The sequence below is a fragment of the Mycolicibacter icosiumassiliensis genome (genome assembly GCF_900078685.2).
Taxonomy (GTDB): Bacteria; Actinomycetota; Actinomycetes; order Mycobacteriales; family Mycobacteriaceae; genus Mycobacterium; species Mycobacterium icosiumassiliensis.
The window spans coordinates 1,947,274-2,002,494 of the sequence record NZ_LT546166.1; the positions used below are offsets into that span (position 1 = coordinate 1,947,274).

59 protein-coding genes and 2 tRNA genes (2 of these 61 cut by a window edge) are annotated in these 55,221 nt (G+C 66.8%); 27 read left to right on the forward strand and 34 right to left on the reverse strand.

Annotated features, from left to right (window positions below; genetic code table 11):
* Positions 1-365, forward strand: partial view of a tRNA 2-thiouridine(34) synthase MnmA gene (gene mnmA, locus BN4346_RS33225; RefSeq protein WP_067971260.1) — the final stretch only. 715 nt of this gene lie to the left of the window's left edge; the window shows 365 of its 1,080 coding nt (coding positions 716-1,080); its start codon lies off the left edge, out of view; the stop codon is at positions 363-365.
* An 18-nt stretch (positions 366-383) separates the two neighbouring features.
* On the opposite strand, the gene BN4346_RS33230 is transcribed toward mnmA, so the two are convergent.
* Positions 384-1,004 (reverse strand): sensor domain-containing protein, encoded by a 621-nt coding sequence (locus BN4346_RS33230; RefSeq protein ID WP_067972316.1) that lies wholly within the window; start codon positions 1,002-1,004, stop codon positions 384-386.
* A gap of 62 nt (positions 1,005-1,066) precedes the next feature.
* Between BN4346_RS33230 and BN4346_RS33235 the strand changes: the two genes are divergently transcribed.
* Entirely contained in the window at positions 1,067-2,080 is a 1,014-nt protein-coding gene (locus BN4346_RS33235; RefSeq protein ID WP_067971263.1) for a uroporphyrinogen decarboxylase/cobalamine-independent methonine synthase family protein, read from the forward strand.
* Between the two features lie 20 nt (positions 2,081-2,100).
* On the opposite strand, the gene BN4346_RS33240 is transcribed toward BN4346_RS33235, so the two are convergent.
* On the reverse strand, positions 2,101-2,496 hold the full coding sequence (locus BN4346_RS33240; RefSeq protein WP_067971267.1) for an MmcQ/YjbR family DNA-binding protein: 396 nt from the start codon (positions 2,494-2,496) through the stop codon (positions 2,101-2,103).
* A 35-nt stretch (positions 2,497-2,531) separates the two neighbouring features.
* Between BN4346_RS33240 and ligA the strand changes: the two genes are divergently transcribed.
* The gene (gene ligA / locus BN4346_RS33245; protein WP_067971269.1) at positions 2,532-4,646 is read left to right on the forward strand and encodes an NAD-dependent DNA ligase LigA; all 2,115 of its coding nucleotides are present in this window, start codon (positions 2,532-2,534) and stop codon (positions 4,644-4,646) included.
* On the opposite strand, the gene BN4346_RS33250 is transcribed toward ligA, so the two are convergent.
* Positions 4,643-5,308, reverse strand: coding sequence for an ACT domain-containing protein (locus BN4346_RS33250; protein WP_067971271.1), 666 nt, complete (start codon positions 5,306-5,308; stop codon positions 4,643-4,645). The two genes, ligA and BN4346_RS33250, sit on opposite strands and share 4 nt — an antisense overlap.
* Positions 5,309-5,421: 113 nt before the next feature.
* On the opposite strand from BN4346_RS33250, the gene gatC reads away from it, so the two are divergent.
* From gatC to BN4346_RS33270, 4 genes are all read left to right on the forward strand, one after another.
* The gene (gene gatC / locus BN4346_RS33255; RefSeq protein WP_067971272.1) at positions 5,422-5,721 is read left to right on the forward strand and encodes an Asp-tRNA(Asn)/Glu-tRNA(Gln) amidotransferase subunit GatC; all 300 of its coding nucleotides are present in this window, start codon (positions 5,422-5,424) and stop codon (positions 5,719-5,721) included.
* Complete coding sequence (gatA, locus tag BN4346_RS33260) at positions 5,718-7,199, forward strand: Asp-tRNA(Asn)/Glu-tRNA(Gln) amidotransferase subunit GatA (protein WP_067971273.1); 1,482 nt, start codon at positions 5,718-5,720, stop codon at positions 7,197-7,199. Before gatC ends, gatA begins: the two co-directional genes overlap by 4 nt.
* Positions 7,200-7,295: 96 nt before the next feature.
* Positions 7,296-8,327: an ATP-dependent 6-phosphofructokinase gene (locus BN4346_RS33265; protein ID WP_067972319.1), complete on the forward strand. Its 1,032-nt coding sequence runs from the start codon at positions 7,296-7,298 to the stop codon at positions 8,325-8,327.
* A 99-nt stretch (positions 8,328-8,426) separates the two neighbouring features.
* Positions 8,427-8,765, forward strand: a complete 339-nt coding sequence (locus BN4346_RS33270) for a hypothetical protein (RefSeq protein ID WP_235653608.1) — start codon at positions 8,427-8,429, stop codon at positions 8,763-8,765.
* Between the two features lie 32 nt (positions 8,766-8,797).
* Here the strand turns inward: BN4346_RS33270 and BN4346_RS33275 are convergent, their stop codons facing one another.
* On the reverse strand, positions 8,798-9,184 hold the full coding sequence (locus tag BN4346_RS33275) for a DUF2237 family protein (protein WP_067971275.1): 387 nt from the start codon (positions 9,182-9,184) through the stop codon (positions 8,798-8,800).
* A 37-nt stretch (positions 9,185-9,221) separates the two neighbouring features.
* Between BN4346_RS33275 and tenA the strand changes: the two genes are divergently transcribed.
* On the forward strand, positions 9,222-9,890 hold the full coding sequence (tenA, locus tag BN4346_RS33280; RefSeq protein WP_067971277.1) for a thiaminase II: 669 nt from the start codon (positions 9,222-9,224) through the stop codon (positions 9,888-9,890).
* 38 nt (positions 9,891-9,928) lie between these two features.
* A complete protein-coding gene (gene gatB, locus BN4346_RS33285; RefSeq protein WP_067971279.1) occupies positions 9,929-11,434 on the forward strand; it encodes an Asp-tRNA(Asn)/Glu-tRNA(Gln) amidotransferase subunit GatB in 1,506 nt (501 codons plus the stop codon).
* Between the two features lie 319 nt (positions 11,435-11,753).
* Here the strand turns inward: gatB and gjpA are convergent, their stop codons facing one another.
* Together gjpA and BN4346_RS33295 are read right to left on the reverse strand one after the other, a co-directional pair.
* Positions 11,754-12,800, reverse strand: a complete 1,047-nt coding sequence (gene gjpA / locus BN4346_RS33290) for an outer membrane porin GjpA (RefSeq protein WP_067971281.1) — start codon at positions 12,798-12,800, stop codon at positions 11,754-11,756.
* Positions 12,801-13,090: 290 nt separating this feature from the next.
* Positions 13,091-14,212 (reverse strand): PQQ-dependent sugar dehydrogenase, encoded by a 1,122-nt coding sequence (locus BN4346_RS33295; protein ID WP_067971283.1) that lies wholly within the window; start codon positions 14,210-14,212, stop codon positions 13,091-13,093.
* 133 nt (positions 14,213-14,345) lie between these two features.
* Between BN4346_RS33295 and BN4346_RS33300 the strand changes: the two genes are divergently transcribed.
* Positions 14,346-15,161 carry a DoxX family membrane protein gene (locus BN4346_RS33300; RefSeq protein ID WP_067971285.1) on the forward strand — a complete coding sequence of 272 codons (816 nt, stop codon included), beginning with the start codon at positions 14,346-14,348 and terminating at the stop codon, positions 15,159-15,161.
* Between the two features lie 7 nt (positions 15,162-15,168).
* Here BN4346_RS33300 and BN4346_RS33305 read toward each other — a convergent pair whose 3' ends face one another.
* The gene (locus tag BN4346_RS33305) at positions 15,169-15,507 is read right to left on the reverse strand and encodes a PH domain-containing protein (RefSeq protein ID WP_067972322.1); all 339 of its coding nucleotides are present in this window, start codon (positions 15,505-15,507) and stop codon (positions 15,169-15,171) included.
* Positions 15,508-15,665: 158 nt separating this feature from the next.
* Here BN4346_RS33305 and BN4346_RS33310 point away from each other — a divergent pair, with 158 nt between their 5' ends.
* From BN4346_RS33310 to ilvC, 5 genes are all read left to right on the forward strand, one after another.
* The gene (locus tag BN4346_RS33310) at positions 15,666-16,316 is read left to right on the forward strand and encodes a TetR/AcrR family transcriptional regulator (RefSeq protein ID WP_067971287.1); all 651 of its coding nucleotides are present in this window, start codon (positions 15,666-15,668) and stop codon (positions 16,314-16,316) included.
* Positions 16,313-17,170 (forward strand): metal-dependent hydrolase, encoded by an 858-nt coding sequence (locus BN4346_RS33315; protein ID WP_067971290.1) that lies wholly within the window; start codon positions 16,313-16,315, stop codon positions 17,168-17,170. The genes BN4346_RS33310 and BN4346_RS33315 overlap by 4 nt, the downstream gene beginning before the upstream one ends.
* Positions 17,171-17,376: 206 nt before the next feature.
* Entirely contained in the window at positions 17,377-19,263 is a 1,887-nt protein-coding gene (locus BN4346_RS33320; protein WP_067971292.1) for an acetolactate synthase large subunit, read from the forward strand.
* A complete protein-coding gene (gene ilvN / locus BN4346_RS33325) occupies positions 19,263-19,775 on the forward strand; it encodes an acetolactate synthase small subunit (protein ID WP_067971294.1) in 513 nt (170 codons plus the stop codon). Before BN4346_RS33320 ends, ilvN begins: the two co-directional genes overlap by 1 nt.
* Before the next feature lie 64 nt (positions 19,776-19,839).
* Entirely contained in the window at positions 19,840-20,841 is a 1,002-nt protein-coding gene (gene ilvC / locus BN4346_RS33330; protein ID WP_067971296.1) for a ketol-acid reductoisomerase, read from the forward strand.
* Between the two features lie 81 nt (positions 20,842-20,922).
* Here the strand turns inward: ilvC and BN4346_RS33335 are convergent, their stop codons facing one another.
* Positions 20,923-22,356 (reverse strand): phytoene desaturase family protein, encoded by a 1,434-nt coding sequence (locus BN4346_RS33335; RefSeq protein WP_067971298.1) that lies wholly within the window; start codon positions 22,354-22,356, stop codon positions 20,923-20,925.
* 26 nt (positions 22,357-22,382) lie between these two features.
* Positions 22,383-22,853: a DUF4262 domain-containing protein gene (locus tag BN4346_RS33340; protein WP_067971300.1), complete on the reverse strand. Its 471-nt coding sequence runs from the start codon at positions 22,851-22,853 to the stop codon at positions 22,383-22,385.
* Positions 22,854-23,035: 182 nt separating this feature from the next.
* Between BN4346_RS33340 and serA the strand changes: the two genes are divergently transcribed.
* Positions 23,036-24,622: a phosphoglycerate dehydrogenase gene (serA, locus tag BN4346_RS33345; RefSeq protein WP_067971301.1), complete on the forward strand. Its 1,587-nt coding sequence runs from the start codon at positions 23,036-23,038 to the stop codon at positions 24,620-24,622.
* The gene (locus BN4346_RS33350) at positions 24,619-25,635 is read left to right on the forward strand and encodes a 3-isopropylmalate dehydrogenase (protein WP_067971303.1); all 1,017 of its coding nucleotides are present in this window, start codon (positions 24,619-24,621) and stop codon (positions 25,633-25,635) included. The genes serA and BN4346_RS33350 overlap by 4 nt, the downstream gene beginning before the upstream one ends.
* Positions 25,636-25,691: 56 nt before the next feature.
* On the opposite strand, the gene BN4346_RS33355 is transcribed toward BN4346_RS33350, so the two are convergent.
* From BN4346_RS33355 to BN4346_RS33410, 12 genes are all read right to left on the reverse strand, one after another.
* Entirely contained in the window at positions 25,692-27,146 is a 1,455-nt protein-coding gene (locus BN4346_RS33355) for a PE-PPE domain-containing protein (protein ID WP_167666216.1), read from the reverse strand.
* A gap of 126 nt (positions 27,147-27,272) precedes the next feature.
* Positions 27,273-27,947, reverse strand: a complete 675-nt coding sequence (locus tag BN4346_RS33360) for a 3-oxoacid CoA-transferase subunit B (protein ID WP_067971309.1) — start codon at positions 27,945-27,947, stop codon at positions 27,273-27,275.
* A complete protein-coding gene (locus tag BN4346_RS33365; RefSeq protein ID WP_067971310.1) occupies positions 27,944-28,612 on the reverse strand; it encodes a 3-oxoacid CoA-transferase subunit A in 669 nt (222 codons plus the stop codon). Before BN4346_RS33365 ends, BN4346_RS33360 begins: the two co-directional genes overlap by 4 nt.
* On the reverse strand, positions 28,609-29,766 hold the full coding sequence (pcaDC, locus tag BN4346_RS33370; RefSeq protein WP_067971311.1) for a bifunctional 3-oxoadipate enol-lactonase/4-carboxymuconolactone decarboxylase PcaDC: 1,158 nt from the start codon (positions 29,764-29,766) through the stop codon (positions 28,609-28,611). The genes BN4346_RS33365 and pcaDC overlap by 4 nt, the downstream gene beginning before the upstream one ends.
* The gene (locus BN4346_RS33375) at positions 29,763-30,965 is read right to left on the reverse strand and encodes a lyase family protein (protein ID WP_067971312.1); all 1,203 of its coding nucleotides are present in this window, start codon (positions 30,963-30,965) and stop codon (positions 29,763-29,765) included. The genes pcaDC and BN4346_RS33375 overlap by 4 nt, the downstream gene beginning before the upstream one ends.
* Positions 30,962-31,510, reverse strand: coding sequence for a protocatechuate 3,4-dioxygenase subunit alpha (pcaG, locus tag BN4346_RS33380; protein ID WP_067971316.1), 549 nt, complete (start codon positions 31,508-31,510; stop codon positions 30,962-30,964). Before pcaG ends, BN4346_RS33375 begins: the two co-directional genes overlap by 4 nt.
* Positions 31,503-32,252: a protocatechuate 3,4-dioxygenase subunit beta gene (gene pcaH, locus BN4346_RS33385; protein WP_067971318.1), complete on the reverse strand. Its 750-nt coding sequence runs from the start codon at positions 32,250-32,252 to the stop codon at positions 31,503-31,505. The genes pcaG and pcaH overlap by 8 nt, the downstream gene beginning before the upstream one ends.
* Entirely contained in the window at positions 32,249-32,977 is a 729-nt protein-coding gene (locus tag BN4346_RS33390) for a class II aldolase/adducin family protein (protein WP_067971320.1), read from the reverse strand. The genes pcaH and BN4346_RS33390 overlap by 4 nt, the downstream gene beginning before the upstream one ends.
* Complete coding sequence (gene hcaB, locus BN4346_RS33395; RefSeq protein WP_067971322.1) at positions 32,974-33,774, reverse strand: 3-(cis-5,6-dihydroxycyclohexa-1,3-dien-1-yl)propanoate dehydrogenase; 801 nt, start codon at positions 33,772-33,774, stop codon at positions 32,974-32,976. The genes BN4346_RS33390 and hcaB overlap by 4 nt, the downstream gene beginning before the upstream one ends.
* Positions 33,771-34,031 carry a dihydrodiol dehydrogenase gene (locus BN4346_RS33400; protein ID WP_067971323.1) on the reverse strand — a complete coding sequence of 87 codons (261 nt, stop codon included), beginning with the start codon at positions 34,029-34,031 and terminating at the stop codon, positions 33,771-33,773. Before BN4346_RS33400 ends, hcaB begins: the two co-directional genes overlap by 4 nt.
* The gene (locus BN4346_RS33405) at positions 34,028-34,654 is read right to left on the reverse strand and encodes a 3-phenylpropionate/cinnamic acid dioxygenase subunit beta (RefSeq protein WP_078058582.1); all 627 of its coding nucleotides are present in this window, start codon (positions 34,652-34,654) and stop codon (positions 34,028-34,030) included. Before BN4346_RS33405 ends, BN4346_RS33400 begins: the two co-directional genes overlap by 4 nt.
* Positions 34,651-36,090 (reverse strand): aromatic ring-hydroxylating dioxygenase subunit alpha, encoded by a 1,440-nt coding sequence (locus BN4346_RS33410; RefSeq protein ID WP_067971324.1) that lies wholly within the window; start codon positions 36,088-36,090, stop codon positions 34,651-34,653. Before BN4346_RS33410 ends, BN4346_RS33405 begins: the two co-directional genes overlap by 4 nt.
* A gap of 122 nt (positions 36,091-36,212) precedes the next feature.
* On the opposite strand from BN4346_RS33410, the gene BN4346_RS33415 reads away from it, so the two are divergent.
* On the forward strand, positions 36,213-37,031 hold the full coding sequence (locus tag BN4346_RS33415) for an IclR family transcriptional regulator (RefSeq protein ID WP_067971330.1): 819 nt from the start codon (positions 36,213-36,215) through the stop codon (positions 37,029-37,031).
* A 3-nt stretch (positions 37,032-37,034) separates the two neighbouring features.
* Here the strand turns inward: BN4346_RS33415 and BN4346_RS33420 are convergent, their stop codons facing one another.
* The 3 genes from BN4346_RS33420 to BN4346_RS33430 are packed head-to-tail and all read right to left on the reverse strand — an operon-like array spanning position 37,035 to position 39,210.
* Positions 37,035-37,727: a GntR family transcriptional regulator gene (locus BN4346_RS33420; RefSeq protein ID WP_067971336.1), complete on the reverse strand. Its 693-nt coding sequence runs from the start codon at positions 37,725-37,727 to the stop codon at positions 37,035-37,037.
* The gene (locus tag BN4346_RS33425; RefSeq protein ID WP_067971337.1) at positions 37,724-38,446 is read right to left on the reverse strand and encodes a maleate cis-trans isomerase family protein; all 723 of its coding nucleotides are present in this window, start codon (positions 38,444-38,446) and stop codon (positions 37,724-37,726) included. Before BN4346_RS33425 ends, BN4346_RS33420 begins: the two co-directional genes overlap by 4 nt.
* On the reverse strand, positions 38,443-39,210 hold the full coding sequence (locus BN4346_RS33430; RefSeq protein ID WP_067972328.1) for a maleate cis-trans isomerase family protein: 768 nt from the start codon (positions 39,208-39,210) through the stop codon (positions 38,443-38,445). The genes BN4346_RS33425 and BN4346_RS33430 overlap by 4 nt, the downstream gene beginning before the upstream one ends.
* Positions 39,211-39,291: 81 nt before the next feature.
* Between BN4346_RS33430 and BN4346_RS33435 the strand changes: the two genes are divergently transcribed.
* Both BN4346_RS33435 and BN4346_RS33440 read left to right on the forward strand, forming a co-directional pair.
* Positions 39,292-40,260 (forward strand): D-2-hydroxyacid dehydrogenase, encoded by a 969-nt coding sequence (locus BN4346_RS33435; RefSeq protein ID WP_067971338.1) that lies wholly within the window; start codon positions 39,292-39,294, stop codon positions 40,258-40,260.
* 10 nt (positions 40,261-40,270) lie between these two features.
* On the forward strand, positions 40,271-41,641 hold the full coding sequence (locus tag BN4346_RS33440) for an amidase (RefSeq protein ID WP_067972332.1): 1,371 nt from the start codon (positions 40,271-40,273) through the stop codon (positions 41,639-41,641).
* A gap of 19 nt (positions 41,642-41,660) precedes the next feature.
* On the opposite strand, the gene BN4346_RS33445 is transcribed toward BN4346_RS33440, so the two are convergent.
* The 6 genes from BN4346_RS33445 to BN4346_RS33470 all read right to left on the reverse strand — a co-directional run bounded on the left by BN4346_RS33445 (position 41,661) and on the right by BN4346_RS33470 (position 46,721).
* Positions 41,661-42,152, reverse strand: a complete 492-nt coding sequence (locus BN4346_RS33445) for a DUF3830 family protein (protein WP_067971342.1) — start codon at positions 42,150-42,152, stop codon at positions 41,661-41,663.
* 27 nt (positions 42,153-42,179) lie between these two features.
* Positions 42,180-43,079, reverse strand: a complete 900-nt coding sequence (gene thpD / locus BN4346_RS33450) for an ectoine hydroxylase (protein ID WP_067972335.1) — start codon at positions 43,077-43,079, stop codon at positions 42,180-42,182.
* A complete protein-coding gene (locus BN4346_RS33455; protein ID WP_067971349.1) occupies positions 43,051-43,458 on the reverse strand; it encodes an ectoine synthase in 408 nt (135 codons plus the stop codon). Before BN4346_RS33455 ends, thpD begins: the two co-directional genes overlap by 29 nt.
* The gene (gene ectB, locus BN4346_RS33460) at positions 43,455-44,732 is read right to left on the reverse strand and encodes a diaminobutyrate--2-oxoglutarate transaminase (RefSeq protein ID WP_067971350.1); all 1,278 of its coding nucleotides are present in this window, start codon (positions 44,730-44,732) and stop codon (positions 43,455-43,457) included. The genes BN4346_RS33455 and ectB overlap by 4 nt, the downstream gene beginning before the upstream one ends.
* Positions 44,733-44,919: 187 nt before the next feature.
* Complete coding sequence (gene ectA / locus BN4346_RS33465) at positions 44,920-45,438, reverse strand: diaminobutyrate acetyltransferase (RefSeq protein ID WP_067971351.1); 519 nt, start codon at positions 45,436-45,438, stop codon at positions 44,920-44,922.
* A 26-nt stretch (positions 45,439-45,464) separates the two neighbouring features.
* A complete protein-coding gene (locus BN4346_RS33470; protein ID WP_067971352.1) occupies positions 45,465-46,721 on the reverse strand; it encodes an MFS transporter in 1,257 nt (418 codons plus the stop codon).
* Between the two features lie 109 nt (positions 46,722-46,830).
* On the opposite strand from BN4346_RS33470, the gene BN4346_RS33475 reads away from it, so the two are divergent.
* From BN4346_RS33475 to BN4346_RS33490, 4 genes are all read left to right on the forward strand, one after another.
* Positions 46,831-47,619 (forward strand): fumarylacetoacetate hydrolase family protein, encoded by a 789-nt coding sequence (locus BN4346_RS33475; protein WP_067972338.1) that lies wholly within the window; start codon positions 46,831-46,833, stop codon positions 47,617-47,619.
* Positions 47,616-49,088 (forward strand): glutamate--tRNA ligase, encoded by a 1,473-nt coding sequence (gene gltX / locus BN4346_RS33480; protein ID WP_067971353.1) that lies wholly within the window; start codon positions 47,616-47,618, stop codon positions 49,086-49,088. The genes BN4346_RS33475 and gltX overlap by 4 nt, the downstream gene beginning before the upstream one ends.
* A gap of 110 nt (positions 49,089-49,198) precedes the next feature.
* Positions 49,199-49,270, forward strand: a tRNA-Gln gene (locus BN4346_RS33485).
* A 73-nt stretch (positions 49,271-49,343) separates the two neighbouring features.
* Positions 49,344-49,416, forward strand: a tRNA-Glu gene (locus BN4346_RS33490).
* A gap of 63 nt (positions 49,417-49,479) precedes the next feature.
* On the opposite strand, the gene BN4346_RS33495 is transcribed toward BN4346_RS33490, so the two are convergent.
* Positions 49,480-49,980, reverse strand: a complete 501-nt coding sequence (locus tag BN4346_RS33495) for a pyridoxamine 5'-phosphate oxidase family protein (protein WP_067971356.1) — start codon at positions 49,978-49,980, stop codon at positions 49,480-49,482.
* A gap of 41 nt (positions 49,981-50,021) precedes the next feature.
* Positions 50,022-50,723: an IclR family transcriptional regulator gene (locus BN4346_RS33500; protein WP_067971361.1), complete on the reverse strand. Its 702-nt coding sequence runs from the start codon at positions 50,721-50,723 to the stop codon at positions 50,022-50,024.
* Positions 50,724-50,778: 55 nt separating this feature from the next.
* On the opposite strand from BN4346_RS33500, the gene leuC reads away from it, so the two are divergent.
* The 3 genes from leuC to BN4346_RS33515 all read left to right on the forward strand — a co-directional run bounded on the left by leuC (position 50,779) and on the right by BN4346_RS33515 (position 53,725).
* Positions 50,779-52,197, forward strand: coding sequence for a 3-isopropylmalate dehydratase large subunit (leuC, locus tag BN4346_RS33505; RefSeq protein ID WP_067972340.1), 1,419 nt, complete (start codon positions 50,779-50,781; stop codon positions 52,195-52,197).
* Between the two features lie 47 nt (positions 52,198-52,244).
* The gene (gene leuD, locus BN4346_RS33510; protein ID WP_067971363.1) at positions 52,245-52,841 is read left to right on the forward strand and encodes a 3-isopropylmalate dehydratase small subunit; all 597 of its coding nucleotides are present in this window, start codon (positions 52,245-52,247) and stop codon (positions 52,839-52,841) included.
* Positions 52,842-53,029: 188 nt separating this feature from the next.
* Positions 53,030-53,725, forward strand: coding sequence for an HU family DNA-binding protein (locus BN4346_RS33515; RefSeq protein WP_067971365.1), 696 nt, complete (start codon positions 53,030-53,032; stop codon positions 53,723-53,725).
* Between the two features lie 48 nt (positions 53,726-53,773).
* Here BN4346_RS33515 and mutT1 read toward each other — a convergent pair whose 3' ends face one another.
* A complete protein-coding gene (gene mutT1 / locus BN4346_RS33520; protein ID WP_067971367.1) occupies positions 53,774-54,706 on the reverse strand; it encodes an 8-oxo-(d)GTP phosphatase MutT1 in 933 nt (310 codons plus the stop codon).
* A gap of 52 nt (positions 54,707-54,758) precedes the next feature.
* Positions 54,759-55,221: the 3' portion of an RNA degradosome polyphosphate kinase gene (locus BN4346_RS33525; protein WP_067971371.1), read on the reverse strand. Its footprint extends 1,667 nt past the window's final position; the window shows 463 of its 2,130 coding nt (coding positions 1,668-2,130); its start codon lies beyond the right edge, outside the window; the stop codon is at positions 54,759-54,761.

Consider the following 55,221-nt stretch of genomic DNA (forward strand, 5'->3'; position numbering starts at 1 on the left):
GCCTGGGCATCGCCGGGCCCGGCCCGGACGGCCAACCGCGCTACGTGACCGGTATCGACGCCGCGACCGGCACCGTCACCGTCGGATCGGCCGCCGACCTGAACGTGGTGGAGCTGACCGGGCGAGCGCCGGTGTTCACCTCCGGGCAGCCGTGGCGCGGCCTCATCGAGTGCGAGGTGCAGGTGCGCGCCCACGGTGAGACGGTCGGCGCGGTGGCCGAACTGGTCGGCGATGAGTTGCAGGTGCGGCTGCGCCAGCCGTTGCGCGGCGTGGCCCGCGGCCAGACCCTGGCCTGCTACCGCCCGGACGCGCAAGGCGACGAGGTGATCGCCAGCGCCACCATCGCCGACACCTCGGCCGTCTAGCTCCCGCGTCGAGCGCGCTTAACCCGGCACCGCGGACGCCATGTTCGTCACCACCAGGTCGGCATCGGACTCCGAAAAGCCGCAATAGGTGACCTCCAACAGGACCACCGACTTGACCTGGTAGGCCCGGCCACAGTCACCGGCGTGGGTACGCAGGGACTGCTCGTCGGCGTCCCAGTCGCTAACCAGCCCCGGCCCGGCGGAGGTGTCCGCGCATTCGGCGACGGTGGCCACCAGCGCGTCGAGAGCGTGCTGGGCGGCCTCGATGTCGGGGTAGACGGCAGCGCCCTCGGAGACCAGCGCGGATTTGGGCGGATATTGGTAGGTGGTCTTGTGGAAACGCGTCGCCGCGGACCCGAACACCGCGGTCTCGGCGAAGATGAAACGGCACTGCGGTGGGACGGTGGCGGCTAAGTCGTCGATGTCCACCGGCGAGCTGGAATCCATGGTGGGGATAATCGTCAGCTGCTCGTCGGCGCCGACGATGGACCGCATCTGGGGCGTGCCGAGGATGATCCGGCCCAGATCTACGCCGCCGGGCGCCGGCAGTCCCACGGGTGGCAGCGCCGTGCCGTCGACCAGCCGGGTGCAGCCCACCACCGCTGCCGTTATCGCCCAGATCGGCACCAGTCGCGACATCTTCACGCATCGAAGGCTAGCCCGCCGTGCCCCGGGTCATGCCACTTCAATACGGTTGCCCGGTGAGTGCTTTCGCCACCGGGACCGCACTGGGGTCATGGCCGGGCACCTCGGCGCGCGCGGCGGCCGAGGTGGTGGTCGGTGAGTTGGGTGGCAGCCTGGCCCACCTGGTGGAGCTGCCGGGCCGCGGCGTGGGCGCCGACATGATCGGCCGGGCCGGCGCGCTACTGGTCGACATCGCCATCGACACCGCCCCGCGCGGCTACCGGCTGGCGGCGCGTCCCGGAGCGGTGAGCCGGCGCGCGGTGAGCCTGCTCGGCGAGGACGTCGACGCGCTCGAAGAGGCGTGGGAAGTCGCCGGCCTGCGCGGCAGCGGGCACCCGGTCAAGGTGCAGGCTGCCGGTCCGCTGACCCTGGCCGCGGAACTGGAGCTGGCCAACGGACACCGGGCGATCACTGACCCCGGTGCGGTGCGGGACCTAGCCGCATCGCTGGCCGAGGGCCTCAAGTCGCACCGGGCCGACCTGTCTCGCCGGCTCGACACGCCGGTGATCGTGCAGCTCGACGAGCCGTCCTTGGCCGCCGCGGTCACCGGCCGGCTGGCCGGGGTGACGGCATTGAGCCCGGTGGCCGCCATCGACGAAGCGGTGGCCACCGCGCTGCTCGACGGCTGCGCCGACACGATCGGGGGCGAAGTGCTGGTGCACAGTTGCGCATCGGGACTTCCGTGGAATGTGTTGCAGCGCAGTGCTATCACCGCGCTGGCGTTGGACTGCACCGCCTTGGAAGCGGGCGACTACGACCAGATCGGCGCATTCGTCGACTCGGGACGCACCGTGGTGATGGGCCTGGTTCCCGCGCTCGCCCCGGCGCGGGCGCCCGCGGTCGAAGAGCTGGCGGCCGCGGTCGCGGCGATCACCGACCGGATCGGATTCGCTCGCTCGGTACTGGCCGAGCGGGTCGGGATCAGCCCGGTCTGCGGGATGGCGGGCGCCAGCGCCGCGTGGGCGCGCACCGCGGTAGGGCTGGTGCACAAGGTGGGCGAGGCGCTGGCCAGCGACCCCGAGGCGATCTGAAAGCGGGCGTTCGTCGAGGACTAAGACTCATCCAAACAACGGATCAACCGCGGCGGCGCCGTCAGCCGGAACGATGCGTCGACCAGCTCGCCGACCTCGCCCCAATCCACTTCAGCTGCAACGAAATCCAGTCCCAGCCAACCGGACGGACCCAGATACATCGGCGAGAAGAACCGCGGGTCTTGTTCCAGCGCCCGTCGGTCGGACTCGTCGACCTTGACCAGCAGTGCATGGGGATAAGGCACCATCGCGCCGGTGGCTTTGCTGTTGCCGCCATAGATCGCGAACATTTTGGGAGCGCAGAACACCGGGCGGCCGTGAGAGATCTTCTCGAAGGCTTCGGGAAAGCCCAGCGCGATACGTCGCAGCTCTGCCAGACCGGGGTCGTCGTCGCGGTACATGATCGGGTGCGGCATGACGCCAGGGTAGTCAGAGCAGATAACCTGCGGGGGTGAGTCCAGAGGCCGACAGCGTGACCCCGGACCTCCGGCGGCAGTGGCACGACCTGGCTGAAGAGGTGCGCGAACACCAGTTCCGCTACTACGTCAAAGATGCGCCGATCATCACCGACGGCGACTTCGATGAGCTGTTCAACCAGCTGCTCGCGCTGGAGGAGGCGCATCCGGAGCTGCGTACCGCCGACTCACCGACCCAGCTGGTGGGCGGCGCCGGATTCACCACCGAGTTCGCGCCCGCCGAGCACCTGGAGCGAATGCTCTCGCTGGAAGACGTGTTCTCACCCGATGAACTGACGGCCTGGGCGGGCCGAGTCATCGGTGAGATCGGCGGCGACACCGCCTATCTGTGCGAACTCAAGGTCGACGGCGTGGCGCTCGGGCTGGTGTATCGCGACGGCCGGTTGAGCAGTGGGGCCACTCGTGGCGACGGCCGGGTCGGTGAGGACGTGACGCTGAACGCGCGCACCATCGCCGGCATCCCCGAATTCCTCAACACCGATACCGAATTCCCGGTCCCAGCCGTGCTGGAGGTGCGCGGCGAGGTGTACTTCCGGCTGGAGGACTTCGAGACCCTCAACGCCGGACTGGTCGCCGAGGGCAAGCCGCCGTTCGCCAACCCCCGCAACAGCGCGGCCGGTTCCCTGCGGCAGAAGAACCCGGCGATCACCGCCCGACGCAACCTGCGGATGGTCTGCCACGGCCTCGGCTACGCCGAGGGATTCAGCCCCGACACGCTGCACGCCGCCTATAGCGCGATGCAGGCCTGGGGGCTGCCGGTCTCCCCGCACACCGCCCGGGTCGAGGGCATGGCCGCGGTGGCCGAACGCATCAGCTACTGGGGCGAACACCGGCACGACGTCGAACACGAAATCGACGGTGTCGTGGTCAAAGTCGACGACCGGACTCTGCAGCGCCGCCTTGGCGCCACCTCCCGGGTTCCGCGCTGGGCGGTGGCCTATAAATACCCGCCCGAGGAGGCGCAGACCACGCTGCTCGACATCCGGGTCAGCGTCGGGCGTACCGGCCGGGTCACCCCGTTCGCCTACATGACCCCGGTCAAGGTCGCCGGTTCCACGGTCAGCCTGGCCACCTTGCACAACGCCTCGGAAGTCAAGCGCAAGGGTGTGCTGATCGGTGACACCGTGGTGATCCGCAAGGCCGGCGATGTGATTCCCGAGGTACTCGGGCCGGTGGTCGATCTGCGCGACGGCACCGAGCGTGAGTTCGTCATGCCGACCCATTGCCCGGAATGTGGAACGCTGCTGGCGCGGGCGAAGGAAGCCGACGTCGACATCCGCTGTCCCAATTCGCGGTCCTGCCCGGCGCAGCTGCGCGAGCGGGTGTTCCACGTCGCCGGCCGCGGCGCCTTCGACATCGAGGCCCTGGGCTATGAAGCGGCGACCGCCCTGTTGAGCGCGGGGGTGATCACCGACGAGGGGGATTTGTTCACCCTCACCGAAGGCGATCTGCTGCGTACCGAGCTGTTCACCACGAAGGACGGCGCGCTGTCCAAGAACGGCCGACAGCTGCTGACTAATCTCGACAAGGCCAAGGCGCAGCCGCTGTGGCGGGTGCTGGTGGCCTTGTCGATTCGCCATGTCGGGCCGACCGCGGCCCGCGCGCTGGCCACCGAGTTCGGCAGCCTGGACGCGATCACCGCGGCGTCCACCGAGCAGTTGGCCGCCGTTGAGGGGGTCGGCCCGACCATCGCCGCAGCGGTCACCGAATGGTTCGACGTCGACTGGCACCGCGCGATCGTCGACAAGTGGCGGGACGCCGGGGTACGGATGGCCGACGAACGCGACGCGAGCATCGAACGCACGCTGGAGGGGCTGAGCATCGTGGTGACCGGCTCGTTGACCGGCTTCTCCCGCGACGAGGCCAAGGAGGCCATCATCGCCCGTGGCGGCCGGGCGGCCGGTTCGGTGTCGAAGAAGACCGCCTACGTGGTGGCCGGCGATGCGCCCGGCTCGAAGTACGACAAGGCCGTCGAACTCGGGGTCCCGGTCCTGGATGAAGAGGGTTTCCGGGCGCTGCTGGCGAACGGTCCGGAGGCCCCGAAAGCCCCCGAAAACGACGCATCTGAAGGTCCCCCCGCCTCGGATTAGCGCAGCAGCGTCGCCACGATCCCGGCCAGATAGCCCAGCCGGACCACTTCGGCGGGCAGGAAGGCCGGACCTCCGGTGCGGCCCAGCACGACGGCGGTCCGGGGGTTGCCCAACGGCGCGGCCGCCAGGGCGACATCCATCTCGCGCCATACCGGCGGCACCCAGGGGGCGGTGTTGTCCAGGGCAGTGGCCTGTTCGATCGGCAGCCACGGCACCGAGCCGACGTCGGTCTCCGGTGTTCCGGGGCTGCCCGCGAGTCGACGGAACGTCCCGTCGGCTCCCTCGCTGCGCAACACCGTGCACCAGCTGACCCGCAGCACCCGCGGCGCTTCGTTGGCCAGCTTCTGCAACTTGGCACTGCGGTCGCCGGCCGCCGCGACGTGGTCGATCAGCTCGAGTTCACGGTGCGCATCCAGCAGGCCGGTGTGCGGGCGGATGCTGTGCACCCGGACCCCGGGCAGTCGTTCGGCGGCGGTGATCAGCACATCGGGCATCGATCCCTGCGGCAGTTCGACCACCAGGTCGTCGATCGCCGAGCCGCTTCCGCGTTCCACGACGTCCAGCGACAAGATGTCGGCGCCCACCGAGCCCAGACCCACGGCCAGCGAACCCAGGCTGCCGGGGCGGTCGTCGAGTTCGACGCGCAGCAGATAGGAAGGCATGGGCAAACTTTCCCACAGCGTGTGCTGGCCCGCCGCGAGTGAGTCTGACTTCACGTTCGCCACCGCACGCTGGCTTTACGCTCGACGCGGGCGGGCGACTAGGCTTTGCACCCGTGTCCCAGATCTCCCGTGACGACGTAGCCCACCTGGCCCGGTTGGCCCGGCTGGCGCTGACCGACGCCGAGTTGGACGGCTTCGCCGGCCAGCTCGATGCGATCCTGACCCATGTGAGCACGATTGCCGCTGTCGACGTCACCGGCGTCGAGGCGACCGATAACCCGCTCAAGGACGTCAACGTCACCCGGCCGGACGAGATCGTGCCGTGCCTGACCCAGCAGCAGGCGCTCGCGGCCGCCCCGCGCGCCGAAGAGGGCCGTTTCGCGGTTCCGCAGATCCTGGGGGAGAGCCAGTGAGTGAGCTGATCCGTTCCGACGCGGCCACCCTGGCGGCCAAGATCGCCGCCCGTGAGGTGTCCTCGGTCGAGGTCACCCGCGCGCACCTCGATCAGATCGCGGCCACCGACGACCGCTACGGGGCGTTCCTGCACGTCGGCGCCGACGAGGCCTTGGCCGCAGCGGAAGCCGCCGACCAGGCGATCGCCGCCGGCGAGGCGCCGTCGGCGCTGGCGGGGGTCCCGCTGGCCCTCAAGGACGTGTTCACCACCGTCGACGCGCCCACCACCTGCGGATCGAAGATCCTGGAAGGCTGGCGGCCGCCCTACGACGCGACCGTCACCGCCCGGCTGCGCGCGGCCGGCATCCCCATCCTGGGCAAGACCAACATGGACGAGTTCGCGATGGGCTCCTCCACGGAGAACTCCGCCTACGGTCCGACCCGCAACCCGTGGGACGTCGAGCGGGTGCCGGGCGGCTCCGGCGGCGGCAGTGCCGCGGCGCTGGCGGCGTTTCAGGCGCCGCTGGCGATCGGCACCGACACCGGCGGCTCGATCCGTCAGCCGGCCGCGCTGACCGCCACCGTCGGCGTCAAACCCACCTACGGCACCGTGAGCCGCTACGGGCTGGTGGCGTGTGCGTCGTCGCTGGACCAGGGTGGGCCGTGCGCGCGCACCGTGACCGACACCGCGCTGCTGCACTCGGTGATCGCCGGGTATGACCCGCGTGACTCCACCTCGGTCGACGCGCCGGTGCCCGACGTTGTCGGTGCGGCCAAAGCCGGGGCCGCCGGTGACCTGACGGGCGTGCGGATCGGGGTGGTGCGTCAGCTGCACAGCGGTGAGGGCTACCAGCCGGGTGTGCTGGCGTCGTTCAACGCCGCCGTCGAACAGCTCAAAGCCCTTGGTGCGCAGATCTCCGAGGTGGACTGCCCGCACTTCGACTACTCACTGAGCGCCTACTACCTGATCCTGCCGTCGGAGGTGTCGTCCAACCTGGCCCGCTTCGACGCGATGCGCTTCGGGTTGCGGGTCGGCGACGACGGGACCCACAGCGCCGAGGAGGTGATGGCGTTGACCCGCGCGGCCGGCTTCGGTCCTGAGGTCAAGCGCCGCATCATGCTCGGCACCTACGCGCTGTCGGCCGGCTACTACGACGCCTACTACAACCAGGCCCAGAAGGTGCGCACGCTGATCGCCCGCGACCTCGACGAGGCGTACAAGTCCGTGGACGTGCTGATCTCGCCGACGACGCCCACCACGGCGTTCCGGCTCGGGGAGAAGGTCGACGACCCGTTGGCGATGTACCTCTTCGACTTGTGCACGCTGCCGCTGAACCTGGCCGGGCACTGCGGTATGTCGGTGCCGTCCGGGCTGTCCGGAGACGACGGGCTGCCGGTGGGCCTGCAGATCATGGCGCCGGCTTTGGCCGACGACCGGCTGTACCGGGTGGGCGCCGCCTACGAGGCCGCCCGCGGGGAGTTGGCCAGCGCCGTCTAATCCGCGAGCAGACAGAGAATCGCATTCACCCGACGCCTTTTGTGCGATTCTCCGTCTGCTCGGCGTAATGGAGCTAACCCCGGCAAGATGGGCACCATGCGGATCGGAGTGCTCACCGGCGGCGGCGACTGTCCCGGATTGAACGCGGTGATCAGGGCGGTGGTGCGCACCTGCGACTCCCGCTATGGCTCCACGGTGGTCGGATTCCAAGACGGCTGGCGTGGCCTGTTGGAGGACCGGCGCGTCCAGTTGGCCAACGACGACCGCAACGACCGGCTGTTGGCCAAGGGCGGCACCATGCTCGGGACCGCCCGGGTAAACCCGGACAAGCTGCGCGCCGGCCTGGATCAGGTGAAGCAGACCCTCGATGACAACGGCATCGATGTGCTCATCCCTATCGGCGGGGAGGGCACCTTGACTGCGGCGCACTGGCTGTCGCAGGAGAACGTCCCGGTGATCGGGGTGCCCAAGACCATCGACAACGACATCGACTGCACCGACGTCACTTTCGGGCACGACACCGCGCTGCAGGTCGCCACTGACGCCATCGACCGGCTGCACTCCACCGCCGAATCTCACCAGCGGGTGATGCTGGTCGAGGTGATGGGCCGCCACGCCGGCTGGATCGCGCTCAACGCCGGCCTGGCCACCGGTGCCCACATGACGCTGATTCCCGAGCAGCCCTTCGACGTCGAGGAGGTGTGCCGGCTGGTCAAGCAACGCTTCCAGCACGGGTCGTCGCACTTCATCTGCGTCGTCGCCGAAGGGGCCAAACCCGCTGCCGGCTCCATGGAGCTACGGGCCGGCGGCGTCGACGAGTTCGGCCACGAGCGGTTCACCGGTGTTGCCGCCCAGCTGGCCGTGGAAATCGAACGGCGCGTCAAGAAGGAAGTCCGCACCACTGTGCTGGGCCATGTGCAGCGCGGCGGCACCCCGACCGCCTACGACCGGGTGCTCGCGACCCGATTCGGCGTCAACGCCGCCGACGCCGCCCACGCCGGCGAATACGGAATGATGGTGTCGCTGCGCGGCCAGGAGATCGGCAGGGTGGCGTTGGCCGATGCGGTCCGACAGCTCAAAGTGGTGCCGCAGAGCCGCTACGACGATGCGGCGGCGTTCTTCGGCTAGCTCGCGTGTGGCGTGACAACGCCGCGAAATGGCCGCACAATGGTGAGGTTGTGCTTTGTGTTGCCCGACGGGCGAAGGCTGGGGGTGGGTATGGGAAAGATGGCGCTGTCTACCGCGGTGCTGTGCGGTCTGCCGACGGGACTGTTGCTGGCGATACCGGCCCACGCCACCGGTGACCAGATCGGCGATTACGTCACCGAACATGGTGGTGATGTCTGCGCACTCATCAACGACCAGCCGAATCTGGCGGGAGTCAAGAACGCGGTCAGCCACATCCTGGAGACCAGTGGCCTGCCCGCGGACCAGACGGGGCGAATACTGGCCGGGTCGGTGATGGCCGACTGCCTCCAGGACGGCCCGCTGGTCGACGAATTCGTCTGGTATGAAAAGCACCGGCAGCAGAACGGCACTGGTGTCGGCGCAGTACTCGGCCCCTGATCCCCGGGGTTGGCGGCGAACGCCGCTCGCGATCAGAGGTCGCTCGGGTCGTCCGGCACGTCGACGGCGTAGTCCGCCAGGACCTCCAGGCCGACCACCTCCAGGGTGCGCTCATGGGTGGCGGCCAGCACCACAGGCGCGGCGTAACCGTCGCGGTGGGCCCTCAGCCAATTCAGTGCGGTGACGCACCAGCGATCGCCGGGTTGCAGGCCCGGGAACCGGTAGGCCGGCATCGGCGTGGACAGGTCGTTACCGATCGAGCGCTGGTGTTCCAGAAATTCGCCGGTGACGACGGCGCAAATCGTGTGCAGTCCAATGTCCTCGGGCCCTGACGAGCAGCAGCCGTCGCGGTAGAAGCCGGTGATCGGGTCGCTGCCGCACGGCTCCAATGGGCCGCCCAGTACGTTGCGCTCGGGCATGGGGCTCAGTCTAGGGCGGCGTCACCTACCGTGAGGTATGACCGAGCGGAACCGTGAGCGGCTGTGGGACCACATCGACGGCATCTACCGGCAGATCTGCGAGCACCCGTTCGTCACCGGGTTGACCAAGGGAACATTGGGGCGCAACCAGTTTCGCCACTACCTCGTGCAGGACGGGCACTACCTGCGCGGGTATGCGCGGGCACTGGCGGTGTGCGCGGCCAAGGCGCCGATCGAATCGGAACTGACGATGTTCGCCGAGCACGCCAGCGCGGCGATCACCGCCGAAGCGGAGTTGCATGCCGGGCTGTTGGCAGATCTGGGGCTCGACGTCGAGGCTGCCGCGGCACTGCCGATCGCCCCGACGACCCAGGCCTATACCAGCTACCTGCTGGCGGTCACCGCATCGGGCTCCTACGCCGAAGCCGTCGCCGCCGTGCTGCCCTGCTATTGGGTCTACGCCCGGGTGGGCGAGCACCTGCAGCGCCACGGCTCACCGGAACCGCTGTTCGCGCGCTGGATCGATACTTACGCCGGTCAGGAGTATCAGGCGGTGGTCGAGGCGGTGCTCGCCGTCACCGACCGCATCGGTAGGCATGTCTCGTCAGCGGAGTGGGAGCTGATGTGCCGGCATTTTCACACCGCCGCGCGTTATGAATGGATGTTCTTCGACGCCGCTTACCGGATGGAGGACTGGCCGGTGTGACCAAGTCTGGCTGAGGGGGTCACCTAGACTTTGCTCCCATGACCGCTGCTGTCGCTGAACTGCTCGATTACGACGATGTCGTCGCCCGCTTCGACCCGGTTCTGGGCCTGGAAGTGCACGTCGAGCTGTCCACGGCCACCAAGATGTTCTGCGGATGCGCGACGGCATTCGGCGCCGAGCCGAACACCCAGGTGTGTCCGGTGTGTCTGGGCCTGCCCGGTTCGCTGCCGGTGCTCAATGCCACCGGGGTCGAATCGGCGATCCGGATCGGGCTGGCGCTCAATTGTGAGATCGCCTCCTGGTGCCGGTTCGCCCGCAAGAACTACTTCTATCCCGACCAGCCGAAGAACTACCAGATCTCCCAGTACGACGAGCCGATTGCATTCAACGGCTACCTGGACGTGCCGCTGGAGGACGGGTCGGTGTGGCGGGTGGACATCGAACGTGCCCACATGGAAGAGGACACCGGCAAGCTCACCCACGTGGGCAGCGACACTGGCCGCATTGAGGGCGCCAGCGAATCCCTGGTCGACTACAACCGGGCCGGTGTGCCACTGATCGAGATCGTCACCAAACCGATCACCGGCGCCGGTGACCGTGCTCCGCAGATCGCTCGGGCTTATGTGACCGCGCTGCGGGATCTGCTGCGGGCGTTGGATGTTTCCGATGTGCGGATGGACCAGGGGTCGATGCGCTGCGACGCGAACGTGTCGCTCAAGCCTACCGGGGCAGCCGAATTCGGCACCCGAACCGAGACTAAGAACGTCAACTCGCTCAAGAGTGTCGAGGTGGCGGTGACCTATGAGATGCGACGCCAGGGCGCGGTGTTGACCGGCGGCGGCACCGTCGTTCAAGAGACCCGGCACTTCCACGAGGCCGGCTACACCAGCCCGGGCCGGGCCAAGGAGACCGCGGAGGATTACCGCTACTTTCCCGAACCCGATCTGGAGCCGGTGGCGCCGTCGGCGGAGCTGGTCGCGGAGCTGCGGAACACCATCCCGGAGTTGCCGTGGCTGGCCCGCAAGAAGATCCAGGAGCAGTGGGGCGTTTCCGACGAGGTGATGCGCGACTTGGTCAATGCGGGAGCGGTTGAGTTGGTGGCCGCCACCGTGGCGGCCGGCGCCTCCAGTGAGGCGGCCCGGGCCTGGTGGGGAAATTTCCTGGTGCAGAAGGCCAACGAGGCCGGTGTAGACCTCGATGTCCTGGCGATCACGCCGAAGCAGGTCGCCGCGGTGGTGGCGCTGGTGGAATCGGGCGAGCTATCTAACAAGCTGGCTCGGCAGGTCGTCGAAGGCGTGCTCGCCGGCGAGGGGGAGCCCGCTCAGGTGATGGCCGGCCGGGGCTTGGTCGTGGTGCGTGACGACTCGGTGATCCAGGCGGCGATCGACGAAGCTTTGGCGGCCAATCCGGATGTGGCCGAGAAGATTCGGGGTGGGAAGGTGCAAGCCGCCGGCGCCATCGTCGGCGCGGTCATGAAAGCCACCAAGGGGCAGGCCGACGCTGCGCGGGTGCGCGAGCTGGTGCTGGCCGCCTGCGGGGGCTAGCACCAGCTGCTCAGTTAGAGGTAGCGCTGCGGGTCTGCGGCTGGCGGACTTTGCTGGTGGCCCCAGTGGTCCAAGATCAACTGCAGCCACCGAACATCGATCAACATTGCGTCGCCGTCCTTTTCGCTGGTCGGGCTGCCGCGGCGGTGACGTCCTGGTCGGTGATGTCACTGCTATCGGCCCGTTGAATCCCAACGTAGGTCGGATATTTAAGGCGTCCGGGCGGAGTCGGTAATACTTCTGTGAGAACCGGTTGGGCGGCGACGAAAGCGGCCCCCTTCGCAATCGAAGGGGGCCGCCTCGTGATCGGCGAACCGGCCTACAGGCCGAACCCACTCGCCAGGTCGGCGAAGATGTCGGTGCTCGCGGCACTGCCACTGCCGAGATCGTCGAGCGGACTGCCCACGCCGTCCCAGCCGAGCGACATGGCGACGATCTCCTGCAGGCTTTGCCACGCGCCCAGCAGCCCGACACCTTGACCGTCAACCACCATCGGGAAGCCCATGAGACCGGTGGTGAGGCCGAGTCCGTTGATGATCGAGCCGCCGATACCGGGCGAGCTGCCGTCGGAGATCTCCTTGATGAAGCCGTCGACGTCGGTGCTGGTGAGGCCGGGCGATAGCAGTCCGCCGAAGGTGTAGCTGAGTGCGGTGACGTCCAGGTCCGCGGGCAGCAGGCCGGCTTGCGTCAGGGTCGGCAACAGGCCATCGAGGTTGAGCGTCGCGCCGTTGAGGAGGCCGCCGACCATGTTGGCCGGGATGTTGACGATGTCCTGCAGGGCCGAGTTCCAGTCCGGGTTGTCGCCGGAAAGCGCGGTGCTGATCTCGCCGGCGCTGTTGCCCAGCGCCACCAGCGGTGCGATCGACGGGCCGAGCGCACCAATCAGCACCCCGCTCAGCGGTGACGCCAAGAAGGAGAGAATCGGCGTGAGCTGCTCGGTGCTGAGGGGGAAGTCGCTGGGCATGTACTGCGGCATCACCAGCGTGATCAGCGTATGGAATGCATCGTTGCTCAGCCCCACCGGTGACATCGGCAGGTCGGTCGCCATGTTGGGCTGCGCAATGGCGTCGATGATCGCCTGCGGGTCGATCGACGTGCCATGGATCAGGTCAGCGATCAGCTGCTGGGCGGCGACGCCCGGCACCGCGGAGATGTGGTCCCACAGCGTGGTGGCGTTGTCCTTGGCGGTGGCGAACACGTCCTGCCAGGCGCCGAAGGGGTCGAAGTCAGCGGTCAGTGCCACAGCGGCCGAGTGCGAAGCGGTCAGTCCGGTAAGCGGAACGGTGACCGGGGTGACGGCGACGGCGCCGGCGCCGATGAGCGCGACGCCTGCGGCGACCCACGGAGCGGGGGCGAAGTGTTGCATTGGTCTCCTAGTTACGTAAGCGTGACAGCTGCCACGGCAACGAAAGGTTACGTGAACGTGGCTTATGTGCAAATTAGCTGATTACTAACAAAACCCAAGGTCAGACCGAATTCGCCTCGGATGACCTGGGAATATAGATTTTCGGATCACTTGATCAACAGAGAATTCTCAGAAACTTAGTGGCTTGAGGCGGAAGGGCGTCGGCTGCGAGTGGACCAAAGTGGTGTCCGGGAGCCCCTGCGGTCGCGCCTGACTCAAGCCTCGAGTGGCGCGGAGCGCGCCGGCGCGCCCTAGTCCTTGTCGTCGTTGGCGCGTGGGAACCCGCCGCCGGACGGGAACAGTGGGAAGACTACGTCGTCGAGCTTCTCGGCATCGCCAGCGGTCTTGTTCACCGTCGCGCCCCAGACGTTGCCGTCCGGCGACATCTTGACAGCCCAGACGTGACCGTGGGTGTCCTGGCGCATGACCTCGGGTTCGCTGGTGACCGAACCGGTGCCGGCGGCCAGGCGCACGGCCACCGTCTGCTTGGTGTCGACCAGGTTGACCAGCACGATGCCATCCATTGCGGCGCAACCGGCGACGCCGGGCTTGTCCGGCCATGTCCACACGGTCGACACCCGGGAATCCTTGGTGATGCGCTGCAACCGGTCGCCGCTCGGCGTTCGGTCGGTGACGTAGAGCGAGCCGTCGACGTGGTCGATGCACAGCCCGCCGCCGGCTCCCATCCCGCTCAGTGCGGTGGTGGGCGGGGCTTGGCCGATGGTCGTGGGTTGTTCGATACGCAACACCTTCCCGGCGGTCGAGCCGGGGTCGGCGGCCGCGGCGGGATTGCCCGCGTCGCCGGTCAGCACCACCAGGGTGGTCGGACTGGTGAAGATCAGCGCACCGGTATTGCCGGTCGCGCCTTTGGGGATTCCGGTCAGGATGTCCTTCGGGACGTCACCGTCGGCGATCCGGATCACCCGGTTGTCGGTAGGCGTGCTGATGTAGGCGTACATCAACCGGTCCTGGGTGTAGGTCGGTGACAGCACGATATCCATCAGCCCGCCGTCACCGGCCGGGTCGACGCCGATGACGGTCTTCACTTTGGGTTCGGCGGACAGCGAGACTTCTTTGACCGCACCGGTGGTCCGTTCGGCGACCAATGCCGATTTGCTGTCGCCGTGCATGATCAGGCCGCTGGTGCTCTCGAGGCAACCCTGCATCACCCCGGGTGCCGGGCATTGTTTCGGGAATGGGTTGGCGGGCAGCGGTGGCGGCGGCGGGGGAGTCGTGGGAGGTGCCATACCGCGCCGCGGCACGGTGGTGAACGGTTGAGACTGAGCGTCATCGAAGTGTGCGCAGCCTGTCAGAACCAGGAGTGCCGCGCACAGGACGACAGGCACCCGGTGAACCACCCCGCGCATCCGCATGCCCGTCAGGTTACGGACACCGGGTCGGGTTTCGCCACGACGCCCACCGCAGTGCTGCACCGGGCCGGATTCGATTCGCTAACGAAGCTGTTCAAATCCCCAATCCCGCCGAGGTTGCCCTTACGCTGGCAGGGTGACCAGTCATGGTGAGGGCTCACACTGGCGTCGGCCGGGTGAGACTGCCGACGCAGGCAAAGGACGTCCCAAGTCGGCACGTCTGGTAGATCCGGAGGACGACATGCCATCACCGACCTACACCGGTGATTTCGAGACCGCGGCCATTCCGGCGTACGACCCCACCGGTACTCGCTCTGTGGGAGCCGGCTACCACCCGCTGCCTTACGCCGAGCCGGCGGCCAGCCCCGGCCGTGTCGGAGTTGCCATCGGCGGCGATACCGACGCCGACGAGCCATTCCAGGCGCTGGACCGGCGCGGCACCCAGGATCTCGGTCTATTGATTCTGCGGCTGGGCCTCGGTGTGCTGCTGGTGGCCCACGGGCTGCGGCAGCTGTTCGGGTGGTGGGGCGGTCAGGGGCTGACCGACTTCAAGAGTTCCATCGCCGCGGCCGGCTACCAGTACGCCGACATCCTGACCTATGCGGCTGGGGGCGGGCAGATCGCCGCGGGCCTGTTGCTGGTGCTCGGACTGTTCACGCCGCTGGCGGCGGCCGGCGCGCTGGCGTATTTCATCAACGGTGTGCTCACCGGCGTCTCGTCGCACAACCAGGGCAGGTTCGACTTTTTCCTGCCGGACGGCCACGAATACCACGTCATGCTCATCGTGGTAGCGGTGGCGATCGTGCTGGTCGGCCCGGGCCGGTACGGCCTCGACGGCGACCGCGGCTGGGCCCGGCGGCCCTTCATCGGATCAATCGTGGCCCTGGTGCTCGGAATTGCCGGCGGCATCGCGATGTGGGTGTTCCTCAACGGGGCCAACCCGCTGGGTTAACGGGGCATCAGCGATACGGGTTCGGCACCCGCCCACCGCTGGCCTCGGTCAGCAGCGGCAGGGTGGCGAAACTTACCGCGGGCAACCGCACAGTCGCACCGTCGCGTAGGTGCGCCCGCGCCCACGATCCCCGGGTAAATCCCAAGCCGTCGATGGCATCCCAACCGATCGAACGGCTGCCGAACAGGGTCCGGACGGTGATCTGCTGAGCGTCGGCCACGGTTCGCCACCGGGCGATCAGCACCGAGAGCAGGATTGGTAGCGCCAATACGGGCGCGGTGAATGGCCAGGTCGACACGGGGATCAGCAGCCCGAGCGTCAGGAAGCCGACCGCGAAGTGGGCCATCGGCGAGATGCGGATCACCAAGGGTGCGGAGTCGGGGGATGCAGCGGCCACCCCCGCATGATGTCACCGCCGGGGCCGCCGGACCCGGGGGGTGGACGCCCGCACCCGAGGTAAAAATAAATATTGACTACTTATTTTATATGCCACATGATGGACGCGTGTCGCCGACTAAACCCCGCCGAACCCAGGCGGAGCGCACTGCCGAGACCCGGCATGCGCTGCTCAACGCGACGCTCGACGCCCTGGTGGAAGTTGGTTTCAAGGGAACCACCACGACCGAGGTAGCCCGCCGTGCCGGCGTCTCGGTGGGGGCGCTGCAGGGACATTTCCCGACGAAGATCGGCCTGCTGACCGCCGCCATCGAGTTCTCGCTGAACCGCCGCATCGAAGAGTTCGAGGTGTTGATGGCGGGGCTGGACTCGTCCGCGGACAAGCTCGACGAGGCGATCGATCTGCTGTGGTCGATGTATTCCGGTCCGACCTTCACCGCGTCGCACGAACTGTGGGTGGCGGCTCGCACCGACCCGGACCTGGCGCCCGCGGTCATCGAGACCGATCGCCAGTTCTCCGAAGCCTGCGACCGGATATACACCGAACTGCTTGCCTCGACGGACACCGCCGATGCCGATACCGCAGCGTCGCGGATCGGGCCGCAGATGACGTTCGCGCTGATGAACGGCCTGGCGATGTCCCGGTCGATCGCCGGCTACGAGCCACTGCCCGCCGCCGAGATCCTCGATGCCTTCAAGATGCTGGTTCGGCCACTGGCGACCGGCTTTGCAGACCCCCAACCCGAGAGAGAATCATGACCACCAAAGACCAGCCCGGTCAGCCGGCGGTACAGCCGCGGCGCATCCGTTTCAACTACCCGGTGGCGGCTCTGAACCGCCACTTCGTTGCCGGCGACCTGGTGATGAGCCACATGATCGCGCACCTGTCGGCGGTCTTTCCCGAGGGCGAGGACTTCTTCATCCGTTCGGTGCGCCGCTATGCCGACCAGATCACCGACCCTGACCTCAAGGAACAGGTCAAGGGATTCATCGGCCAAGAGGTCACCCACGGGCGCGAGCACCGTGCACTCAATGAGCGCCTGCATGAGATGGGTTACCCGACCCGCAGGGTCGACCGGCTGGTGAATCGCCGCCAGAAGGTCATCGAACGACGGTTCTCCCCGCTGACCTGCCTGGCCATCACCGCCGCACTCGAACATTTCACCGCCGTTTTCGCCGAAACCCTGCTCTCCGACGAGCGGGCCCAGGCCCTGCTCGGCACAACCGAAGTGCGGTCCATGTTGCTGTGGCATGCCATCGAGGAATCCGAGCACCGCGCGGTGGCCTTCGACGTCTACCGAGCAGTCGGGGGTGATGAGACCCGCCGCATCCGGACCATGCGGATCATCCGCTTCAGTTTCCCCCTCGCCGTCGTGGCGAACACCATCATCTCGCTCTTCGGCGACCGGGCCGCCTATCACCCGGTGCGACTCATCCGCAGTTTTGCTGCCCTGCGGCATTCGCCGTTTCTGACCCGCGCGGTCTTCCGCCGGCTGGGGGAGTACCTGCGGCCGGGCTTCCATCCCAATGACCAGGACAACACCGCGCTACTCGAGCACTGGGAGGCGGAGCTCTTCGGCGAACAGGGATCGCTGGTTGACCACCTGAACTGAGTGCTAGCTCATTTGACGCTGGGCCGGTCCAGCGGCTACCGTCGTGTGCTATGGACAACGGCATGCTCGTAGTAGCCCACTGCGCGTTGGTTGTTGCCTGAACTTCCAACACCGACGCGCAACCCTCGTGCAGCAGCTGAGCTGGCGGGGGTTTTTTGTTGCCAGCAGTCTCCAAAGACACAGTCGTCGAAGACAAAGAGGAAACCGTGAGCGCACCCACCACGCGACCGCCGGAGCGGCCGGCACCGGCGCAAGCCGCCAACGGGGCTAAGTCCGTTGACAAGGCCCCGGACGCAGCTTCAGGCAAGGCCAAGTCACCCGGCAGGCGAGTTCCGCCGGAGCAGATGACCGGCGCCCAATCGGTGATCCGGTCCCTGGAAGAGCTCGACGTCGACGTGATCTTCGGCATCCCGGGCGGCGCGGTGCTGCCGGTCTACGACCCGCTCTACGACTCGACGAAGCTGCGCCACGTGCTGGTCCGCCACGAGCAGGGCGCCGGGCACGCCGCCAGCGGCTACGCGCACGCCACCGGTCGGGTCGGGGTGTGCATGGCCACCTCCGGTCCCGGCGCCACCAACCTGGTGACGCCGCTGGCGGACGCGCAGATGGACTCCATCCCGGTGGTGGCGATTACCGGCCAGGTCGGCCGCCAACTGATCGGCACCGACGCCTTCCAGGAGGCCGACATCTCCGGCATCACCATGCCGATCACCAAGCACAACTTCCTGGTTCGCAACGGTGACGACATCCCGCGTGCGCTGGCCGAAGCATTCCACATCGCGGCCTCCGGGCGTCCCGGTGCGGTGTTGGTCGATATCCCCAAGGACGTGCTGCAGGGCCAATGCACCTTCGCCTGGCCGCCCCAGCTGGACCTGCCCGGCTACAAGCCCACCACCAAGCCGCACAGTCGGCAGGTCCGCGAGGCCGCCAAGCTGATCGCGGCCGCGAGCCGCCCGGTGCTTTACGTGGGTGGCGGAGTGATCCGTGGTGAGGCCTGCCAGGAACTGGCCGAGCTGGCCGAGCTGACCGGCATCCCGGTGGTCACCACCTTGATGGCCCGCGGCGCCTTCCCGGACAGCCACCGTCAGCACCTGGGCATGCCCGGCATGCACGGCACGGTGGCGGCGGTGGCCGGGCTGCAGCGCTCGGACCTGCTGATCACCCTGGGCGCCCGATTCGACGACCGGGTCACCGGCCAACTGGATTCGTTCGCCCCGGACGCCAAGGTGATTCACGCCGACATCGACCCGGCCGAGATCGGCAAGAACCGGCACGCCGACGTTCCGATCGTCGGCGACGTCAAGGCCGTCATCACCGAGTTGCTCGAGGTGCTGCGCCGCGAAAAGGCGCTGGGCTCCCTCGATCTCGCCGACTGGTGGAGCTACCTCGACGGGGTGCGCTCGACCTACCCGCTGAGCTACGGGCCGCAGAGCGACGGCAGCCTGTCGCCGGAGTTCGTCATCGAGACGCTGGGCCGCATCGCCGGACCCGACGCGCTCTATGTCGCCGGCGTTGGCCAGCACCAGATGTGGGCCGCGCAGTTCGTGAAGTACGAGAAGCCGCGCACCTGGCTGAACTCCGGGGGCCTGGGCACCATGGGTTTCGCGGTCCCGGCGGCCATGGGCGCCAAGATGGGTCGCCCGGACGCCGAGGTGTGGGCGATCGACGGTGACGGCTGCTTCCAGATGACCAACCAGGAGTTGGCCACCTGCGCGATCGAGGGCGTTCCGATCAAGGTTGCACTGATCAACAACGGCAACCTCGGCATGGTGCGGCAGTGGCAGACGCTGTTCTACGGGGAGCGCTACAGCCAGACCGACCTGGCCACCCACTCGCACCGCATCCCCGACTTCGTGATGCTGGCCGAGGCCCTGGGCTGTGTCGGATTGCGTTGCGAGCGTGAAGAAGACGTCGAAGATGTGATCAAGGCTGCCCAGGCTGTCACCGACCGGCCGGTGGTGATCGACTTCATCGTCGGCGCGGACGCTCAGGTGTGGCCGATGGTGGCCGCCGGCACCAGCAACGACGAAATCCAGGCGGCACGCGGCATCCGGCCGCTGTTCGACGACGAGAATAATGAGGGGCACGCGTGATGGCGACAGGTTGGAAGACCCACACGCTCTCGGTGCTGGTCGAAGACAAGCCCGGTGTGCTGGCGCGGGTGGCCGCGCTGTTCTCCCGCCGCGGCTTCAACATCGAGTCGCTGGCCGTCGGCGCTACCGAGACCAAGAACATGTCGCGGATGACGATCGTGGTCTCGGTGGAGGACACCCCACTGGAGCAGATCACCAAGCAGCTCAACAAGCTGATCAACGTCATCAAGATCGTCGAGCAGGAGGAGGACAACTCCGTCTCCCGCGAGATTGCGCTGATCAAAGTCCGTGCTGACGCCAGTACGCGCGGACAGATCGTCGAGGCGGTGAACCTGTTCCGCGCCAGGGTGATCGACGTCTCTCCGGAGTCGTTGATCATCGAGGCCACCGGCACGCCGGCCAAGTTCGATGCGCTGCTGCGGGTGTTGGAGCCCTATGGCATCCGCGAGATCGTCCAATCGGGTCTCGTATCGTTGTCTCGCGGTCCGCGCGGCATCGGCACGAGCAAATAGTCCCCCAGAAATAGCCAGTAAAGATAGTAAGGAAGTAAAACCAGTGGCATCAGAGAAGTTAGAGATGTTCTACGACGACGACGCTGACCTGTCGATCATCCAGGGCCGCAAGGTCGGCGTGATCGGTTACGGCAGCCAGGGACACGCGCACTCGCTGAGCCTGCGCGACTCCGGAGTGCAGGTGAAGGTGGGCCTCAAGGAAGGGTCGAAGTCGCGCGCCAAGGTCGCCGAGCAGGGCCTCGAGGTCGACACCCCCGCCGAGGTGGCCAAGTGGGCGGACGTGATCATGCTGCTCGCCCCCGACACCGCCCAGGCTGAGATCTTCACGAACGACATCGAGCCGAACCTGGTGGCGGGCAACGCGCTGTTCTTCGGCCACGGCCTCAACATCCACTTCGGCCTGATCAAGCCGGCCGCCGATATCACCGTCGGGATGGTCGCGCCCAAGGGGCCGGGCCACCTGGTTCGCCGGCAGTTCGTCGACGGCAAGGGTGTGCCCTCGCTGATCGCGGTCGCGCAGGACCCCAACGGTGAGGGCGAGGCGCTGGCCTTGTCGTACGCCAAGGGCATCGGCGGCACCCGGGCTGGGGTCATCAAGACCACCTTCAAAGAGGAGACCGAGACCGACCTGTTCGGTGAGCAGGCCGTGTTGTGCGGTGGCACTGAGGAACTGGTCAAGGCCGGTTTCGAGGTCATGGTCGAGGCAGGCTACGCCCCGGAGATGGCCTACTTCGAGGTGCTGCACGAGCTCAAGCTGATCGTCGACCTGATGTACGAGGGCGGCATTGCGCGGATGAACTACTCGGTGAGCGACACCGCGGAATTCGGTGGCTACCTGTCCGGTCCGCGGGTGATCGACGCCGGCACCAAGCAGCGGATGCGCGACATCCTGTCCGACATCCAGGACGGCACCTTCGTCAAGCGCCTGGTGGCCAACGTCGAGGGCGGTAACAAGGAACTCGAAGGTCTGCGCAAGGAGAATGCCGAGCACCCCATCGAGGTCACCGGCAAGAAGCTGCGCGACCTGATGAGCTGGGTGGACCGGCCCATCACCGAAACCGCCTAGGCGTTCGATCACCCACACGCCGAGCGTGTACCCAGTGCGAGTTTTCGACTGCTTTTTCGCGCTGAGTACACGCTCGGCGTGTTAGGGCGCCAGGCTCGGCAACTCACGAACCCCGAACTCGCGTCGCAGCAGGGTGCGCGCGGCGTAGTAGCCGGCCATTCCGTGCACTCCGGCACCCGGAGGTGTGGCTGCTGAGCACAGATATACCCCGGGAATCGCGGTGGCCCAAGGATTTACCCGCGGCGTCGGCCCGGCCAGAGCCCGCCACGCGCTGTTGCCTCCGGCGGAGATATCGCCGCCGACATAGTTGGCATTGTGGTTTGCCAGCTGGGCTGCCGGTACAGACCGGACCGCGACCACGATGTCGCGGAAGCCGGGGGCGAATCGCTCGATGCCGGCGGTGACGGTCTCGGCCTGGTCGACGGTCGATCCGGCCGGAACGTGCGCATATGCCCACATCGGACGTCGGCCGGCGGCGTCGATGCGGGACGGGTCGACCAGATGAGGTAGCGCCGCCAAGATCATCGGCCGCGGTGCGTGCCGGCCGGCGGCGATCTCGGCTTCGGCCTGGACCATCTGTTTGCGGTCACCCCCAAGATGCAGCGTGGGCGCCTGCGCCAGCCGCGGATCGCGCCACGGCACCTCATCGGAGAGCACGAAGTCGACCTTCGCGGCCGCCGAGCCGAAACGGTAACGGCGCAGGGCTTTCGCATACCGGGTCGGTAGCGCGTCCCCGTAGACCGACAGCAGTTCGGTTGGGGCAGTGTCGAACAGCACCACGCGGCCGGGCGGCTTTCGCACCGGGTTATCGGCGGCCAACTGTCCGCCGTGCGCGGTCAGATCGGCGATGAGTGCATCGGTGATCGCCTGACTGCCGCCCACAGGGATAGGCCAGCCGACCGTATGGCCAAGCGTCGCCAGCATCATGCCCGCGCCGGCCGAGGTCACCGACGGCAGCCGCGAGATCGTGTGCGCGGCCACCCCGGTGTAGAGGGCGCGGGCATCGTCGCCGGACAGCGTCGCGTTCCAGGCCGGGCCGGCCTGTTCGGCCATCCGCAGCCCCAGCCGGACGACCGTTGCGATTCCGGAGGGCACGGACCGTTTGTCTCCCAGCAGAAACTTCACCACGGCTTGGCTATCGGCGACCAGTGGGCCGAGCAGCCGGCGCCACGACGAACCGTGCTCCAACTCCGCGCAGGTGCGGTCCAGGTCGCGGTAGGCGATGGCCGCGGGCCGGTCATCCAGCGGATTGCCATAGGAGATCTCGGGCGCCGTCAGCTGCACCCCCCGGGCGGCCAGATCGAACTCGCTGAAGAACGGCGATGCCAACCCCAGCGGATGCACCGCCGAACAGATGTCATGGGCGACGTCACCGAACTCCGGGTCGGCGGCAGTGCGTGCGCCGCCGCCGAACGTGGGCTGGGCTTCCAGAACCTGAACCGACAGGCCGGCGCGGGCACAGATGACGGCGGCGGCCAGACCATTGGGTCCACTGCCTACGACGGTGACGTCCATCCGTCGATAGTAGGGAGCGGCTCGCGCTACGCGGCCAGATCGGGGTGCACCCCCAATACCGGCTGCCGCACGCCGCCGTTGTCGAATTCGGGGCACCACGGCCGGTGGCCGCGCTCATCTGGCCAGACCAGCTGCAGTGCCCGCACACTGCGGCCGTAGAACGCGATTGCCACATTCATGTGCGCGTCCGGATGCTCCACCGCAACCACCGCGATCAGCTGACCGTCCGGTCCCTCGATCCATTCGCCGGGTACCGGCCGTCCGCCCCTCAGCAGATAACCGGCCACGCCGTTGAGTAACCGGGCCGTCCGCCGCGGCGGCAGACCTGTCACCAGTAGCTCGGGCAGGCCGTGTTCATGCAGGCCGACCGTGTACGCGTACGGCGCGCGGTCGCTCTCCACGTATTGCACCGCCCAACCGTGTCTGTCGACCGTGGCGCGAACGGCATCCAGCCACTCCTCGACGGTGCTGTCCGGGTGATCGCATTTCCAGCACATAGGTGTTCCCCTTCCCTCGGGTCGAATTGACCCCAGGGTCCGCCGGGGGTCCGACAAGAAGGGGGCCCCGCGTCGTCAGATTGAACTCAGGCAGGTGAGACCGGCAGCGTCTGCCTCAGTGCAATCTCGGGACGGGCGATGCCCGGCTTCGCCGCGCTGGCGACCATCGTTAGGCTGTCCGGGTGACTCTGCCCGTGGTTTTGATCGCTGACAAACTCGCCCAATCCACCGTCGCCGCCCTCGGCGACCAGGTCGAGGTTCGCTGGGTCGACGGCCCGGACCGGGAGAAGCTGCTGGCCGCGGTACCGGAAGCGGACGCGCTGCTGGTGCGCTCGGCCACCACCGTCGACGCCGAGGTCCTCGCGGCCGGCACCAAGCTCAAGATCGTGGCGCGCGCAGGGGTCGGCCTGGACAACGTCGACGTTGAGGCTGCCACCGCCCGCGGTGTGCTGGTGGTCAATGCGCCGACCTCGAACATCCACAGCGCCGCCGAGCACGCGATCGCGTTGATGCTTGCCGCCGCCCGCGAGATCCCCGCCGCCGACGCCTCGCTGCACGACAAGCAGTGGAAGCGCTCGTCGTTCTCCGGGACCGAGATCTACGACCACACCGTCGGTGTGGTCGGCCTGGGGCGCATCGGACAGCTGGTCGCTCAGCGGCTGGCCGCGTTCGGCGCCCACATCGTCGCCTACGACCCGTACGTGTCGGCGGCCCGCGCCGCCCAGCTCGGCATCGAGTTGCTGACCCTCGATGAGCTGCTCGGCCGCGCCGACTTCATCTCGGTGCACCTGCCGAAGACGCCCGAGACCGCGGGTCTGATCGGCAAGGAAAACCTGGCCAAGACCAAGCCCGGGGTGATCATCGTCAACGCCGCTCGCGGCGGGCTGATCGACGAGGCCGCACTGGCCGAGGCCATCACCAGCGGCCATGTCCGGGCCGCCGGCCTGGATGTGTTCGCCACCGAACCGTGCACCGACTCGCCGCTGTTCGACCTGCCGCAGGTGGTGGTGACCCCGCACCTGGGCGCGTCGACCGCCGAAGCCCAGGACCGGGCCGGTACCGACGTCGCCAAGAGCGTGAAGCTGGCGCTGGCCGGGGAATTCGTTCCCGACGCGGTCAACGTCGGCGGTGGCGCGGTCAGCGAGGAAGTCGCGCCCTGGCTGGACCTGGTGCGCAAGCTCGGCCTGCTGGCGGGTGCGCTCGCCGACGGGCTGCCGGTGTCGCTGTCGGTGCAGGTGCGCGGCGAACTGGCCTCCGAAGACGTTGGAGTGCTGCGTTTGTCGGCGTTGCGCGGACTGTTCTCGGCGGTCATCGAAGACCCGGTGACGTTCGTCAACGCGCCGGCCCTGGCTGCCGAACGCGGCGTCGACGCCGAGATCGGCACCGCCACCGAAAGCCCCAACCACCGCAGCGTCGTTGAGCTCAAGGCGGTCGCCGCCGACGGCTCGACCGTCACCGTTGCCGGCACGCTGTCCGGCACCCAGCAGGTGGAGAAGATCGTCGAGATCAACGGTCGGCACTTCGACCTGCGGGCACAGGGCGTCAACCTGATCATCAACTACTCCGACCAGCCTGGCGCGCTCGGCAAGATCGGCACTCTGCTGGGGTCGGCGGGCATCAACATTCACGCCGCGCAGCTGTCCGAAGACGCCGAAGGCCCTGCGGCGACCGTCCTGCTGCGGGTCGACCGTCAGGTGCCCGCCGACGTGCAGTCGGCGATCACTGCTGCGGTCGGCGCCAACAAGATTGAAGAGGTAGACCTGACATGAGCCTCAAGCTTGCTGTCATTCCCGGCGACGGGATCGGCCCGGAGGTTATCGCCGAAGCCGTCAAGGTGCTCGACGCGGTGCTCCCGGGCACCGAGAAGACCGAATATGACCTGGGCGCCAAGCGCTATCACGCCACCGGCGAAGTCCTGCCGGACTCGGTGCTGGAAGAGATCCGCGGCCACGACGTGATCCTGCTCGGCGCGATCGGTGACCCGTCGGTGCCGTCGGGTGTGCTGGAGCGCGGCCTGCTGCTGCACGCCCGCTTCGCGCTGGACCACCACGTCAATCTGCGTCCCAGCCGGTTGTACCCCGGGGTGGCGAGCCCGCTGGCAGATCCGCCGGAGATCGATTTCGTGGTGGTGCGCGAAGGCACCGAGGGTCCCTACACCGGCAACGGCGGGGCGCTGCGGGTCGGCACCCCCCACGAGGTCGCCACCGAGGTCAGCGTCAACACCGCGTTCGGGGTGTCCCGGGTGGTGCGGTTCGCCTTCGAGAAGGCTCGCGCCCGGCGTAAGCACTTGACCCTGGTGCACAAGAACAACGTGCTGACCTACGCGGGATCGTTGTGGACCCGCACGGTGGCCGAGATCGCCAAGGATTACCCGGACGTCGAGACGGCCTACACCCACGTCGACGCCGCCACGATCTATCTGGTCACCGACCCCGGCCGGTTCGACGTGATCGTCAGCGACAACCTGTTCGGCGACATCATCACCGACCTCGCGGGCGCGGTCTGCGGCGGGATCGGGCTGGCGGCCAGCGGCAATATCGACGCCACCGGTACCAACCCGTCGATGTTCGAGCCGGTGCACGGCAGCGCACCCGACATCGCCGGGCAGGGCATCGCCGATCCCACCGCCGCGGTGACGTCGGTGGCCATGCTGCTGGGCCACATCGGCGAGCATGACGCCGCGGCCCGGGTCGATGCTGCCGTCGAGCAGCACCTGGCCACCCGCGGTGGGCAGAAGTTGTCCACGGTCGAGACCGGTGACCGGATCTTGAGCTTGCTCTAGAGCGTCTCGGCGATAAACATGGAGCGGCCCAACTCGATTGGGCCGCAACACGTTTTTCAGAGATTGTCCAAGAACGGAATGTTGATTCCGAATTCGCTCAAGACGGACGCGAGCGTCTCGACCGACGTACCCAATTCGATGGCACCCACCTGGGTGACTCCGGCGACCAGCGTTCCGGCAGCCAGGCCCAGCCCCGTCAGCGGATCACTGAGGTTGTTCAGCAGGATGTTCGCTACCTGGGTCGGCACGGTGATCGCCAGGGTCGTGAGGCTGTCGGCGGCCGGCAGCAGCAGCGAATACAGCTGGGCGAACGCGCCGGTGAGCGTGTTGATGAAGTCCATCGGCGAGGAGAACAGGTCGGTCGGCGCGGTGCCGGAATCGGAGATGCCGGTGAACAGCGATGACGGGTTCGACACCAGGTTCTGGATGTCTTGGGCGAACGCATTGAAGCCCTGCTCGGCGGCAGGACCGAGATTGTTGAGCGCCACCATCACCTGATCCCAGTTCGGGAAGATCCCGAACCCGGTGGGCACGTTGGCCGTTCCCGCGTCCCAGCCGTCATTGTTCGGGTTGTCGTAGCCGAGATTGACCAGCTGGGTCAGGACCGGATTGAGCAGGTCGACCAACGGCTGGCCCACTACCGGCAGCAGCTGCAGCGGGGCCAACAGTGGCAGTTCGTCGTGGGGAATCATGTAGTAGCTGGTGACGCCGTCATAGCCCGCCGTCGTACCCACCTGGATTGCGTTGTTGACCTGGTCGGCGGTCAGCTCGGAATACAGCGGATGCACGAAAATCTCGCCCAGCTCGGCATTGAGGTCCGCCAAGATGTTCAGCGGGTATTTGGGGAAGTCGGCGAAGCCGTCGTACTCCAGCGAGTAGATCGCGGTCTCGTACGGGGTGTCCGGCGGGGTGTAACCGGCGAACGTCGTTTGAAACGCTGGGATCGTCAGATTGAACCGCTCGAAGACGCCACCGTCGGGATTCTGGACGTCACCGGTCAGCACGAACTTCACGGCGTCGGCGGCCACGCCCTCTTGCTGCAATTCGGCCATGACATTCCCGGCGATTTCCGTGCTCTGCGAATAGCCCGAGACTGCCACGGTGTTTCCGGCTGCCAGGTTCTGCATGATGTAGTCGTGCAGCATGACAGTGCCCTGCGCTACGGAGGTGTCGAGCGGCAGGCTTTTGACGCCGGAGAATATCGGCTGGGCTCCCTCCGGGGTGAATACCGGAACGCTTTGGGCGCCCGGTAGCAGACGCTGGATGTAGAGCTCGTCCATGCTCTGCACATAGCCGGGGGTCTGCTGCGGCAACGGCATGCCGCTGCCGCCGACGATCAAGCCCACCAGGTGATTGGGGGAGTCGACCACGTAGCCGCCGCCGGTCGACGTGAGTTGTACCGCCGAGAGTGCGGCGGCGGGCGAGGGCACTGCTACCGGGCCGACGGCGATCAGGCCGGCCCCCACCAGGGCGACACCGGCCGTCGCATAGGGACGAAGCGTTAGCGACACGAACATCTCCTTACAGCCAGGGCAGAAATGAAAGAATACCCATGAATAAGCTGATCGGAGCGTGATTGAAACCCAATGATTCAGAGCGTAGTGAGTGGGCGCGGGAGCCGTTCCTGATCGCGCCGATCAGCTGAAACTGACGGGCAATCTCGCCGCGAGCTCCGCGACGGTGGTGCCGAAGGTTGCGCGCGCCCGGAGCGTTCCCACGGCCGTGTCGATGTCGAAGATCGCGTATTCGGTATAGACCCTGCTGACGCAACGCAGACCGGTCAACGGATAGCTGCATGACGAAACCAGTTTGGCGGCACCGTCCTTGGCGAACAGGTCCATCATCACAAACACGCTCTTGGCCCCTATCGCCAAGTCCATTGCTCCGCCAACGGCGGGGATCGCGCCCGGCTCCCCGGTATGCCAGTTGGCCAGGTCGCCGTACTGACTGACCTGTAGCGCACCAAGCACGCACACGTCGAGGTGTCCGCCGCGCATCATGGCGAAGGAGTCGGCGTGGTGGAAGTAGCAGGCCCCGGGCAGCTCGGTGACCGGGACCTTGCCGGCATTGGTGAGGTCGAGATCGATGTCCGCGCCCTGTGCTGCGGGCCCCATACCGAGCATGCCGTTTTCGGTGTGCAGCACCACCGCGTCTTCGGGTGACAGGTGATCCGCGACCAGCGTGGGCTGCCCGATGCCGAGATTGACATAGGAACCCGCCGGGATGTCGCGGGCGATAATGGCGGCAAGTTCGTTGCGGGACAGCGGGCCGCGGCCACTGTGCTCGACTGCGCTGGCAGGCGTCTGCGTCACGGGCCAGTCTCCAGCATCCGATCGACGTAGATGCCCGGCGTGACAACCGCTTCGGGATCCAGCTGGCCGGTGCCGACGACACGGGACACCTCAGCGACCGTCAACGCTGCGGCGGCAGCCATCACCGGGCCGAAGTTACGAGCCGTCTTGCGATACACCAGGTTTCCCGCGCGATCCCCGACGTGAGCGCGGATCAGCGCGACATCCCCGTGAATCGGATACTCCAGTGCGTAGTCCCGGCCGTTGATGGTCCGAATCTCTTTGCCCTCGGTGAGCAGGGTGCCGACGCCGGTGGGGCAGTAGAACGCCCCGATGCCCGCGCCGGCGGCGCGGATGCGTTCGGCGAGATTGCCTTGCGGTACCAGTTCCAGCGCGATCTTGCCAGCGCGGTACAGCCCGTCGAACACATAGGAATCTGACTGGCGCGGAAAGGAACAGATCACCTTGTGGACGCGGCCGGCGGCCAGCAGTGCGGCCAATCCGGTATCGGCGTTGCCCGCATTGTTGCTGACGATGGTCAGATCCCCGGCGCCGTGGGCGATCAATGCGTCGATCAGCACGGTGGGCATACCGGCCATACCGAATCCGCCCACCAGAATCGTGGCACCGTCGCTCACCCCGGACAGCGCCTCGGCAGCGGTGTCGCAGATTACGGTGCGGCTCACCCGGCGCCCGCTGAGCTGTCGTGGTCGGCGAGCACCTGCGCGGCGATCCGGAACGCGGTATTGGCATCGGGTACGCCGCAATAGATGGCGGTCTGCAGCAACACCTCTTTGATCTCGTCGTTACTCAGGCCGTTGCGGCGTGCCGCGCGCAGATGCAGGGCAAGTTCCTCATGGTGTCCCCGAGCCACCAGCGCGGTCAGCGTGACGATCGAGCGGCTGCGCCGGTCCAGGCCGTCACGGGTCCAGATGTTGCCCCACGCATACCGCGTGATCAGATCCTGAAAGTCGGCGGTGAACGCGGTGGTGCCCGCGATCGCGCGGTCGACATGGGCGTCGCCGAGGACGTTGCGGCGCACCGACATGCCCGCGGCGTAAACCGCGTCCCGCGACAAGAGTTGGTCGAGAATGAGATTGGCGGTCGCCGTGGGGGCCTCGACAGGTGCCAGGTGACCGACGCCGTCGAGCATCACCAGGCGGCCGTGTTGGACTCTGGAAGCGATGCGCTCCAGTGACTCTGGGGGAGTGGCGCCGTCATCGATGCCGGCGATGGCCAACACCGGCGCAGCGATCCGGCCGAGTTGTGCGCTGACATCGAAATCGGCCAATGCCTCGCATGCTTGGGCATACGATTCGTCGTCGGTGGCGCGCAGCGCCTCCACCAATGCCGCGACCAGGTCCGGGGCTCGATCGACGAAACCGGGTGCGAACCAGCGCTGCAAGGAGGCCTCGACGAGTGCCGCGGTGCCCGAGGTGCGCACGGTGGCGGCACGTGCGGCCCAATCCTGCGCCCGCCCGAAGGTGGCGCCGGTGCATTGCAGCGTGGCGCTGGACACCCGTTCGGGGGCATCGAGCAGCAACTGCAGGCCGACCGCGCCACCGATGGAGTTACCGGCGTAGTGGAACGGTGCGTGCGGCGCGATCTCGTCTACTAAGGCCAGTACGCCGGCCGCCAGGTCCGGCATCCGGAAGGGAGCTGCCGGGCTGCGGCCGTGGCCGGGAAGGTCCCAGGCGACGACGCGGACCTGCTCGGCGAGTTGTTCAGCGGCTACGCCCCACAGGGCGGTTGCCGAGGTGCCCAGCGATGGCCCGAGCAGCAGCAAGCCCGCGTCCGGCGGGCCGCCGAAGTCGGTGCCGACCAGCCGCGGCACGCTCATGTGGCCTCCCTGAGGTGGTGGTGCGCGCGTTGCAGTACGGCATCGATGAGAAGGCTTGCCGCCCCGGTGTAGTCGCCACGAGCGGTATGCCCGGTCAATTCGGTCATCGCCCGCTGTTCCCCGAGCAGGTCGCCCGCGGCGGCAAGGTTCGCCGCGGCGCGGTCGGTGTCGATGATCAGCCCGGCGAGCAGGGCGGTTGTCTGCGCCGCGGCTGCGACGGCATGGCGGGACAGGGTCCGCAGGCCCGCCCATTCGGCGTGCCAGCCGCCGTCGGAGCGCTCATCGATGCCGGCTGCGGAAGCGGCATGCAAGCCGGCGGCCAGGGACGGCGCCACCAACCCGGTACGGCGGATCAGCAGTGATAACACCGGATTGTTCTTGTGCGGCATCGTCGTTGAACCGCCGCCGCGGCCCTCGGCCAATTCGCCGATCTCGGCCCTACTGCTCGCCGCAACGTCGTTGGCGATGTGCGACCAGGCATCGCAGCATGTCACCAGTGCGTCACCGGCGCGGGTGATGACGGACCGAGTGGTGTGCCACGGCGGGCTGTCAGCGAGGCCGAGGGCCGCGGCCAATCGCCCCGACAGGCTTATGGCATCGGTGGGTGAACCGGCCAACTCGGTGGCGGCGGCCATAGTTCCGGCGGCGCCGCCGGCCTGCACCGAAAGCTGCGGCAGTGCGGCGACACCGTCGGCGGCATCCAAAATTCCGGTCAGCCAGTGGGTGAACTTCATGCCGATCGTGGTGGGCAACGCGGGCTGGGTCAACGTGCGGGCCAGCATGGGGCTGTCACGGTAGGTCTGCGCCAGCGCGGTCGCGGTGCGCACCTGTGCGTTGAGTTCGTTGCGAACTCGATCCAGTGCATCGCGCAGGCAGAGCATCAGTGCGGTGTCGATGACGTCCTGGCTGGTCAGGCCGCGGTGCAGCCAGCGTGCCGGTTGGCTGCCGGTGCGTTCCCGCAGTAGGTCGAGCAGGCCGGGCACCGGGTTGCCGGTCGCCTCGGCAGCCACGGCCGCCGCTTCCACATCAGCGGCCGAGACCACTGTGGTCAAGTCGGCCCGTGCCGCCTGGGGCGCAATACCGGAGTCGACAAGCACACCGAGCCAAGCATTTTCGACTCGCAGCATCGCGACCAGATACGCCGCGTCGCTGAAGATCGGCCCTGCCCGGTGATCCCCAGGCCATAACAAGTCGGTCATGGTTGCCCCCGATAGCGCAGGAATACCGTCTCGTCGGCGCCCTGCAGCCGGATGTCGAACCGAAAGCCATCCGCGTCGGGCACCGCGATGAGGGTATGACGACGGTCGGCCGCCACGGAGTTCAACAGTCGGTCGGTGTCGAGTTGATCGCCGGGAAAATAGGCGCGGGTGAACAACCGGTTCAGCAGGCCACGCGCAAACACGGCAACGGTAATGAACGGTGTCGACGGGTGGAGCGCACCGGGTTTCACGGTGGTGAAGCTGTAGTGGCCGTCGGCATCGGTGGCGGCGCGTCCCCACCCGGTGAAGGTGTCACCGTCGCGGCGAAGCGAACTGGAGGTTGGCACGGCGCCGTCGGAATCGGCCTGCCAGATCTCCACCAGCGCGTCGGGAACGGGTGCCCCGGTGCCGTCGGTGACGGTGCCATGGAGCTCGACGGCGCCGGCGAAGCCAGCGGGCACCAGCTCGTTGCCGCGCTCGAACGGCAATGCGTAGCCGAAGAACGGGCCGATGGTCTGCCCGGGGGTGGCCGTCAGCCTAAGCATCGTGATCCTCGAAAAGCGTTGCAGCTGGGCCGGTGAGCACGATGTCCCACCGGTAGCCGGTGGCCCATTCGTGGCTGGTGGTGTCGTGGTCGTAGACCGCGACGAGCCGATCACGCGCCTGCTGGTCGGTGATCGACTGATAGATCGGATCCAACGCGAACAGCGGGTCACCCGGAAAATACATCTGAGTGATCATCCGCTGCGTGAAATCACTGCCGAACAAGGAAAAATGGATATGCGCGGGGCGCCAGGCGTTGTGGTGGTTGCGCCAGGGGTACGGGCCAGGCTTGATCGTGGTGAACCGGTAGCAGCCGTCGTCGTCGGTGAGGCAACGCCCTGCTCCGGTGAAGTTGGGGTCCAATGGTGCGGGGTGCTGATCGCCCTGGTGGATGTAGCGCCCGCTGGCGTTGGCCTGCCAGATCTCGACGAGTTGCCGGCGCACCGGCCTGCCATTGCCGTCGACGATCCGCCCGGTCACCACCGTGCGCTCGCCGATCGGTACGCCGGCGTGCTGGTTCGTCAGATCCGCGTCCCGGTGGGTGATGTCGCACTCGCCGAAACACGGTGCCCGGAGTTCGGCGCCCTCTGGATCCGTGAGGTGGAGGGCACTCTTGGGATGCCGAAGCACGCTGCTGCGGTACGGCGGATAGTCCAGCCTGGGTTGGCTTTCCTCGATGCCTGCACGCTCGTAATCGGCCTGGATTGCCGCGATTTCCGCGCTGATCTCCGCCTGACCGGTCATCGCCGCTCCAGGCGAGCGAGCTCATGGCGCCAGGCGGCATCCGCGGTGAACGAGGGCCCAAGGTCGGGCAAATCCGCCCAATCGGCCTCGTCGATAGGCTTGCACGTGCCGCCGGCGGCGCGGACCCGCAGCGACATCGAAGCCAATTGGTCCAGGCTGATCGCTTGCAGGACAGCCTGGGCAGCCGTGGCCGCCGCGCTGGTGATTCCGTGGCCGCGACAGATCACCACCGGCTTGCCCGCCATGGCGGCGACCATCTCCTTGCCGAGTTCTGCGGTACGGATCAGCACGGACCGGGGGTACACCGGGACGCCCCGGCGCGCGAGCCATGCGCCCGGGATGTCGTAGGCCCCGTAGCTGGGTTCGAGCGTGATGCCCGCCAGGTCGGCGGCCACGACGGCCGCCGGATGCAGATGGGCCACTGCCCGGTGTTCGGGATGGGCCAGCAGCGTTTCGACGTGAATCGGCAGCTCGTTGGGCACCCGATATCCGTCCAATTCGCCGGGCATGCCCGGTGTTCCGTCGAAGCGGATGAGTCGAATGTCGTCGGGACGAGTGAACGCGACGCCGTCGTCGAAGTCGCTGCGACACCGCACGAGTAGGTGTTGCTCGTCGACCCGGGCACTGATGTGTCCGAGAATTCCGTCCACCAAGCCCCTGGCGGCAGCGACGCGGCATGCTTGCGCAACCTCTCGCCGCAGCGGTGCCAGGTCGTCGGTGTTCACGGGTTAGTCCCGGTAGTCATGCCGAATCCACCGTCGGGATGGGTACTTCCGGCCGTAATGCCGCGGGACCGGTCCGATGCCAGGAAGACATAGCTCCAGGCGTGGTCCTGGGGGGTGAGTGCGACATTGAGGGGGGTGCGTGCCGCGAGGTCGCGAGCCCGATCAGGGGTGTCGTCCAGGCGGATATGGTCGAGCGACAAGTTCTGTAAGCCGCGCAGGTCGGTGTTCAGGGTTCCGCCGGGCGCAACGCCGTTGACCCGAATGTGCGGGGCGAGTTCGTAGGCGAGCGTGGTGACCAGGCCGCGCACCGCGAACTTCGACGCGACGTACAGCACGCCGCCGCGACCCGGATAGAACGACGACGCCGACTCGGTGAGGACGATGGACGACCCCTCCTGGGCTTGCAGCGCCGGGATGGCGGCCTTCACCGACTGCAGCTGACTCAGCACGTTCGTGCTGAACATCTCGTCGAAAGCCGGCGCCAGCTCTTCGGTCGAGATGTCGGTGATTCCCTTGTAGAAGTCGAAGATCCCGACACAGTTGACCAGCGTGTCCAGTCCGCCGAATGCAGTAACGGCTGCGGCGACAGCGCGTTCATTCGCCTCGGCAGTCGTGGCATCGCCCTGAGTCACCGGAACCGTCGGCAACTGACTTGCCAACGCAGCGCACTTCGCCGGGTCGCGTTCCAACACCGCGACCTGGGCGCCCTCTTCCAGATAGGCGTCTACGACCGCTCGGCCGATGCCCGAGCCGGCGCCGACGACCAGCGCCCGCTTACCGTCCAGCCAGCGCGTCACGGCAGGTCACTGTCGTCCGAGAGCAGCGGTTGATGAATGTTGCCGACCATCGCCGCCAGAGTGTAGGCGTTCTGCCAGGTCAATGCCTCAAGTTCGAGGGCGTCGAGACTGATCCATTGCCCCGACTTCGGTGACGTGATCAGCAGCCGGGAACCGTTGCGGGTATCGACTCGGTGCAGCGTTACTTCGGTGAATTCGTTGGCGATGGTGATGGCGTCACCGACCGCATTGGCCAGAAGATCGTCGAGTGCGCTCACAGGAAGACCGCCAGGTTCTGCATGCGCAGGACCGACTCATCGACATAGATGGTGCGGCGCGCCAACTTCCAATGGTGGTCGGTGCGCCGTAGCAGATCTTCACGGCCGCAGGAGATCAACGCAGCTTCGTTCACGTCGCCGCGGCTGCGGAAGAGCAGCTCAGCCGACTCGACGATCAGGTGCTGGTCATCGTCGCAGGCAAAGGTGCGGACATTGGTGATGTGATGGCGAAGTCGTGACGGCGGGTCTTCGGTCCAGGCGTGTTCGGTCTGGAAACGAGCGACACGTCTGTTCAGCGAGTACTTGTTCTCGTCGAAATGTGCCATGCCGGGGGAGGTGTCGAATCCCGCGCCCGAGGCGGTGGTCACCCGGACGGGCATGAAGTAATGGATGTCCTCGGTAAGGGTGTCGAGCCAGTCGGTGTACTGCTGTGCGTCGAGCAGATAGGCCTCGTCGACCAGGAACTGATGCGCCTGCAGGTGTCGGGGATCGTTGAACGGCAAGGGCTTACCGGTACGGACCTGCTTCGGCGCATGGTCGCCCAGAACAGCCAGATCCCAGGGGCCGCCGGTGTCTTTTGGTCGGGCGAACCCCGCCCGCTGACTTTTCTCGGCGGAGGTCATACCCGGGTCTCCTCGCAGGCAGCCTCGCGCGTCGATGTGCCGTTGGTCTGCACCAGGGGGGCGATTCCTTCGCGCTGCGTGCCCATTGTTGCGCTGGTGGCCGCCACTGGAGGCATTTCCAGGTGGTCGGCCCACATCCGAAGGATCGCCCGCTGATTGTTCTCGTTATAGCCGACTTGGGCGGTTCCCGGGCCATGGAATAGCTCCGGCGGCAACGCATTCACCACCGGGGTGTCGTCGGCGAGCAGGCCCATCCGTCCATTGAGCAACAGTTGACGGGCCATGGAGCCGGCAGCGGTGTTGGTCAGCGACACCCAGTTCTCCACGTCATCCTGTTCGAACATGCCCGTGGAGCCAAAGCACATCAGGTAGGCCTTGTAGGAGTCCTTCTTGAACTGCTCGGGAGCGGCCGCGTCGACCGCGAACCACGAGTACACCTCGGTCTCGTTCGCACTGATCGGCTGCCAGGTGCGAATCGATATGAACGGCAACACATCTTCGCTGTCCTGAATCTTCGGCCAGTTATGCACCAGGCTCATGTTGGGAAAGCACGATGCCGCCGAGATCATGAAGCCGTCGTCGGCGACCATGCGCTGGTGGTCGGCTGACCACACGTCCTTGATGCGTCCCACCATGTCGTCGGGGTAGCCGACATAGCGCATCCGTTCGGTAAAGGTGCCCGGCGGCAGCTTATAGGTCGTACCGCCACCGCAGGTCGCCCAGTAGGTTGCGCCGTCTTTGCGCTTCTGCGCCTTCGGTTCCCGAAACAGCCCGATATCGACGACAGAGGCGTGGGTATGCGGGGTGTGATACATGTCCCCGGCAAAATTCTCCACGCCGATCTTCCAGTTCGCTTTGATACGCCACCGTTGCGGGCCGCGCACCTCAAGGCCGTTGTGGCTCTGCTTGGTGTAGAAGTCGAGATAGAACCTGAAATCGCCGAGAAATTCTTCGAGCGGGGGAGCTTGCGGGTCAAGGCTGATGAAGATCAGGCCGTTGTAGCTGGCGAGGCTCGGTGCCGGCAACAGGGTCTGGCCTCGCTTGGAAAAGCCGGCCTCGCCGCCATAGGCCTCTTGGTGGAAGGGCAGGCCGGTAATGCGCCCGTCATTGCGATACGACCAACCGTGGTAGGGGCAGCGGAAATTGGAGGCGTTGCCCAGCTCTGCGCGGCATAGCTGCATCCCGCGGTGCAGGCACATGTTGAACATGGCCCGCACGTCGCCCTTGGAGTCGCGGGCAATGATGAAGGAGTCGTCCAGGAGGCGTCGCACGACGTAGTCGCCGTCTTGGGGGATCTCCGACTCATGCGCCGCGAACATCCAGGCGCGACGGAAGAGCCGCTCCTTCTCGAGTTCGAAGATCTCGGCGTCGTTGTAGATGTGCGCTGGGATCATTCCCCGCCTGACCTCATCGAGGACATGCCGGTGATCACTCATCGATGCTGCTCCAGTCGTGAAGGCCCGCGTTATCTGTTATGCAGAGAAGAGCGCCGGGGCGTAGCGAAAACTTTGCCAGGATTACCGTTTAGAGGTCAACAACGCTGACTACTATCTCTGGTATGCAGAATTACGAGTCCCTCTGGCCGGCTGGTGACGGTAGTGACGCCGGGGCTCGGGATTCGGGTGTGCCGCAGTATCCGATCGGATCGGTGGATAGGGCGCTGAAGCTGCTCCTGTTGCTGGGCGAGCAGCCGCAGATTCGATTGACGGACGCGGCGAAGCACTTGGACGTCGCATCTTCGACAGCCCACCGCCTGTTGGCGATGCTGCAATATCGGGGCTTCGTCCGACAAGATCCGGCGTCCAAGGCGTATCACCCCGGGCCCGCGCTGATGAGCGTGGCGTTCTCGGTGTTCAACCGCATCGATATCGAAGGCGCGGCAAAGCCGGTCCTGCTCCGCCTCAGTGAACGCCTGAACGAGTCAGTGCACCTTGGAATGCTGGAGGGCTCAGGCGTTCGCTTCATCGCAGCCGCCGAGGGGCAGGCCGCCGTCCGGGTCGCCTCGCGGCTCGGCCGGACCATGCCCGCGCACTGCACCTCGACCGGCAAGGCGCTGCTGGCGCGCCTGTCGGACGCCGACATCGCCCGCCTGTATCCGACCGAAGAGCTGACGCGGGTGACTACACATTCGGTCGGCACCAGGACGGAGCTGCAGCGCGAGCTCGGTCGGATACGGCAGCAGGGCTATGCGGTGAATCGGGAGGGGAGTGAGGAAGGCGTCGCCTCGGTCGCGGTGCCCATTCTCACCCGTGCGCCGGGGGTGCTGCTGGCGCTCAATGCTGCGGCGCCCGTTCACCGATTGAGCAGTGCGCAGTACCGCAAAGTGGCAGCTGTGCTGGTCGAGGCGGCCAAAGAGATAGGAGACCAGATCGGCTAGCAGCTACGAGGGGGCCAACAGCAACTGCGCCCGCCGTGCCAATAGGCGACGTACCGCATCGTCCATGTGTTCGTCGATCAGTCGGATCACCAGATCTTCGTTGCCGGACCCGATCGCCTTGCGCAGCAAGACATGTTCGGTGACCTGCTCGCGCAGGTCGGGATAGGCCTCTTCGAGTTCGCCGAGCAGGATTCGAGTTTCCGACAGCAGGGTCCGCATCGCCCGGTGCAGTCGAGGACTGCCGGCGCACTCGACCAGTACTTCATGGAACGCCTGGTCGGCGTCGGCCGCCGCCGTGCCGTCGCCTCGAGTGGCGGCAACCCGCAGGGCCTCCACCGGGGCACGCAGGCGCGCTGCCGCGCCGCGGGGGTCGCCGCGCAGCACCTCGATCGCGGCGGCGCGTTCGATGGCCTTGCGGGCCTGATACACGTCGCGGACGTCGTCATCGGTGAGTTCGACGACGAAGATGCCCCGGTTGCGTTCGCTGCGCAGCAACCCTTCGGCCACCAGTCGTTGCATCGCCTCCCGTACCGGTCCGCGCGACACCGCGAACTGTGCGGCCAGACCCGCTTCGCCGAGTTGTTGACCCGGTGCCAGCCGGCCGCGGGTGATCGCCTCCCGGAGTCGTTCGGCGATCAGCTCGGCCGTCGAGGCCCGGCTCAGCGGCTCGAACCCGGCATCGTGTGAGATTGTCATCGCCCATCCTCGAACAATGCGCCCAGCCCGGTAGTCCGCCGGGTGATACCGGCGATGCGCAAACCTTCCCACACCGTCACCGCATTGGCGGTCAGTACCGGCTTGCCGAGTAGCTGCTCGAGTTCGTCGACCTGGGCGACGGTGTGCATGGCGGTGTCGGGGATCAACAGCGCCTCTGCCCGGGGCGAATCATTGCGCAGCGCCAACTCCCGAACCTGATTCGGCGTCAGCCGGCCCACCTGCGCGGCGGTGGGGATACCCGCATCGCCCATCGCTTCGACGGTGACACCTTGGGCGGCAACGAAGTTCACGAACAGCTCGGCGATGTCGCGCGGATAGCTGGCGGCCACCGCGACGCGGCGGCAGCCGAGCGCGGCCAACGCGTGCACGAACGCGAACGAGGTGCTCGAGGCGGGCACACCGGCGTCCGCTGCCAGCCGATCGACCTGCTCGGCGGCGCCGCTCGGCCCGAACACGAAGCTGCCCGATGTGCACGCCCAGACCACCGCGGCAGGCCGCTGCGGAGCCAGCAACGCCGCCCCGTGGGCGAGTTTGACTGTGCTGCCGAGATCCAACAACTCTGGTACGGCATGCAGGTCGGTGCCGTAGATGTGCACCACGGGCAGGCTCACGTCCAGCAGGCGAGCGGCGCGCGGGTAGTCGGACTCGGCGGCGTGGTCGGGATAGATGAACCCGACCGTCGGTGGCGCGGCGGTCATTGCGGGGCTCCGGTGAAGACGTCGCGGAGCCATCGGCCGGGGCCCATCATCGGCAGGTCCATCCGGCCCAGGCAGGCCCACATCGTCAGTTGGTTGGCGGTGAGGATCGGTTTACCCAGCATCTGCTCCAGCGGCGCGATGATGTCGTAGGTCCGCAGATTGGTGCAGCTGACGAAGATGGCCTGCGACTCCGGGCGATCGGCAGCCAGGATCCGCTCGGCCACGGTGCGGTAGTTGACCTTCCAGATGCCCCCTCCCAGTCCCAGATAGTCCGAGTGCAGCACCGACACCCCGAGCTGATTCAAGAACACCCGCAGCAAGTCGGTCAGCTCCTCGTCGTAGGGGGTCAGCACACTGATCCGCGAGATGTCCAGCGCGATAATCGCTTCAGCCAGTGCTCCCGACGTGGTGACCGCGGTCTTGGCGCCGGCGGCCTCGATCGCGGAGACCAAGGTCTTCTCGTACTCGACACCGTGGATGAAGCTGCCCGACGCGCACAGATAGGCAACCACCTCGGGTTCGACGTGCAGCACGTCGCGGGTCGCCGCCTGGAGATGGTGGGTGTCGGAGACCAGCTCGGCCATCGCCCGGCTGACCGGGACGGGTTCGTAGTGGGTGCGGGCCAGGTGCAGCGTCACCTCGGCGGGGATCCAGCGCCACAGTTCCCGTTCGATAGCCAGATCGAACGGGGCGATGATGCCGACACCGCGTTGATCGATCGGCCCGTCGAAGTCCGGCAATTCCGGAAACTGGGACAGATCCATGGGTTTCCCCATACCGACGTTCCACCCCCAGGCCAGCCCTGGATTGTTGACAATCATACGATCTGTTTTTACGGTGTCAATGTGGACGCGCGGCCGGTGGTGACCGTCCAGCACGGCGAGGCGGTTCCCGCCCAACTCGATTCGATCAGCGCGGACGCGGAGCTGCGCATGGTTCCGTCGTCGCGGCTGGGTGATGCGATCGACGGTGCCGACGTGCTGTTCTTGTACGATTTCTCTTCGCCCGCACTGGAATCGGTGTGGTCATCCGCCGCTGCGCTGCGCTGGGTGCAGGTCGCCGCCATCGGGGTAGACGCCGTGTTGTTCGACGGACTGATCGACAGCGATGTCGTCGTCACCAATTCGCGCGGCATCTTCGAGGAACCCATCGCGGAGTACGTGCTGGGACAGATCCTGGCCTTCGCCAAGGACTTCCGACGGTCCTGGGACGCTCAGCGTGGACATCGGTGGCAGCACTTCGACAGTGAGCCGATTGCCGGCGCATCGGTCACGATCATCGGGCCGGGGCCGGTCGGGCGGGCCATCGCCCGGCTGTTGCGCGCAGTCGGAATGTCGGTACGCGGCGTCGGTCGCGGCGCCCGCGAGGATCCCGACTTCGGCTCGATCACCACCGATGTGCTCGTCGCGGTGGCCGACGCCGACTATGTGGTGCTGGCGGCGCCATTGACACCGCAGACCCGGGGCATGGTCAATGCCGGCGTGCTGGACGCGATGCGGCCGACGGCGCGACTGATCAACGTGGGGCGCGGCGAGTTGGTAGACACCGGCGCGTTGGTGGCGGCGCTGCAGGACGGTGTCATTGCCGGCGCGGCCCTCGATGTCGTCGACCCAGAACCGCTCCCGGCGGATCATCCGCTGTGGAGCGCACCCAACGTCAGCCTGACCCCGCACAACAGCGGTGACATCCGGGGTTGGCGGAATCTGTTGCAGCAGCAGTTCATCACCAACTTCAAGCGATATGTGACTGGGCAGCCACTGCACAACGTCGTCGACAAGCGGATGACCCGGTACGCATCCAGTGGAACCGGTTGAGGGGGCGCAGATGACCGAGCCGACTGAACTGACCGCCCTGCAACTGGTCGCCGCCTATACCTCCGGCGAGCTTTCACCGGTTGAAGCCACCGCCGCCGCGCTCGCGGCGATCAGCGAACGCGACGGCGAAGTCAACGCCTTCTGTCTGGTCGACGAGGAGGCCGCGCTGTCGGAGGCTCGCAAGTCCGAGGTTCGTTGGAGCGGCAACTACACCAAGGGTCTGCTCGACGGGGTGCCGATCGCGATCAAAGACGTCTTTCAGACCGCCGGTTGGCCGACCCTGCGGGGATCGCTGCTCACCGACGCGGCGGGACCGTGGCCCGACGACAGTCCGGCGGTGGACAAGATCCGCAACGACGGCATGGTGCTCCTGGGCAAGACGACCACTCCGGAACTGGCGTGGAAGGGCGTCACCGACAGTCCGCGCACCGGCGTCACCCGCAACCCCGCCGACACCACTCGAACCGCGGGCGGCTCCTCGGGCGGCAGCGCCGCCGCGGTCGCCGCCGGGATGGCGCCCCTAGCCATCGGCACCGACGGTGGCGGAAGTATCCGGATTCCCGCGAGTTTCTGCGGGGTAGTCGGCTTCAAACCCACTCATGGGCGCGTCCCGATGTATCCGATCAGCCCCTTCGGGCCGCTGGCACATGCCGGCCCGATCACCCGGACCGTTGAGGACGCCGCCGTGCTGATGGACATCATCGCGCTGCCGGACTTTCGCGACCCCACATCGTTGCCGGCGACATTGACGACCTACCGCGGCGAAGTCCGGCGCGACGTAGTCGGTCTCGACGTCGCGTATTCGCCCACTCTGGGCTATGTCGACGTCGACCCGCAGATCGAGTCCGCGGTGGCCGAGGCGGTTCAGGCTCTAGCAGACGCGGGATTGAACGTCGTGGCCGCCGATCCCGGCTTTGCCGATCCGATCGACGCGTTCGAGGTGCTGTGGGCAACTGGGGCGGCAGGCAGCTTGCGTGGCCGGGAACGTGACCGCGGGCTCGTTGACCCCGGGCTGGCGGACATGTGGGACCGGGGGACGGCAGTGTCAGGCGTCGACTATCTGGCCGCCCGCCAGGTCAGTGTGGATCTGGGTGTGGCCATGGGGCGCTTCCACGAACGGCACAACCTACTGATCACGCCGACCACACCGATTGCGGCCTTCGCCGCCGGCCACGACGTGCCGGTCGATTCCGACCTGCGGTGGTGGGCGCAGTGGACACCTTTCACGTACCCGTTCAACATGACTCAACAGCCGGCGCTGAGCATCCCGATCGGCGTCACGGCGGAGGGTCTGCCGATCGGTATGCAGATCATCGGTCCCCGGCACAGCGATGATCTGGTGTTGGCGGCGGGCTTGTTCGCCGAGCGGGTCTTGGCCTGACCGGTCCGTCACTGCATCGCTAGGCCCTGGTGAAGGCCAACTGTTCGCCGACCGCACCGGCCATCCATAAGTCGTTGCAGGCGGCGGCCATCTCGGTCAGGCCGTCCTCGATCGTGGCGAAGACATTGCCGGGCACCCATCCGACGTCGCCGTTGACCAAGAGATTGTTGCGGCCGTAGAAGATCGCCAAGTCGGTGGCGCCCACCGGTGAATTCGCTTGACCGTCCTTGTCATAACCGTAGGCGGGGTTGCCGATGTCAGCGGCGTCGAAGTCGAAGAAGCAGACGTCACCGGGGATCGGCGTGATCGTGGTGTTCTCCCGGCCCGGAGAGCCCAAGGGCGGCAACAGTGTGTAGACCTCGTTGCGGGCGTATTTGCCGTGATAGGCCTGGCCCGCGACGGGCAGCGCTTCCCAGACCACCGCGCAGGTCAGCGGTGCCTGTTCGTCGAGCAGTCGCGCCCGGCACGACACCCCACGTCCGGTCAGCGTGATGGACAGGAAACGTGCCACAGCAGTCCCTTCCCTCCCCGGCCGGGTCTACACCGGGTCGAAGACGCGGCTGGCGATGAATGTCGGTCGCGGAACGGCAGCGCCGAAAGGTTCCACCAGGGCGTTGTCCACGCTGTTGTAGACAATGAATACGTTCGAGCGCGCATAGGGCGTGATGTTGCTGCTCGAGCCGTGCATGCAGTTGGAGTCAAAGAACACCGCAGATCCGGCTGGGCCGGTGATCTGACGAATCCCGTGCTGGTCGGCCAACCAGGTCAGGCTCGCGTCGTCGGGCGTGCCGATCTCCTGCTGCTTGAGCGACGAGCGGTAGTGATCCGGCGGGGTCTGGCCCGGGCACGACACGAACCAACGGTGCGATCCGGGCATGATCATCAGCGATCCGTTGCTGTCCAGGTTCTCGGTGAGGGCCACCGAGACGCTGACCGCGCGCGGGGTGGGCATGCCGTCTTCGGCATGCCAGGTCTCAAAATCGGAGTGCCAGTAAAACTCTCGGCCGTTGAACCCCGGCTTGAAGTTGACCCGGCTCTGGTGCACATAGACATCGGAGCCCAGCAGTTGACGGGCCGGCCCCACCAGGCGCGGGTCGGCGACCAGTGCGGCGAACGCCGGGCTGATCCGGTGCACCTCGAAGATCGACCGGATCTGGCCGCTGTCGCGCTCGCAGATCGAGCGCTCGTCGGCGGCCAGCGCGGCGTCGGCACGCAGGCGGTCCAGTTCGTTGCGCAGGTCCGCTACGACGTCGGTGTCCACCAGCGTGTCGACGGCCAGAAATCCGTCGGCGTCGAACTGCGCGAGACGGGCCGGGCTCAACGGGCCGCCGTTGGCCCCTGTGGTCCAGACCACCGGGTCGTGCCGCGGCTCGATACCGATCGTGACGTTGTTGCGCGTGGGGTAGGGGTCACGATGCCGTCTCCTGTGGTTGTTCAGTGAGCAGGGGATACGCGCCGGTGTCGTCGTGCACCTCCTGCCCGGTGACCGGCGGGTCGAATACGCACACCATGCGCAGGTCGGTGTGGGCGACAACGCGGTGGTGCTCGTGACCGTCGAGCAGGTACAGCGTGCCGTCATGCAGCGGGTGCACCTCGCCGGTCTCGTCGTTGATCAGCTCACCTTCACCGCCGACGCAGTACACGGCCTCGACGTGGTTGGCGTACCACATCGCGGTCTCGGTACCGGCGTACAGGCACGTCTCGTGCATCGAGAACCGCTGCCCGTCGCGGGCCAGCAGCAACCGCTGGCTGTTCCAGGTCTTGGACTGGACGTCGCGGTCGGTGCCCTTGATCTCGGCGAGGGTACGGACGATCATCGGCTGACTCCTGAGGTGGTTGCGGTGAGTTCACGGGCGGCGACGGCTTCGATTGATTGGGCGGCGATCGTCAGGCCTTCGGCCAGGTCGTCATCGTCAATGACCAAGGGCGGCATCAGCTTTACCACTTCGCTTTCAGGCCCCGAGGTCTCCAGCAGCAGGCCGCGCTCGAATGCCTCGCGGCATACCGCCCCGGCCAGCTCCGGGCGTTCGAACGCCACACCGCGGATCAGGCCGCGGCCCCGGGTGCTGACGCCGGGGATCGGATCCACCACTTCGGTCAGCGCCTGTTCGATCAGTTCACCCTTGCGCAGTACCGACTTCTCCAAGCGGTTGTCGGTCCAGAAGTTCAGGGCTGCAGCGGCGGTCACGAACGACGGATTCTGGCCGCGGAATGTGCCGTTGTGCTCGCCCGGTTCCCATACGTCCAGCTCCGGCTTGAGCAGCGTCAGTGCCATCGGGAGCCCATACCCGCTGATCGACTTGGACAGGCAGACGATGTCGGGAACGATGCCGGCCGCCTCGAAGCTGAAGAACGGTCCGGTGCGCCCGCAGCCCATCTGGACGTCATCAACGATCAGTGGCAGGTTGTGGCGCTTACACAGGTCGGCCAGGCCGCGCAGCCATTCCAGGCGGGCCACGTTGATTCCGCCTTCGCCCTGGACGGTCTCGACGATTACGCCCGCCGGGTCGTTCAGCCCGCTGCCGCTGTCACCGAGCAGGCGCTCGAACCAGATGAAGTCGGGCACTACGCCGTCGAGGTAGTTGTCGTAGGGCATGGGCGTGGCGTGCACCAGCGGAATCCCGGCGCCGCCGCGCTTCATCGAGTTGCCGGTGACGCTCAGCGAGCCCAGCGTCATGCCGTGAAAAGCGTTGGTAAAGCTGATGATGCTCTCGCGGCCGGTGATCTTGCGCACCAGCTTCAGCGCCGACTCCACCGCGTTGGTCCCGGTGGGTCCGGGAAACTGCACCTTGTAGTTGAGCTCGCGAGGCTTGAGGATCACGTCGTTGAAGCGCTCCAGGAACTCGGCCTTGGCGACGGTGTTCATGTCGAGACTGTGCACCACTCGATCCGAGCTCAGGTATTCCAGCAGCGGCGCCCGCAGGTCGGGGTGGTTGTGACCGTAGTTGAGTGCTCCGGCGCCGGCGAAAAAGTCCAGGTATTCCTTGCCGTTGACATCCCACATCCGGGAGCCGCTGGCACGGTCGAACATCACCGGCCAGGACCGGCAATAACTTCGTACCTCGGATTCCAAGGTTTCAAAAATCGTCATAGTTCCTCCGTCCGTCGGTCAAAAACAACGGAACGGAACGACAGGTCGACATCAAACTCGTGCCGCGGGTGATCTCGGCTCGACCCACCACCCCGCTCGTATGCCCCCGCTTAGGTTTGTCGGGGCTCACGTTTGCGCGTTCGTAACCATACCGAGACCATTTTGTGATCTCAACCTTGCCGCGCCGTCACTGGTGACGCTGGTGTACCCGAAGCGGTCCGATGCGAAACAGTTCTTCTGCCAGATGAGATTCGGCGAACAAATCCGCTCCGAACAGCTCCGAACACTTCAGTGACGCGTCCCATCTGCGGGCGAACGCGCCGAAGAGTCGTCGGCTGGCGTCGTTGTCCGGTGTGATCGAGGTCTCAAGGTGTGTGACGCCCTGAGCGACCTGCGCGGTCGCGAGGTGATCGAGCATCCGGCCGGCCAGGCCGGCTCCACGGTGGGCGGCGTTGACCGCCACCTGCCAGACCATCAGGGTCTGCGGCTGATCTGGGCGTCGATAGCCGGTTACGAACCCGCCGAGTTTATGCGGGGGTCCGTCGAATTCGGCAACCACCGAGGTAGAGGCGAAATCGCGGCACCACAGCAGGTAGGCGTAGGGCGCATTGACGTCGAGAGTGGCGCTGTCGACGGCCATCTGCCACAGGGCCTGACCGTCCGCCACAGTTGGTGTCCGAAGCCGGACATGAGCCGTATCCGTCATCGTGTCGACGGTACTTGCCGGCAGAATCAGGGTTGCCGCGGCGGGTCGGGCACCGGCCCGGGCGGCACGCGTAGGGTCCGCAGCGCCTCCAGGGCCGAGCGGCCTTCAGGCTCCGCGCTCACCGGTACCAAACGCAACGCGGCCAGGGGGAACAGTCCGCACAACGCGAAGGCCAGTGGGTAACCGGCGGCGCCGATCAGCGCGCCGAATAGCGGGGGAGCGATCCCCGCGGTCAGCCGCTGGGTGGTGTTCTGGATGCCCAGCGCGCGACCGCTCCAGTACGGGCCGGCGATCTCGGCGACTGCCGTCGAGGCCAATCCGTTGTCCAGCACGGTAATAACCGCCGCGATGACCATGGCCGTTTCGGCGAGATGGGAGTGCAGATGGTCGGCAGCCCCCAGGGCCAGCATCGCCAGCGCCCCGGCGGCGGCAAGGCTGCGAATCGGCCGCAGCCGCGACCGCACGCGGTCGGACCACCGGCCGGCGGCCACCCGTCCGGCGGCTCCGAGCAACTGGGACACCGTCACCAGACCGCCCGCGGCAGCGATAGACCAGTCGGTGTCCACGATCAGCCACACCAGCATGAAAGTGGCGATCACACACTGCGGAACCATCAGCAGGGCCGAGGAAAAGTGGATGCGCCACAGCACTTTTGAACCGCTGTAGGGGCTGGCCAGGTCGGCGCCGGAGGCCGCCGACCGTGGCCTGCGCGGCGGATCGACCACGCCGATGGCACACGCCACCGCTGCCACGGCGCACAGCGTTGCCGGGAACATCAGCGCCCGCGCCAACCCGTGCTCGGCCAGCTCGGGAATCACCCCGGCCCCCAAGGCGATGCCCAACGGTTGCGCGGTTTGGCGGATGCCCATCACCAGTCCGCGCTGGTGGGGCGGGAACCAGCCCGTCACCAACCTGCCGCTGGCACTGTTGGCGCTGGCGGCGGCCATACCTCCGAGAAAGAGGAAAGCGCCGACCCCGACCAGCGACTGCATCGATGCGGCAGCGAACGCGGCCAGCGCGGTCAACGCGGAACCCACGCTCAGCACGATGCGTTCGCCGATGCGGTCCAACAGCGCTCCCCAGGCGAACAGGGTCAGCACCATTCCGAAGCTGGGCATGGAGGCCAGCAGGCCGGCCATCGCGAGGTTGGTTTCCCTCTTGGTCTCCAGCATCGGGATGACGAAGGCGATGCCGTTGATGAAGACGAATGAACACAGCGTGGCGATCAGGGCGACAACCACGACCGACCAGCGAGCGGCTGTGCCGATCGGCTCGGTGGACATCCGCCCATGCTTCCACAGGCCCGCCTACCAGGGATGCGAGCTGAGCTGATTAATGGCGACCGCTTCGCCCGGCTTCGCCGCGTTCGCGATCACCATTAGGCTTGTGCAAATGCGCCTAGGCCGAATTGCCAGCCCGGACGGCGTCGCCTTCGTCAGCATTGAAGGAGACCCGGAACGGCCACACGAGATGACCGCCCGCGAGATCGCCGAGCACCCATTCGGCACACCGGAGTTCACCGGCCGGTCCTGGCCGTTGGCCGACGTGCGCCTGCTGGCGCCGATCCTTGCCAGCAAGGTCGTGTGCATCGGGAAGAACTACGCGGCGCACATCGCCGAAATGGGCGGCGCTCCACCGGCCAACCCGACGATGTTCCTCAAACCCAACACCGCCATCATCGGGCCCAACGTGCCTATTCAGCTGCCCGCCAATGCTTCCCCGGTCCACTTCGAAGGCGAACTGGCCGTGGTCATCTCGCGTCCGTGCAAGGACGTTCCGGCCGCGCGGGCCAAGGACAACATTTTGGGCTACACCATCGGCAATGACGTGTCAGCCCGTGACCAGCAGCAGTCCGACGGGCAATGGACCCGCGCCAAGGGCCATGACACCTTCTGCCCGATCGGACCGTGGATCGTCACCGACCTCGACCCGGCTGACCTGGCGATTCGCACCGAGGTTAATGGGGTGGTCAAGCAGGATGGCCGGACTTCGCTGATGATGCACGACGTCGGTGCCATCGTGGAGTGGATCTCCGCGGTGATGACGCTGCTGCCCGGCGACATCCTGCTGACCGGCACCCCCGCGGGTGTCGGCCCCATCGAACACGGTGACACCGTGTCCGTCTCCATCGAAGGCATTGGCACACTGTCCAATCCGGTTATCCGCAAAGGAAACTCGTGACCACATCAGGTGTTCGCGTCCGGTTCTGCCCGTCACCGACCGGCACGCCGCACGTCGGGCTGATCCGCACCGCCCTGTTCAACTGGGCCTACGCCCGCCACACCGGCGGCACCATGGTCTTTCGGGTGGAGGACACCGACGCCGAACGCGACAGCGAGGAAAGCTACTTGGCGCTGCTGGATGCGCTGCGCTGGCTGCATCTGGACTGGGATGAGGGACCCGAGGTGGGTGGCCCCTACGGCCCGTACCGGCAGTCCGAGCGCGCCCACATCCACCGTGACGTGGTGGCGCAGCTGCTAGCGGCCGGAGAGGCCTACGAGGCGTTCTCGACCCCCGAGGAGGTCGAGGCCCGCCACCTCGCCGCCGGCCGCAACCCCAAGCTGGGTTACGACAATTTCGACCGTGATCTGACCGCGCAGCAGCGGGCTGGTTTTCTGGCCGAGGGCCGCAAGCCCGTCCTGCGGCTGCGGATGCCCGATACCGAGCTGGGCTGGGCGGACCTGGTGCGCGGGCAGACCTCCTTTCCCGCGGGCACCGTTCCCGATTTCGCGCTGACCCGCGCCAACGGGGATCCGCTGTACACGTTGGTCAACCCGGTCGACGACGCCATGATGAAGATCACCCACGTGCTGCGCGGCGAGGACCTGTTGCCGTCCACGCCGCGCCAGATCGCGCTGTACCAGGCGCTGATTCGCATCGGAGTCGCTGATCGCATCCCGGAATTCGGCCACCTGCCAACTGTTTTGGGTGAGGGCACCAAGAAGCTGTCCAAGCGTGACCCGCAGTCGAACCTTTTCGCGCATCGGGACCGGGGCTTCATCCCCGAGGGGCTGTTGAACTATCTGGCACTGCTGGGCTGGTCCATCGCCGACGACCGCGACGTATTCAGCCTCGACGAGATGGTTGCCGCGTTCGATGTGGTCAACGTCAACTCCAACCCGGCCCGCTTCGACCAGAAGAAGGCCGATGCGCTCAACGCCGAGCACATCCGGCTGCTCGACTTGGACGACTTCACCGCACGGTTGCGCAGTTTCTTCGACACCCACGGACATGACACCGGCCTGGACGACGCCGGCTTCGCGGTGGCCGCTGCCCTGGTGCAGACCCGCATCGTGGTGCTCGGCGACGCCTGGCCGCTGCTGAAGTTCTTCAACGACGCTCACTACGAGCTGGACTCGCGGGCCGCCGCCAAGGAGCTGGGCCCCGACGCGGCTCCGGTGTTGGATGCGGCCATCGCTGCGCTGGCGGGCGTGGGGGAGTGGACCACCGCCAACATCGAGGCCGCGCTGAAGGCCGCGCTGCTGGACGATCTGGGGCTCAAACCGCGCAAGGCGTTCGGCCCGATCCGGGTCGGGGTCTCCGGAGGATTGGTCAGCCCACCGTTGTTCGAGTCGCTGGAACTGTTGGGCTCTAACCGCAGCTTGAACCGGCTGCGGAGCGCCCGCGAAGGCGTTGGACAAGCGCGATGACAACTTCGCGCTAGAAGTTTGGTAGTCTGCTCGTCGGCCCAAGAACGGCTGGCCAGTAGTGCCCCACCGGCACTCTGACCAGCGGTGATGGCCGGGCCTCTGTTGGTCCTTGGGGTATGGTGTAATTGGCAACACAGCTGATTCTGGTTCAGCCATTCTAGGTTCGAGTCCTGGTACCCCAGCAAAAGCGGTCCGCTGCAAGCGATTAGGCGGGCTGTACGGGTTGAGCTATGCTGGCAACCCGGAAATGTTCTAGCCCCCGTCGTCTAGCGGCCTAGGACGCCGCCCTCTCACGGCGGTAGCGTGGGTTCGAATCCCATCGGGGGTACATCGCAAAAGGCCCGCACCGTCACGGTGCGGGCCTTTTGCGTCGGCGCGGGCCCGAGTGGGTTCAGTCGCCCTTCGGGGCGGTGGAACCAGCCAGCGGCATGGCCGGCAACCCGAGCTTGCGGTGGTCCCAGGAGCGGGTACGTCGTGCGACGATGCGCACGGCGACCCGGTTGTTCATCATCGCGTCGACACCCGGCTTCATCTCGTCGGTGTAGGGGCCGGTGTAGCGCTCCCAGACGCTGACGCCCACCCGGAAGATGGTGTCGGGGTCGTCGACGATCTCCGCGACGCCCTCGAAGGCGGCCCCGCGCAGCGTGTCGTACGTCTGACCGGCTTCCAGAAGGAAGGTGACCCGCGGATCACGGCGCAGGTTGACCGCCTTCTGGGACTTGGCCTTGGTCTCGAGCCAGATTTCGCCGTCCAGCACCGCGTACCACATCGCGGTCAGGTGCGGCTGGCCGTCGGGTCCGATGGTGGCCAGCGTCCCGGTGCGATGAGTGTTGACGAAGTCAGTGACCTCGGCATCGGTCATGACGATCTGTGCGCGCTGTTTGGTTCCCATCTCTGCAGTCTGTCAGGCGGACCAGGACTCTCGCGCCCGGGTTACAGCTGCTCGGTGAGCGCAGCGGCCGCCGCGAGCAGGTCGGCGGCCCAGCGTGCCCCCGGGCGACGCCCCAACCGGTCGATCGGACCCGACACCGAGATCGCTGCCACCACCGTGCCGCGGTGATCGCGCACCGGCGCCGACACGCTGGCCACCCCGGGCTCGCGTTCGGCGACGCTCTGCGCCCAGCCCCGCCGACGCAGCTCCGAGAGGCTGCGGCTGGAGAACTTGGCCTCCGGAAGCACTTCCTGTTGCACCGTGGGATCGGCGTAGGCCAGCAAGACCTTGGCGCCCGAGCCGGCCGTCATCGGCAGCCGGGCGCCGACCGGAACCGTGTCTCGTAGCCCCGCAGGCGGTTCCAGCGCCGCCACGCAGACTCTTTCGGAGCCTTCGCGGCGATACAGCTGAACGCTCTCCCCGGTGATCTCTCGCAGCCGTGGCAGCACCGTGGCACCCGCCGCCCGAAGCGGATCGTCGGCGCGGGCCGCCAGTTCGCTGATCGCGGGACCGATCTGCCAGCGGCCCTCATTGTCACGTCCGAGCAGCCGGTGGGCCTCCAAGCCTGCGGCCAGCCGGTGGGCGGTGGCGCGGGGCAGGCCGGTGCGGTCGCACAGTTCGGCCAGCCCGCACGGCGATTCGGCGACCGAGTGGAGCACCGCCAGTGCTTTGTCCAGAACGCCGATGCCGCTATGCTGTCCCATATACAGATACTAGCGTCTCATAATATGAGATGGAACAGATCGAGGGATGGCAGTGATGTTCAAGACCGAGCAGCCTCGCACCCTGGCCGAGAAGGTCTGGGCGGACCACGTGGTGGTATCCGGTGGCGGGACCGAACCCGACCTCATCTACATCGACCTGCACCTGGTTCATGAAGTCACCAGCCCGCAGGCCTTTGAGGGGCTGCGGCTGGCCGGTCGTCCGGTGCGTCGCCCGGATCTGACCATCGCCACCGAGGATCACAACGTGCCGACGGTCGACATCGACAAGCCGATCGCCGACCCCGTGTCGCGTACTCAGGTCGAGACGCTGCGGCACAACTGCGCCGAGTTCGGTATCCGGTTGCACCCGATGGGCGACATCGACCAGGGGATCGTGCACATCATCGGTCCGCAGCTGGGGCTCACCCAGCCCGGCACGACGGTGGTCTGCGGCGACAGCCACACCTCCACCCACGGTGCGTTCGGTGCGCTGGCGATGGGTATCGGCACTTCCGAGGTCGAACACGTGCTGGCCACCCAGACGCTGCCGCTCAAGCCGTTCAAGACAATGGCGGTCAATGTCGATGGGCGACTCGCCGACGGCGTGACGGCCAAGGACATCATCTTGGCGGTGATCGCCCAGATCGGCACCGGCGGCGGCCAGGGCTACGTCATCGAATACCGGGGCAGCGCCATTGAGGCGCTGTCGATGGAGGCGCGGATGACGATCTGCAACATGAGCATTGAGGCCGGCGCTCGGGCCGGCATGGTTGCCCCCGATGAGACCACCTACGAGTATCTGCGGGGCCGGCCGCACGCGCCGACCGGCGCGGACTGGGACGCCGCCGTGGCCTATTGGAGCAGCCTGCGCACCGATCCCGGTGCGACGTTCGACGCTGAGGTCCACCTGGATGCGGATGCGCTGACGCCGTTCGTGACCTGGGGTACCAACCCCGGACAGGGCGTCCCGCTGGGCGCCGACGTGCCCGACCCCGAGGCGATCCACGACGAGGGCGAACGGAGGGCCGCGGAGAAGGCGTTGGCGTACATGGACCTTCAACCGGGTACCCCGATGCGCGATATCGCGGTCGACACGGTGTTCGTCGGGTCGTGCACCAACGGGCGCATCGAGGACCTGCGCGCGGCGGCGGAAGTGCTGCGCGGGCGTCAGGTTGCCGACGGGGTGCGGATGCTTGTGGTGCCGGGTTCGATGCGGGTGCGCAATCAAGCAGAAGCCGAAGGCCTCGCGGAGGTTTTCACCGCAGCGGGCGCCGAGTGGCGCCAGCCCGGCTGCTCAATGTGCCTGGGGATGAACCCGGATCAGCTGGAGCCGGGCCAGCGATCGGCGTCGACGTCCAACCGCAACTTCGAGGGCCGGCAGGGCAAGGGCGGACGCACCCATCTGGTGTCCCCGGTCGTGGCCGCCGCTACCGCCGTGCGTGGGACGCTGTCGGCCCCCTCTGACTTGAACTGACTTGAACTGACTTGAACTGACGCCACGGCACGAAAAGGAGCCTTGTCATGGACGCTTTCCACACCCACACCGGAATCGGAGTCCCGCTGCGGCGGTCCAATGTCGACACCGACCAGATCATTCCCGCGGTCTATTTGAAGCGCATCACCCGGACCGGATTTGAGGACGGCCTGTTCGCCACGTGGCGCACTGATCCGTCCTTCGTGCTGAATCTCAGCCCTTTCGACCAAGGTTCGGTGCTGGTGGCCGGACCGGATTTCGGCACCGGATCGTCGCGGGAACATGCGGTGTGGGCGCTGCTCGACTACGGGTTCCGGGTGGTGATCTCCTCCCGATTCGCCGACATCTTCCGCGGCAATGCCGGCAAGGCTGGCCTGCTGGCGGCCCAGGTGGCCCAAGATGATGTGGAACTGCTGTGGAAAGTCATCGAGCAGAGCCCGGGGCTGGAAATCACTGTCAATCTTCAAGATCGGAATATCACCGCTGGAACGGTGGTGGTGGCGTTCACGATTGACGACTACACCGCCTGGAGGTTGTCCGAAGGGCTCGACGATATAGGCCTTACGCTGCGGAAACTCGATGATATAGACGCATTCGAGGCTGCCCGCCCGGGCTGGAAACCGCGCACTCTGCCTGCTTCTTAACGGCCCGCATCGGAGCTGAATTCCGGTGGGTACGGCGCTCTCGTCAGCGTCCAAGGGCGGTAACCGGATTGCCGAATTCTCCTATAATCTCGTCTGAAATTGCGCGTGGCTCTTGGATATCAGTGGTATCAGGGTTTACCGTGTGCTCTAGTCGGCTCAAGTAGGGCCACTGGTTTCGGAGGGATTGGATGAACAAAGCAGAGCTCATCGAGGTGCTCACAAAGGAATTGGACACCGACCGCCGGTCGGCGACCGAGGCCGTCGAGCATTTCGTCAATGCCATTGTGCGCGCCGTCCACAAGGGTGAGAGCGTCACCATCACCGGATTCGGCGTTTTTGAGCGTCGTCGTCGCGCCGCGCGCGTGGCCCGCAATCCCCGCACCGGTGAAACGGTCAAGGTGAAGCCGACGTCCGTCCCCGCATTCCGCCCTGGTGCGCAGTTCAAGGCGATTGTTTCTGGCGCGCAGCGTGTCCCGTCCGAGGGTCTGGCCGTCAAGCGCGGTGCTGGTGCCAGCGCCGCGCCTGCCAAGAAGGCTCCGGCCAAGAAGGCCACCAAGGCCGCCGCCAAGAAGACTGCGGCCAAGGCTCCGGCCAAGAAGGTTGTTGCGAAGAAGGCAGCGACCAAGGCTCCGGCCAAGAAGGTTGTGGCCAAGGCTCCGGCTAAGAAGGTTGTTGCGAAGAAGGCAGCGACCAAGGCTCCGGCCAAGAAGGTTGTCGCCAAGGCTCCGGCTAAGAAGGTTGTTGCGAAGAAGGCAGCGACCAAGGCTCCGGCCAAGAAGGTTGTCGCCAAGAAGGCAGCAACCAAGGCCGTGGCGAAGAAGGCAGCGACCAAGGCTCCGGCCAAGAAAGCCGCCAAGGCTCCGGCCCGTAAGGGTCGCAAGTAGCAACGAATAGCCGAGCGCCGCGGGGTTATCCCCGCGGCGCTCGGTCGTTCACACCAGTGCTTGGGTAGCCAGCGGGCTACCGATGTGGTCGGCGGCGATCAGTCGGCCGCCCGACAGCGACAGCACCCAGGTGCTGCCCTTGCGATTACGGGACTTGTCCGGGCTGACGCCGTCGCGTTTGCACCACCAGGCGATCAGGTCCGGAATTACCTTGCCCTGGGTGCAGATAACCGGTGTGCCGCCCAGTTTGGCGATCTCCAACACCCGGCGGCGGGCCTGCTTCGGATCGTCGGCGTAGGACTCCTCGGTCAGTGTCGGCTCGTTGTGCACCGCCACCCCGAGTTCGGCGGCCAAGGGCTCCACGGTCTGCTGGCAGCGGACCCGATCAGCCGCGTACACCGCGGTAGCGCCGAAGGCCAACAGCTGATCGGCGAGCGCTTCGGCCTGTGCGCGCCCCTTCTTGTCCAGCGGTCGCCGGCGGTCGTCGCCGGAGAACCGCGACCGCCGCCCAGCGGTACCGTGCCGCACGATCAACACCGTTTCGGTGTCCGCGGGCTGCTTGGCGAACCGCCGCAATATCTTCCGGTCATAGGCGTACTGCAGTTCCTTCATTGCGGCGTCGACCGGTAGCCAGACCAGATCGTCGACCTCGTGATTGGGCACGAAGTCTCCGCCCAGCGCCTGTGCGGCCCAGTATCGGACCTTCTTGACGCCCTGGGTGACCGGATAGCGGACCGCCCCCAGCCGGCGGCCCAGCTGTGCGTGTTGGCCGGTCTCCTCAAGGATCTCCCGCACTGCGGTGACCGGTTCGGTCTCACCGGGATCGACCTTGCCCTTGGGCAGTGACCAGTCGTCGTAGCGCGGGCGGTGGATGAGCGCCACCTCAACGGCATTGCGCCGCGTCCGCCACAGCACCGCCCCGGCGGCGTGGACGACCTTGTCTACCGTCCCGGAGCCATTCGACACTGTCGTTTCGAGCACCTTGCACTCCTGCAGGTCAATTCGGGCTTATTGGGCGGTGGTGGACCGGTGGTCAGGGATTGCGGTGCCGCTCCATCAACGACGCCTGGTGATCGCGCACGGTGGCGCCGGCCTGCGGTTCCGCCGTCCACTGGCCGTCGGGCCCCAGCTCCCAGCAGCGGGTGGCCGGATCCATTGCGGAGTCGAACACATCGCCCAGCTGGGCGGTCAGTCGCGGGTTCTTCACCTGCACCATCACCTCGACCCGACGGTCCAGATTGCGGTGCATCATGTCGGCGCTGCCGATCCAGAACTCATCGATGGCGCGGAAATGGATGATGCGGGAGTGCTCCAGGAATCGGCCGAGAATCGATCGGACGAGGATGTTTTCGGAGAAACCCTCGACTCCGGGCCGCAGTGCGCAGATTCCGCGGACGAACAATTCAACTTGCACTCCGGCTCGAGAGGCGCGGTAGAGCGCGTCGATCACCTGCTCATCGACCAGTGAGTTGAGCTTGAGCCGGATCCGCCCGTTG

Coding starts and splice junctions, on each gene's coding strand:
- BN4346_RS33230 (WP_067972316.1), bottom strand. CDS start 1,004: ATGTCGCGACTGGTGCCGATCTGGGCGATAACGGCAGCGGTGGTGGGC.
- BN4346_RS33240 (WP_067971267.1), bottom strand. CDS start 2,496: ATGCCGCACCCGATCATGTACCGCGACGACGACCCCGGTCTGGCAGAG.
- BN4346_RS33250 (WP_067971271.1), bottom strand. CDS start 5,308: ATGCCTTCCTATCTGCTGCGCGTCGAACTCGACGACCGCCCCGGCAGC.
- BN4346_RS33265 (WP_067972319.1), top strand. CDS start 7,296: ATGCGGATCGGAGTGCTCACCGGCGGCGGCGACTGTCCCGGATTGAAC.
- BN4346_RS33270 (WP_235653608.1), top strand. CDS start 8,427: ATGGCGCTGTCTACCGCGGTGCTGTGCGGTCTGCCGACGGGACTGTTG.
- BN4346_RS33275 (WP_067971275.1), bottom strand. CDS start 9,184: ATGCCCGAGCGCAACGTACTGGGCGGCCCATTGGAGCCGTGCGGCAGC.
- tenA (WP_067971277.1), top strand. CDS start 9,222: ATGACCGAGCGGAACCGTGAGCGGCTGTGGGACCACATCGACGGCATC.
- gatB (WP_067971279.1), top strand. CDS start 9,929: ATGACCGCTGCTGTCGCTGAACTGCTCGATTACGACGATGTCGTCGCC.
- gjpA (WP_067971281.1), bottom strand. CDS start 12,800: ATGCAACACTTCGCCCCCGCTCCGTGGGTCGCCGCAGGCGTCGCGCTC.
- BN4346_RS33295 (WP_067971283.1), bottom strand. CDS start 14,212: ATGCGGATGCGCGGGGTGGTTCACCGGGTGCCTGTCGTCCTGTGCGCG.
- BN4346_RS33305 (WP_067972322.1), bottom strand. CDS start 15,507: ATGGCCCACTTCGCGGTCGGCTTCCTGACGCTCGGGCTGCTGATCCCC.
- BN4346_RS33315 (WP_067971290.1), top strand. CDS start 16,313: ATGACCACCAAAGACCAGCCCGGTCAGCCGGCGGTACAGCCGCGGCGC.
- ilvN (WP_067971294.1), top strand. CDS start 19,263: ATGGCGACAGGTTGGAAGACCCACACGCTCTCGGTGCTGGTCGAAGAC.
- ilvC (WP_067971296.1), top strand. CDS start 19,840: ATGTTCTACGACGACGACGCTGACCTGTCGATCATCCAGGGCCGCAAG.
- BN4346_RS33335 (WP_067971298.1), bottom strand. CDS start 22,356: ATGGACGTCACCGTCGTAGGCAGTGGACCCAATGGTCTGGCCGCCGCC.
- BN4346_RS33340 (WP_067971300.1), bottom strand. CDS start 22,853: ATGTGCTGGAAATGCGATCACCCGGACAGCACCGTCGAGGAGTGGCTG.
- BN4346_RS33350 (WP_067971303.1), top strand. CDS start 24,619: ATGAGCCTCAAGCTTGCTGTCATTCCCGGCGACGGGATCGGCCCGGAG.
- pcaDC (WP_067971311.1), bottom strand. CDS start 29,766: ATGAGCGTGCCGCGGCTGGTCGGCACCGACTTCGGCGGCCCGCCGGAC.
- BN4346_RS33375 (WP_067971312.1), bottom strand. CDS start 30,965: ATGACCGACTTGTTATGGCCTGGGGATCACCGGGCAGGGCCGATCTTC.
- pcaG (WP_067971316.1), bottom strand. CDS start 31,510: ATGCTTAGGCTGACGGCCACCCCCGGGCAGACCATCGGCCCGTTCTTC.
- pcaH (WP_067971318.1), bottom strand. CDS start 32,252: ATGACCGGTCAGGCGGAGATCAGCGCGGAAATCGCGGCAATCCAGGCC.
- BN4346_RS33405 (WP_078058582.1), bottom strand. CDS start 34,654: ATGACCTCCGCCGAGAAAAGTCAGCGGGCGGGGTTCGCCCGACCAAAA.
- BN4346_RS33410 (WP_067971324.1), bottom strand. CDS start 36,090: ATGAGTGATCACCGGCATGTCCTCGATGAGGTCAGGCGGGGAATGATC.
- BN4346_RS33415 (WP_067971330.1), top strand. CDS start 36,213: ATGCAGAATTACGAGTCCCTCTGGCCGGCTGGTGACGGTAGTGACGCC.
- BN4346_RS33420 (WP_067971336.1), bottom strand. CDS start 37,727: ATGACAATCTCACACGATGCCGGGTTCGAGCCGCTGAGCCGGGCCTCG.
- BN4346_RS33425 (WP_067971337.1), bottom strand. CDS start 38,446: ATGACCGCCGCGCCACCGACGGTCGGGTTCATCTATCCCGACCACGCC.
- BN4346_RS33430 (WP_067972328.1), bottom strand. CDS start 39,210: ATGGATCTGTCCCAGTTTCCGGAATTGCCGGACTTCGACGGGCCGATC.
- BN4346_RS33440 (WP_067972332.1), top strand. CDS start 40,271: ATGACCGAGCCGACTGAACTGACCGCCCTGCAACTGGTCGCCGCCTAT.
- BN4346_RS33455 (WP_067971349.1), bottom strand. CDS start 43,458: ATGATCGTCCGTACCCTCGCCGAGATCAAGGGCACCGACCGCGACGTC.
- ectB (WP_067971350.1), bottom strand. CDS start 44,732: ATGACGATTTTTGAAACCTTGGAATCCGAGGTACGAAGTTATTGCCGG.
- ectA (WP_067971351.1), bottom strand. CDS start 45,438: ATGACGGATACGGCTCATGTCCGGCTTCGGACACCAACTGTGGCGGAC.
- BN4346_RS33470 (WP_067971352.1), bottom strand. CDS start 46,721: ATGTCCACCGAGCCGATCGGCACAGCCGCTCGCTGGTCGGTCGTGGTT.
- BN4346_RS33475 (WP_067972338.1), top strand. CDS start 46,831: ATGCGCCTAGGCCGAATTGCCAGCCCGGACGGCGTCGCCTTCGTCAGC.
- BN4346_RS33495 (WP_067971356.1), bottom strand. CDS start 49,980: ATGGGAACCAAACAGCGCGCACAGATCGTCATGACCGATGCCGAGGTC.
- BN4346_RS33500 (WP_067971361.1), bottom strand. CDS start 50,723: ATGGGACAGCATAGCGGCATCGGCGTTCTGGACAAAGCACTGGCGGTG.
- leuC (WP_067972340.1), top strand. CDS start 50,779: ATGTTCAAGACCGAGCAGCCTCGCACCCTGGCCGAGAAGGTCTGGGCG.
- leuD (WP_067971363.1), top strand. CDS start 52,245: ATGGACGCTTTCCACACCCACACCGGAATCGGAGTCCCGCTGCGGCGG.
- BN4346_RS33515 (WP_067971365.1), top strand. CDS start 53,030: ATGAACAAAGCAGAGCTCATCGAGGTGCTCACAAAGGAATTGGACACC.